We start from the raw sequence: 54,060 nt of genomic DNA on the forward strand, positions 1-54,060 counted from the left end.
GTCGGCGCGGTTGCCCATACCTATGACCAGTTGCGCAAACCGATCCACGCGCGTGCCTTCACCGCAAACCTCGCCCGGCGCAAGATGGCCGAACTGGGCCTGCCCGAGGAGGCGGTACAGACGGTTTCGGCCTGGCCCGAGCAGGTGCAGGCCGGTCCCTTTACCGTCGGGTTCCTGCCGGTGTCGCACTCGATCCCGGAAAGCGCCGCGCTGGTCATCGAGACGCCCGCGGGCCGGATCGTGCATAGCGGCGATTTCAAGCTCGACCCCAACCCGGTGGTGGGCGAGGCTTTTGATCCCGAACTCTGGGGCTCGGTGGGCAAAAGCGGGGTGCGGGCGCTGGTCTGCGACTCGACCAACGTGTTCTCACCCAATCCGGGCCGTTCGGAATCCGAGGTCGGCCCCGAGATCGAGAAACTGGTGGCAGGCGCCACCGGCATGGTGGTGGCGACCACATTCGCCTCGAACGTGGCGCGAGTGCGCACCCTGGCCGAGGCGGGCGCCCGGGCCGGGCGCTCGGTGGTGCTGCTCGGTCGCGCGATGCGGCGGATGATCGAGGCCTCGATGGAAACCGGCGTGCTGACCGAGTTTCCGCCTGTGATCAGCCCGGAAGAGGCGCAGGACATCCCGCGCGATCATCTGATGCTGATCGTGACCGGCAGCCAGGGCGAACGCCGCGCCGCCAGCGCCCAGCTGGCGCGCGGCAAGTATCGCGGGCTGGAACTGGCCGAGGGCGATCTGTTCCTTTTCTCGTCCAAGACCATCCCGGGCAACGAAAAGGAAGTCATCCGCATCATCAACCAGCTCAGCGAAAAGGGCGTTGACGTGGTCGATGACAGCTCGGGCCGGTATCACGTATCGGGCCATGCCAACCGACCTGATCTGGAGCGGGTACATGCGCTGATCGATCCGCAGATGGTGATCCCCATGCATGGCGAGCACCGGCACCTGCGCGAACATGCGCGCGTGGCCGAGGCGGGCGGGCGTCAGGGCGTGGTGGCGGTGAACGGTACCATGCTGGACCTCAGCGGCAATGCGCCCGTGGTGGCCGCCCATATCGAGACCGGGCGCACCTATCTTGACGGCACGGTGCAGGTGGGCGCGCTGGACGGGGTGATCCGCAACCGGATCCGGATGGCACTGAACGGCCATGTGACGGTCACGGTGATCCTGGACGAAGAGGACGAACCGCTGGGCGAGCCCTGGTGCGACGTCATGGGTCTGCCCGAGATCGGCAGCTCCAAGGCGCCGCTGGTCGATGTGATGGAAGAGGATCTGAACCAGTTCCTCATGCGCTCGAACCAGAAGACCCTGCGCGACGATGACCGGCTGGAAGAGGCGCTGCGCCGGATCGCGCGCCAGACCGCCCAGGCGGAGATCGGCAAGAAGCCGGAAGTAACGGTGGTGATCAGCCGCATGCGCTGAGCCGGGCGCGGGACAAGGTCTTGAAAAAGACCTTGTGGGCAAGATTTGACTTCAAATCTTGCCGCGCCTAGCCAAGGCCGGGCTACCCGGTCTCGGGCATAGGATAGCCGCGCAGGCGCAGGAACAGGCTCGCCTCTTCGTTATTGTGGAAATAGGGCACCGAGGCGGGTGGTTCGGGATCGGCCACACGGCCCGCGACCTCTGCCAGCACAACCTCGGTGATGAAGGGCAGATCGAAGCGGCGCGCGTCTTTCAGCGGGATCCATTGCAGGTGAGACAGCTCGTCCGAAGCGTGGGTGAAATCGTCCAGGTCACCCGAGATCGCCCCGGCATCGACCAGGAAGAACCGCGCGTCGAACCGGCGCGGCCGACCCGGCGGGGTCAGGGCCCGGAACACGAATTGCAGCGCCTCGGCCGCCGGCAGGTGGCCGGTCGCTGCGAAGCTCTGCCAATCATCCGGCACCATGCCGGGCCAGTCACCGGGGCTGCCCAGGATCAGGCCGGTCTCTTCCCACAGTTCTCGCACCGCGGCCACCGCCAGCGCATGGCCCAAGCCCTGAGGCGCCTTTTCGGTCAGCCGGTCGGCGCAGACAGGTGGCAGCGGGCTTGCCAGCGGCACCTGCGCGTCCTCGGCATCCACCGCGCCACCGGGGAAAACGAACTTGTTGGGCATGAACGCCGCCTTGGCGCCACGCTGTCCCATCAGGATTGCGGGATTGTCCAGCCGGTCGCGCAGCACGATCACCGTGGCCGCATTGCGGATTGCCGTCTTGTCCTGCTGTTCTGTCATGTCCCCTCCTGCCGGGCCGGGGATCAGCGGTTCTTGTCGAACCCGTGCATACGGCGTGCCCATTGATAGGCGACCACCATCCCCTTCAGCCGAGGCAAAAGGTAGAGCGAGAGGCTCAGGCATCCAAGCGCAAAAATGGTAAACAGCGTCATCGGGCTGGGCCGCCAGGTCTCGAAGACCACCAGCAACAGCGGTGCCATCAGGTGGCCCACGAGCAGGATGGTCAGATAGGCCGGGCCGTCATCGGCGCGGTGATGCATGTATTCTTCGCCGCATTCGCTGCAATGGTCGTTCACCTTGAGATAGGAATGCAGCAGCCGCCCCTGGCCGCAATTGGGGCAACGCCCGCGAAAACCCGTCAGGATGGCGGGCCAGGTCGGGCGGTCGGTCTCGGCGCAGAGGGCTTGATCGGTCATGGGGTCTCTCGGTCTAGGATTGCCCGTCAATCTGGGCCTGTTTCGTCGCCGGGAAAAGGCCACTTGCGGGCCTTGCGTCGGCATGTCGCAAAAAGGGGCGGGCTCCCGGCATCTTTACCCCGGCGCGCCAGCAATGGCAAAATAATGTCGCCGCCCGCGACGGAGTTTCACCGCCCGCCCGTTACAAGGATACGAACGGCGGCACGGGGCCGCTGGCGAGCAAGGGAAACCGATATGAAACATGCAGGCTTTATCGCAGCCCTCCTTTTGACCGGCGTCGCGGTCACCGCCACCTCGGCGCTGGCGATGGGTCCGGGTGGCGGCATGCGCCATAACTTCTCCGAGATCGATGCCAATGGCGATGGCAAGATCACGCCAGAGGAGATGCAAGGCCACCGGGTCGCCATGTTCACCACTGCCGATTCCGATGGCGATGGCAAGCTGAGCCAGGCCGAGCTTGAGACGCAGGCCATGGCCCATGCCAAGGCGCGGGTCGCGTGGATGCTGGAGCGGCACGATGCGAACAAGGACGGAGCACTGAGCCAGGACGAGATGCCGAAGCACCAGAAAGAGGGCAAATCCATGCGTATGTTCGAACACATGGACGCCGATGGCGACGGGGCGATCTCGGAGCAGGAGTTTTCGGAAATGCAGGCTCGAGGGCATGACCGCCATGGCGGCCATGGCATGAAACATGGTTGCGACGGTAAACGGAAAAACTGAGACCGATGGAGCGACGCGCTTCGACAGACGGGCCGGCAGAGGCCGCCGGCCCGGCGGACGAGGCGCTGTTGACGCGGTTTGCCAAGGGCGATCCCCAGGCGGCGCGGGATTTGACCGGTTGCCTGGGGCCTCGGGCCTTCTCCGTGGCGCTCAGGGTGCTGGGCAACCGGGCCGAGGCCGAGGACGTGGCACAAGAGGCGATGCTGCGCCTGTGGCGGATGGCGCCCGAGTGGGAGCCGGGCCGGGCGCGGATCAGTACATGGCTCTACCGTGTGACGCTGAACCTGTGCCTTGACCGCAAGCGGCGGGCGCAGCCGGTCGATCTGGGCACCATGCCCGAACCGCCGGACGACGCGCCACCAGCGATCGAGGTCCTGCAACAGGCGGCGCGGGTCGATGCGTTGCAGGCGGCACTGATGCACCTGCCGGACCGGCAGCGGCAGGCGGTGGTCCTGCGCCATATCGAGGAACTCTCGAACCCCGAGATCGCCGAGATCATGGGGATCGGCGTCGAGGCCGTGGAAAGCCTGACAGCACGGGGGAAACGGGCGCTTGCCGGGCAACTGGCCGGTCAGCGCGCAGCTTTGGGGTATGACGATGACGGATGACATGACCGATCTGGACCGGATGCTGCACGCGGCGCGCGCCGGGCGGGACGACCTGCCCGAGGCGCTGGCGCAGCGGATGCTGGCCGACGCGGCCGGGGTACAGGCCAGCCTGACCCCACGACCCGTGCCGAGGCGCGATCTGCATGCGCATGGCGCCTGGCGTGCTCTGCTGGCGGCGCTGGGGGGCTGGCGCGGCATGGGCGGGCTGGCCACCGCCTGCGCGGCGGGGGTCTGGATCGGCGTCGCACCGCCCGAATTCCTGCCGGATCCGGCGCAGCTGGTGCTGGATGCGCAGACCGAAACCGAGACGCTGGGGTTCTACGACCTGGCCGACATCATCAGCGAGGATGGGTGAATGACAGAGGAGAAAAAGACGCTGGGCTGGCCGCTCCGCCTGTTGTTGCTGGGCTCGCTGGCCCTCAACCTGCTGGTGATCGGTCTGGCGGTGGGGGCCATCTGGCGCTTTGGCGGTGATCATGGTCATCGGCCACCGCTGCCGATGGCGGCAACGCTGTACAGGGCCCTGCCGGATGCCGACCGCGACTATCTGCGCCAGCATGCGCATGGGCGGCTGGATGCCCGGCAGACACGTCGCGCGCAGGATATGGCCGAACTGGCGGCGGCACTCAGGGCTTCGCCCTTCGACGCCGCGCGGTTCGCCGCGCTTCTGGAACAGCATGAAATGCGGCGGGCCGAGGGGCATGAGGTCATGCGCGCGGCATTGATCGACCGGATCGCCGCGATGGATACCGGTGCGCGTGCCGCCTATGCCGACCGCATCGAACGGATGCGGATGCACGGACATCCCCGGCGCGACCGGAACTAGGGCGAAGGGTGGCTCAGGCCGCTGCGGCATCGGCCAGCGACACCCGGTTGCGCCCGGTATCCTTGGCCCGATAGAGCGCCCGGTCCGCCTGTGCGATCAATTCGCCGGGGCTGAGCGGTGGTTCGGTCCCGGCGGGGGTGACGGTGACAAGCCCGATACTGGTGGTGACTGCGATCGGGTGGGCCTGTCCAGGCACCACGAAGGGTTCGCCATTTATCCGGGCACAAAGCCGCGAGGCGGCACCAAGCGCCTGTGTTTGTGAAACGCCCGGCAGCACGATCAGAAACTCCTCTCCGCCGATGCGGGCCAACAGGTCGCCCGAGCGCATCTGGCAGCTCAGCCGCCGGGCGGTTTCGACCAGAACGGCGTCGCCGGCGGGGTGGCCAAAGCGGTCGTTGATGCCCTTGAAATGGTCCAGATCCGCCAGCATCACTGCAAAGGGCTGCCCGGTCTCGGCAGCCTCGTTCAGGATGCGGTCCAGCGCGGGCAGGGCGTAACGGCGGTTGTGCAGCCCGGTCATCGGGTCAGTCAGTGCCGCCTGTAGGCGCGCGTTCAGCGTGCTGCGGAACCGTTCCGCGCGGGCCTTGCGCCGTAGCAGCGTTTCGAGACGCAACACCAGTTCGCGCAGGGCAAAGCCGCCGGGCATCACATCGTCGGCGCCCCGGTCCAGCGCGTCGGCGGCAAGGTGCGCGTTGGCGGGATTGGGAATGGCCAGGATGGCGGCATTGCGTGTGCTGCCGCGGGCGCGCAGATCGGCCAGCAGGCGCAGGCCGGTGGTGCCATCGCTCAACTCGACCACGATCACATCCGGCTCACGGTCACGCAGCAGGTGCTGGATATCCTCCATCCGGTGCAGGTCGATCCGATGGGCCACATGCCCCTTGAGGCGGCTGCGCCAGATGGCGCCGGTGCCGGGGGTCTGGGTGACCAGCGCGATATCAGCGACCCGGGCCGGACCGCGGAACGCGGCGGTCTCCTCGGCAAAACCCATGTCGCGGGCGCCGCTTTGCAGGCGCAATTCCTCGATCCCGGCATAGGCGCGGATCAGGCTGCGGACCCGCGCCAGCAGCACCACGTCGTCATAGGGTTGGGACAGCACATCCTCGATCCCGCTCTCCAGCGCGCTCAGCCGGGCGGTATGGTCGTTCTGCCCGGCGATAGCGATCATCGGGATGTTGGCTAGGCTCTCATCGGCCAGCAGCGCGCGTTTGACATCCATCGCGGTGCCATCGGGCAGGGTCATCGCGCACAGGATCAGGTCCGGGCGCACCCGGCGCAGCAATGCGCCTATCCCCTCCAGCCGGTCGGTCTGCACCACATGGTACCAGGCTGCCGACAGCTGCACCTTGAGCATGATCCGGTTGGTGGAGACACCGTCGAGGATCAGTATCGTTCCCTGCACGGTCCCAGCCTTTCGACTATTGTTTCCAATTCTTGTCAAAGTGTTTATGAGACAGGTTAACAAACCCTTTCCAACCCTCTCCCAGCCGGAGCTTGCATGCGAATTTCCGCCGATGCCGCCGAGACGCTGGCCTTGCAGGCGCTGACTTGGCTGGTGACCAATGACGAGCTGTTACCTGTGTTTCTGGGCTCGACCGGCGCCGATATCGGCGATCTGCGCGCGCGGGCGGGAGACAGGCAGTTTCTTGCCTCGGTGCTGGATTTCCTGACAATGGACGATGCCTGGGTCATTGCCTTTTGCGATGAACAGGGCATTGCTTATGATCAGCCGATGCAGGCGCGCGCCGTTCTGGGTGGTGGCGAGATGCATTGGACCTGACCCAGACAGACGGAGCCATATCACATGCCGATCGACGCGCTCTTGTTCGACAAGGACGGTACCCTCTTTGACTTTGCCGCCACCTGGGGGGCCTTCGGGCGTGCCTTTCTGATCCGCATCGGCGATGGCGACGCGGCACGTGCGGCGCAGTTGGGTGCCATGATCGGTTTCGATTTCGATGCCGCGCGCTATGCCCGTGACAGTGTGGTGATCGCAGGCACGCCGGGCGAGATTGCCGAGGTTTTGCTGCCAGAGCTTCCGGGGGTCAGCCACGGCGCGCTGGTTGACATGATCAACGAGGAAAGCGCCCGCGCGCCGCAGGTTCAGGCGGTGCCGCTGGCGCCCTTTCTTGATGCGATGCGCGCGCGCGGTCTCAGGCTGGGCGTTGCCACCAACGATGGCGAGGCCCCGGCGCGGGCGCATCTGGGTTCGGTCGGGGTGGCGGACCGGTTCGATTTCATCGCCGGCTTCGACAGCGGCCATGGGGCGAAGCCGGGGCCGGGGCAGTTGTTGGCCTTTGCCGACCGGATCGGGCTCGACCCGGCGCGCGTGGCGATGGTGGGCGACAGTACCCATGACATGATGGCCGGGCGCGCGGCGGGCATGACCACGGTGGCAGTGCTCACCGGTCTGGCCGGGGCCGAGGATCTGTCCCCTCATGCCGATGTGGTCCTGCCCCATATCGGCCATATTGGCGACTGGTTGGGGCACTGACGCGAAATTTTGCGTCAATACGCCGCTGTGCTGACCAAAAGCGACATGACGTGTCGTGGATAGAGCGGCTTTGCCGCCGCAAGATGGGAACCTGACCAAAATGTCAGGAGGGTTCCATGGCTGATACCGACACCCGCAAACGCCGCGGCGGAGGCCGCGCCGGCGCCGCCGCCCGCAGGGGCAAGGCCGTCATCGAGCAGATGCCGTGGCGCCTGCCGGTCAATACCGACCGCCCGACCGAGCCGCTGCCCCCCGAGGGGGTCGAGGCGATCCATGACGGGGCCATGCGCATCCTCGAAGAGATCGGCGTCGCCTTTTACAACGAAGAGGCGCTGGCACTGTTCCGCGAGGCGGGCTGTAACGTGGATGGCGAGATCGTCCGCATGGGCCGCGACTGGGTGATGGAAATGGTGGCCAAGGCGCCGCGCGAGTTCACCCTGACCCCGCGCAACCCGGACCGCACGCTCAGGATCGGCGGCAATGTGATCCTGTTCGGCAATGTCTCGTCGCCACCCAACTATTGGGACATGGAGATTGGCCGCAAGGTGCCCGGCAATCGCGAGCAATGCCGCAACCTGTTGAAACTGACGCAATATTTCAACTGTATCCATTTCGCGGGCGGCTATCCGGTCGAGCCGGTGGACATCCACGCCTCGGTCCGCCATCTCGACGTGCTTTATGACAAGCTCACGATCTCGGACAAGGTGATGCACGCCTATAGCCTGGGTAAGGAGCGGGTCGAGGATGTTATGGAGATGGTGCGCATCGCGGGCGGCCTCAGTGACGAGGAGTTCGAGGCGACGCCGCGGATGTATACCAACATCAACTCGACCTCGCCGCTGAAACACGACCATCCGATGATCGACGGCTGCCTGCGGCTGGCGCGGCGGGGACAGGCGATCGTGGTGACGCCCTTTACGCTTGCGGGCGCGATGGCGCCGGTGACCATGGCGGGCGCCGTGGCGCAATCGCTGGCCGAGGCGCTGTGCGCCATTGCCCTGTTCCAATATGTGCGCCCCGGCATTCCCTGCGTGATCGGGACGTTTACCAGCAATGTGGATATGAAATCGGGCGCGCCCGCCTTCGGCACCCCGGAATACATGCGCGCCACCCAGATGACCGGCCAGATGGCGCGGTTCTACGGGCTGCCGGTGCGCTCCTCCGGGGTCTGCGCCGCCAATGTGCCGGATGGTCAGGCCATGTGGGAGACATCCAACTCGCTCTGGGCGGCGGTGCAGTCGGGGACCAACATGGTCTATCACGCCGCCGGCTGGCTGGAGGGCGGGCTGATCGCCAGTCCGGAGAAGTTCATCATGGATTGCGAGGTGCTCCAGCAGATCCAGCGCTATATGGAGCCCGCCACCTATGCCACCACGCCGGACGATATCGCGTTGGAGGCGATCCGCGCGGTGGGCAATGACGGGCATTTCTTTGGTATCCAGCACACTCAGGACCGCTATACCACCGCATTCTACCAGCCGTTCCTGAGCGACTGGAAGAATTACGAGGGTTGGGAGGCGGCAGGCGCCATCTGGACGCCCGAGCGCGCCCATCACCTGTTCAAGGAGATCATTGGTAGTTTCGAGGCGCCGCCCATGGATGAGGGCATTCGCGAGGAGTTGGCCGATTTCGTGGCCCGCCGCAAGGCCGAGGGCGGCGCACCGACCGATTTCTGATCGCTCTGCACAGGTGTCTTTGCCGTTGGCAATCGCGGCGCTGGCCTCATAAACTGAAGCAAGGCAGGCGCAAGAGGCGGGCATGACGGATCTGGACGTGACGGTTGCGATACGGGACCGGCTGGCGCAGGCCGCCGCCGGGACATTGGCCGCGCTGGCGCTTTGGGCGCTGGCCGATGTTTGGGGCCGCGACATCCTGCCCGAGCTGGTCTGGCTCTGTCTGCTCAGCCTGGTGATGGTGCACGCGGGCGCAACGCTGGCGCTGGCTGGCCCGGTCGGCCTTGTTCGGGGTAGCGCGATGAGCCTGTGGCTGTCGCTGCCCGCCACACTGCTGACTTGGTCCGTTGCTGGCCGGTTCGAACCGGCCTCGCGCCTGTTGCAGCATCCGCAATTGGTGCTGGCGCTGGTGGGCTTCGTCTTTGTCGCGCTGCCATTCCTGGTGGTCCGGGCCGAGGGGCGGGGCCGCATGTACGACTATGCCAGCCTGTTTGCCGCCACCTGGGAAACCGCCCTGCGCTTCGTGCTGTCCTGGGTCTTTGTCGGCCTGTTCTGGGGCGTTCTGCTGCTGTCGGATGCGCTGCTTGACCTTGTCGGGGTCGGGGTGATCGACAGGATACTGGAAGAGGGGGTGCTGTTTTACGCGCTCAGCGGCGCTGTGCTGGGTTTTGCCTTGGCGGTGATCCACGAGGCACGAAGCAGGGTCTCTCCCTATCCGGTGTTGCGGCTGTTGCGGCTGCTGCTGCCGGTGTTGCTGACCGTCATGGTACTGTTTCTGGCGGCGTTGCCGCTCAGGGGGCTGAGCGGGCTGTTCGGCGATCTGTCCTCGGCCGCGATCCTGCTGGCCACTGCCGCCGCGGCGATCACATTGATCTCGACCGCGCTTGACCGGGACGAGGCGCATGCGGTGGCCTCGCCCGGACTGCTCGCCAGCACGCGGGCGCTGGCCATCCTGCTGCCGGTACCAATCGCGCTGGCGGTCTGGGCGCTGGGAATCCGCGTGATGGGGTATGGCTGGACGCCTGCGCGCCTGTTCGCGGTGCTTAGCGCGGCGCTGATGGCCATTTATGGGCTGGGCTATTGCCTGCTGGCGCTGCGCGGTGGCGACTGGACGTCGCAACTGCGCCGGTTCAACGTAACGATGGCGGTGTTGTTGCTGGTGGCCACTGCCCTATGGCTGACACCCCTCCTGGACAGTCTGCGCATCTCAACCGCGAGCCAGGTGGCACGCTATGAAGAGGCGCGGGCGGAACACGGCGAATTGCCGATCTGGGAGATGACCCATGACTGGGGCCGGGCCGGGCAGGCCGGGCTGGAGCAGCTGCGGCAACTGGCCATCGCGCGCGAGGACGCCGGGCTGATCCGAGCGCTGGAGCGGGCCCGCGCGGTGGACAGCCGCTATCTTTTCGAGACGCCGGAACTGCCGCTGACCGAGGATCTGGTGCCCGAACTGGTGGCGCGGATGCAGGTGCGCCCGGACGGTTCCGGGCTGAGCGCGGCGGATCTGGCCGGCATCCCGCAGCACGAGTTGCAGAGCTGGCGCGATGGATGCGCCCGTCCGCTGCCCGATGGGCGGCCCGGTTGTGCGCTGATCCGGGGTGCCTTCAGCCCGGCGGTTGCCGCCGACGACCAGGCCATCGTGCTCTTTCTCGACGAACTGGGCCGGGTCCGTGCCACTCATTTGCGGCGGAATGCGGCTGGCGATCTGTTCCTGCGCCCTGCCGGAGATCCGCGGCAGAGCAGCGAACTGGCCGCGGCGTCAGATTTGCTAATGCGGGTGCTGGATGGTGCATTTGCCGTCGTGCCATCGGGTCAGCAGGCGCTGGAGGTCGATGGAATGCTGATCTCACCCCGAGACTAGGAGCAATTCAAGGTAAAGACAGGGCGCTGTTGGCGCTTTGTTAATGTTTCGAATGCCACAGTACCGGCAAGCGTTAGGGGACCATCCATGCATGGGCTGATCAACAGGGCCATACAATCCTTTGTATGCAATACCTATGGACAGAGCCGCTGGATCCGCGTGACGGAGGCGGCGCATCTCGGATTTGTCGAATTCGAGGCGATGCTTGTCTATGAGGATGAAACTTCGTTGCGGGTCTTGCAGGAACTGTGCCTGGAACTGGGCCGCCCGCAACGCGAAGTGCTGGAGGATCTGGGTACCTACCTGGTGTCGAACCCCAATACCGAGGCGCTGCGCCGACTGCTGCGGTTCGGTGGCGTGACCTATCTGGAGTTTCTGCATTCGCTCGACGATTTGCCCGACCGCGCACGGCTGGCGGTGTCGGACCTGTATCTGCCGGCGCTGGAACTGCGCGAGGAGGCGGGTGGCCGGTTCAGCCTGACCTGCCATGCGGGCCTGCCCGGCTATGCCAATGTGATGATGGGGGTGTTGCGGGCCATGGCCGACGATTATGGCGCCTTGGTGATGCTGGAACATGCCGGAACGCGCGGCCGGGCCGAGGTGATCGAGATCACGCTGATCGAAACCGCCTTTGCCGAAGGGCGCAGTTTCGAACTGGGGGCGCGCGCGGGATGATTGATCTGGAAGACCTTGCCTTTCTGCTGGAACGGCTCTGTCCGATGTATGTGCTGCTGGACCGCTCTGGCCGGATGACCCGTGTCGGACCCACATTGCAGAAACTGCGTCCGGAGCAGCCGATGCAAGGCGAGAAGTTTCTGGAGACCTTCGAATTGCTGCGCCCCCGGTCGGTGGCGACGGTGCCGGCGCTGATGGCCAGTTCCGGGGCCAAGCTGCATCTGAGCCTGCGGGACGAACCGCGCACCGCGCTCAAGGGGTTGATCGTGCCCTTGCCGGGCGAACAGGGAGCCATCGTCAACCTGTCCTTCGGCATCTCGATCCTGGACGCGGTGCGTGACTATGCACTGACCAGCGCCGATTTCTCGGGCACCGATCTGGCCATCGAACTGCTCTATCTGGTCGAGGCGAAATCGGCGGCGATGGAGGCCTCGCGCAAGCTGAACCTGCGGCTTCAGGGTGCGATGATCGCTGCCGAGGAGCAGGCCTTTACCGACACGCTGACCGGGCTCAAGAACCGCCGCGCGATGGATCACATCCTGTCGCGGCTGCTGTCGGGGACCACCCCGTTCGCGCTGATGCATCTGGATCTCGACTATTTCAAATCGGTCAATGACACGCTGGGCCATGCCGCCGGCGACCATGTGCTGCAACATGTGGCCCGGGTAATGGTCGAAGAGACCCGCGGCGACGATACGGTGGCGCGGATCGGCGGCGATGAATTCGTGCTGATCTTCAATCACCTGCAAGAACGTGAGCGGCTCGACAGTATTGCCCGCCGTCTGATCGACCGGCTGGAGGAGCCCATTCCCTTTAACGGCGAGGAATGCTGTATCTCGGCCAGCGTGGGAACGGTTCTGTCCTCGCAATTCGCCCGGCCCGAGGCCTCGGCCCTGCTGCATGCGGCCGATCTGGCGCTTTATGCGGCCAAGCGAGCGGGGCGGGCGACGCATCGGTTCTATGACGCGGACCTGTCCTCGGCCCGGGTCGAGCCGCTTGAACGGGCGGGCACGCTGCTTGCTGGAGACGATGCCGAAGTCAGGCAGAGGACGGCCCGCAACATGGCGGGTTAGCGCCAGCGGACCAAAGGCTGCGCCACAACAACCTTGACATTCCGCCGTGGGTTTGGTCGCATTGCTCCAGTTGAGGTCATTTTCGAAACCGGGCCGTTGCGCGCCCGAACACGCGCGGTCAATGGCAGCAAGGAAAGGTCATTGACATGATGAAGCGACGCCTTTGTGCATCTTTCGTAGCCGCGAGCATGGTGGTGGTGCCGGCTCAGCGCGCCATGGCCGACGAGGCTGCTGCGCTGATCGGTGGCGCCTTGCTGGGCGGCCTGATCGTGAACGAGGTTCACAAGAACAAGCAGCGCCAGCGGCAGGCCCAGTCCCGTACGACACGCCAGTCGACCGGTGTCTCCTCGGCGCAGCGCCAGCAGAATCGCGAAGTGCAGAGCGCGCTGAACTATTTCGGTTATAATGTCGGCACCGTTGACGGGTCTCTGGGGCGCCGCAGCCGCGCCGGCATCTCGCATTTCCAGGCTGATATGGGCTATCCGATCGACGGCTATCTTGACGATCACGAGCGCGGCTTCCTGCTTGCCTCGCATCAGCGTGCCTTGGCCAGCGCCCATGTGGCGCCGTACAATCAGATCCTGGCGAGCCAGGGGCAGGGCGGGCTTCTGCGCACATATCGCAACGAACAGCTGGGAATACAGACCCCGCAGGCCGTGCAGCCGGTACAGCCCCAGACCCATATGGCGGCAACGGCCCCGCAGACGTCGCAGGTGGTGACCGCACGGGCGGCGACCGGTGCGGCCCTGCCCAATTTCGGCTTCGCCCAGACCACACCTGTTTCGATCAACGCCCATTGCAACGAGGTCAATCTGCTGACCACCTCGAATGGCGGGCCCAGTCGCGCCGGACAGTTGCGCGAGCCGGTCTTTGCATTGAACGAACAGTTCTGCCAGGCCCGCAGTCAGGCGATGACCGAGGCAAGCCAGATCGAGGTCACGATTCCCAACATGACCGCCGTGCAGGTCGAGCAGCAATGCGATGGCCTCGCCCAGGCAATGGCGCCGCAGATGGTGGGCATCGACACCAAGGCCCCGTCCGAGGTGGTCGCGGCCACTTCGGCCTTCTTGCAGGCCTCGGGTCAGCCGATGGCCAGCCTGATTTCGGGCGGCAAGATCTGTCTAGGTGTCGGATACCGCACCGACAACGCCGAGATGGCGCTGGCCTCGGCGACGCTGTTGGCATCGGCCGGTCAGCTTGGCTATGGCGAGGTGGTGAGCCACCAGCTGCGTCAGGGCTTTGGTGCTCCGGTCGGCATGGCACGCGCCGGTGAGTGGATGCGACTGGCGCTGAACGCGGCCCAGAGCGGGTCGGGCGTGTTGGGACAGACGCCGGAACGGGTCGCCGTGCTGACCGAGGCCTCGACTTCGGCTGCGGCGGCACCTGCGATCCCGGTCTTCTCGGCCTCGACCAGCGGCAACTGAGCCTAGCGGCCTGCCTGCGCGATCCGGCGCGCGATCAGCGCCGGAACCGGGGGCAGGTCACCCAGAACCGGCAACAGCGCCCCGGCATAGCCTGCCTGTTCCAGCGCCTGCGGCACGTCCTCATTGGCATGGCCACCGGCGCAGGCAAAGAAGGGCAGGCAGAGCGACATCGAGTCATGCCCGCTTGCGGCCTCGGTGATCGAGGGCGCCTCTTCGACAAATCCCACTGACAGACGGGCCACGGGCAGATGCGCCCGAAGGTGCTCGGCAAAGCCATTCGCCACGGCGCTCGGGTTGCGGCTGCGGCCCGAGCCGTGTGCGGCCAACACCAGCCCGCTTTCGGCCACCGGCCAGCCGCGCTGCTCCAGCTCCGTTGACAGATGCGCGGCGATCAGGGCGGGCAGGTCGGGGTCGATGCCCAGCGGATCAAGGATCGTGTTTGCGCGCCCGTCCAGACGGCGCGGCAGGGCCGAGGTGACGAACCAGCCCCTCGCCATGAAGAGGGGATAGATTGGCACCGTTTCGGGCAAGCTCTCCAGCGCGGCCTCAAGCCGGCCCGGAGCGGCCAGGGTTGCAGAATGCACGGTCAGGCCGGGGCCGGATGCAGCGACCCGTGCGGCAAAACGGGTCAGAGCGGCCTCGGCCGGGTCCGGGTCCGAGGGCTGTCCATGGGCGACGATCAGGGCGGTTGTCTCTGTCATGGTCCGAGTTGTGGGGCGCGTGCGGGCGAAGTCAACCCAGCAACATCAGCCACATCCACACGGTCAGGATCGAGGCGGCGGTCGCCACCAGCACCGACGAGGCCGCGACCCGTTTGGCGCGGCCATAAATATTGGCAAAGATATAGGCGTTGAACCCCGGCGCCATGGCCGCGTTCAGCACGCCTGAGCGGAACAGGTCCTGCGGCAGCGCCAGCGCCGAGCCGAACAGCCAGACCAGACCGGGATGCAGCAGCAGCGAGATGGCGCAGATATAGGCGATCACTCGGGTGTCGCCCTCGGGCCGGTACTGCACCAGCACACCGCCCAGGGCGAACAATGCCCCCGGCAGCGCCGCGCGGATGATCAGCGACAGCGCGTCATCGGCGATCTGCGGCAGCGAGATTCCGGTGAGATTGACGACAAAGCCCAGTGCGATCCCCAGGATCAGCACGTTGCGAAACATGGCGTTAAGGACCGAGGTCACCATCTTGCGCCCGCCGCGCCCGCGATTTCGGATCACCTCCATCGTGGTGATCCCCAGCGCATAGCAAAAGGGCGAGTGGATGGCGATGATGGCATAATTGCCGACCAGGTTTTCGGGGCCATAGGCGCGCTCGGTGATGGCCAGCCCCAAGAGGACCGAGTTGGAAAACAGGCAGCAAAAGCCGATGGCGACGCTATCCTCCCAATCGCGGTTAAAGAGGAATCGCGCGCCAAGCAGGCCAGCGGTGAAACATAAGAACGCCGCCATGTAGAAACTGGCCAGCAGCGCGGGGTCGAAGCCCGCGTTCAGATCCAGATTGGCAATGGCGCGAAACAGCAGGCAGGGGATGGCGAAGCCCTGGGTGAAGCGCATCACCCCGTCGATATGCTCGGGCTTGAAATAGCCCGCAAGCGTGGTGCCATATCCCGCGCCGATCACCAGAAAAACCGGCAGAACAACATCTATCAGCGCCTGAAACATGGTTCAGCCGGCCCTGCTTTGTGGGGCCGGGAACATATGGCGACGCGCAGACAGGGCGACCTCAGAGCGCGTAGCGGATCACCATCCCGTCATAGGCGGGGGTGATGTGATCGGGGGTTTCGGCGGCTACGGTGTCGTAATCAAGGTCGATATGCATGTTGGTCAGCACCGCCCGGTGCGGCGCGGCGCGTGCGATCCAGTCCAACGACTTGTCCAGATGCGCATGCGTCGGGTGCGGGGTCCGGCGCAGCGCGTCCAGCACCCAGCAATCGAGATCCTGCAACTCGGCCCAGGCCTCGTCATAGATCTCGGCCACGTCCGGCAGATAGGCCAGATCGTGAATGCGAAAGCCCAGACTGTCGATCGAGCCATGGCCGACCCGGAACGGGCGAAAGGCGATCGGGCCGCCGGGGCCGTCGATCTCGAACGGGCCCGAGATCGTCTTCATCTTCAAGATCGGCGGATAGGGCGAGCCATCGGGCTGTACAAAGGCATAGCCAAAGCGCGACAGCAGCGCGTTCTGGGTATCGCCATCGGCCCAGACTGGGATGCGGGCGCGCATGTTGAACACGATCATCCGCAGATCATCGATCCCGTGCACGTGATCGGCATGGGAATGGGTATAAACCACCGCGTCAAGCCGCCCGGTACCGGTATCCAGCAGCTGGCTGCGCATGTCCGGTGTGGTGTCGATCAGCACGGTTGTCACGCCCGCGTCGCTTTCACGCTCGACCAGCATCGAGCAGCGGCGGCGGGTGTTGCGCGGATTGGCCGGGTCGCAGTCGCCCCAATGGCCGCCCAGACGCGGCACCCCCCCGGACGAGCCGCAGCCCAGGATGGTAAAGCGCAGCTCGCCGCTCATGCAGCGGCCTTGAAGCGGGCGGCCTTGGTGAACAGCCGGTCGAAATTGGCCTGCGTGCGGGCGGCGAAATCGGCGTAGTCCAGCCTGAACAGATCGGCCCCGACCCGCGCGGTATGGGCGGTATAGGCCGGCTCGTTGCGCCGGCCCCGATGCGGCGGCGGCGCCAGATAGGGGGCGTCGGTCTCGACCAGTATCCTGTCGAGCGGCGCGTCGGCGAAGATATCGCGCAACTCCTGGCTTTTGGGGAAGGCGGCGATGCCCGACATCGACAGGTAGAATCCCAAATCAAGTGCGGCCCGCGCCAGCGCGGGCGAGGAGGAGAAACAGTGCATCACGCAGGAATAGGGCGCGCGCTGGTGTTCCTCGGCCAGGATGCGGGCCATGTCGTCATCGGCGGCGCGGGCGTGGATGATCAGCGGCAGGCCGGTTTCCTGCGCCGCGCGGATGTGAATGCGCAGCGAGCGCTGCTGCACCTCGGCGCTGTCGGCGGTGTAGTGATAGTCGAGCCCGGTCTCGCCGATGCCGACGAATTTCGGGTGCCGGGCCAGCGCCACCAGTTCCTCGACCGTCGCCATGGGTTCCTCGACGGCGCTCATCGGGTGGGTGCCAGCGGCATAGAAGACGGGCGCATGCGCCTCGGCGATGGCGCGCACGGCGGGTTCGTTCTTCAGCCGGGTACAGATCGTCACCATACGGGTCACGCCGGCCCGCGCGGCGCGGGCCACGATCTCGTCCAGCTGCCCTTCGAAATCGGGGAAATCGAGGTGGCAATGGCTGTCGGTGATCTCGGGTGTGGTGTCGGTCGTGCTCATCGGCCCCAGCTGGCGGTATCCTGCATCTTGAACACCGTATCTAGGACAAGCGCTGCGGGGTCAAGGTTCACCGCCTGCCCATGCCGGGCGCGGGCCGAGATGGTGGCCGCAACATCGGCCCAGCGGCGACCGCTGTCGGGGTCGGGGGCGAGGCGAGAGAGAACCTGCGCCTCTCCCATCGCGGCCTCGGGCCAGGGTGGTTCGCCAGTGGCGCCGGTACGTGCCAGTCGGGCCAAGGCGATGTCGACAAGGCCCAGCAGAAGGTCGAACCGTTCGGCCGCGCCGCGCCCGGCCGCAGCCTCGGCCAGCGCCAGCGCGCGCGGGCGGTCGAGCCGAGGCATCGTGTCCAGAAGCGCGATCAGCTCGCCATAAAGCGCGAGCCCTTCGAGGTTCAAGAGCCGCAGCGCCCGCCCGACCGAGCCCGAGGCGAGCGCGGCCAGGTGTTCCGGCATCGCCTCGGTTCCGGCGCCAGCCTGTTCCAGCGCCGCCTGCATGTCGGCGGGCGACAGCGGTGTCAGGCGCAGGGTGCGACAGCGCGAGCGGATGGTCGGCAACAGGCGCGAGGGTTGGTGCGACACCAAAAGCAGCGTGGTGCGCGCGGGCGGCTCCTCGAGCATCTTCAACAGCGCGTTGGCGGCGCTGGTGTTCATTTCGTCGGCGCTGTCCACAATCACCACGCGCCGCCCGCCATCGGCCGAGCTGAGGCCGAAGAAGCGGCCCAGCTTGCGGATATCCTCGACCACGATCTCGGCGCGCAGACGCCCCTGGTCGTTGACCGAGCGGGTGATCGCGGCCAGTCCCGGTTCGGCCCCGGCCTGCATCCGGCGCGCGACCGGGTGTTCCGGGTCGATGTCGAGCGTCTGTGGCGGCGGGGGGGCGCCGAACAGGCCGTCGTCGGACTGTGGTGGCGTGGCGAGCAGAAACCGCGCGATGCGCCAGGCCAGCGTTGCCTTGCCGACCCCCTCGGGCCCGGTCAGCAGCCAGCCGTGATGCAGCCGGTCCGAGCCATAGGCGGAGAGAAAGGCCCGCTCCGCGGCGTCCTGGCCAAACAGGCGGGGCGTCTCGCGCGGATGCGGTGCACCGGGCGCCTGATCCGGGGTGGGGAGGTCGTCGCTCATTGGGGTGGATTCAGGTGGCTCAGCGCGATTTTGGTCACATCCGCCGCCACGCTATCCATGTCGCGATTGCCGTCGACGATGCGGAACCGATGGTCATATTCCCGCGCCAAGTCGAGAAATCCGGCGCGCATGCGCTGTTGCAGCTCGGGACCGAAATCCTCGAACCGTTCCTCGCTGCCCTGTCGGCCCTTGGCGCGGCTCAGGCCGGTTTCGGGGTCCATGTCGATCAGCAGGGTAAGGTCCGGCTCGCGTCCGATCATCAGCGCGTGCAACTGGTCGACCAGTTGCCGCAGGTCGCCGCGCGACAGGCCCTGATACATGCGGGTGCTGTCGGCGAAACGGTCGCAGATCACCACGCGGCCCGCTGCCAGCGCCGGTTCGATGGTGCGTTCCAGATGATCGCGGCGAGCAGCGGTAAAGAGCAGAATCTCGGTTTCCGCCGACCAGCGGTCGGGGTCGCCTTCAAGCACCAGACGGCGGATTTCCTCGGCCCCGGGAGAGCCGCCCGGCTCGCGCGTCAGCACCACGTCATGGCCCGCCGCACGCAGGGTTTCGGCCAGCAGCCGCGCCTGGGTGGATTTGCCCGATCCGTCGATGCCTTCGAAGGTCAGGAACAGCCCCGTGCCGCTCACATCGCCTCCGCCGGTCCGGCGTTGAGCTGGCGCAGCAGCAGGTTGGCGGCGGTCTTGATCCGCACCACAAAGCCACCCGCCGGCACCGCCTCGGCCGCCACCAGCGGGCGGCGAATTTCAGGCAGGTCGTCGGGCTTGATCACCAGTTCGGCCAGTTGCTGGCCTTTGGCAATGGGGGCGTTGATCGGGCCGTCATAGACCACTTCGGCCTCGACCTTGGTGTCGGACAAAACCGGCAGCAGCAGGTTCAGATCCTCGGCCGGAACCAGTCCTACCGATTGTTTTGCTCCCATCCAGACTTCGGCGCGGGCGACCGGGTCTTCGGCGCGGGCAACGGTTTTGGTGGCAAAGTGGCGAAAGGACCAGTTCACGATCGCTTCGGCCTCCTCTGCGCGGCGGGCTTCGCTCTCGAGGCCGGTCAGCACAAAGATCACCCGGCGGTCGCCCTGCCGGGCCGAGCCGACAAGGCCATAGCCCGCCTCGGCGGTGTGCCCGGTCTTGAGCCCGTCTGCCCCGATATCCAGCTTGAGCAGCGGGTTACGGTTGCGGACATTCGATGGCGCGCGGCCGTCAAAGGCGAATTCCGTCTCGGCAAACAGCGGGTAGTACTCGGGGAAATCGGTGATCAGCCGATTGGCCAGCACCGCCAGATCATGCACCGACATCAGATGCCCCGCCGCGGGCCAGCCGTTGGAATTGGCGAATGTCGAGCGGGTCATGCCCAGTTGCTCGGCGCGTTTGGTCATGAAGCGGGCAAATCCGGCCTCGGTCCCGTCGGGGCTGAGCGCCTCGGCGATCACCGCGCAGGCGTCGTTGCCGCTGAGCACGATGATGCCGCGCAGCAGGTCCTCGACCCGCACCCGGTCTGTGGTGTTGAGGAACATGGTCGAGCCACCATAGCTCATCGCGTGCTGTGACACCGGCAGCCGCTCGTCCAACGTTAGCCGTCCGTCGCGCAGCGCCTCGAAGGTGACGTAGAGCGTCATCAGCTTCGACATCGACGCGGGCGGCAACGCCTCGTCCGCATTCTTGTTGAGCAGGACGGTGCCGGTGCTTTGATCCAGCACATAGGCGGCGCGCGCCGAGGTGTCATAGGCCAGCGCGGGCAGGGCGGCCAGCGCCAGGCCCAGGGCCAGCAGGGCGGAGCGGATGAAAGTCGGCACTGGGAAACCCTCCCGTCTTAGTTCTTCACTGCATAGGCGTCCGAAAAACCGGTGCCCTGAACCTGCTTCAGCAGCGCGGTGCGTTCGGATTTCGACTGCGCCGGGCCGACCACGACCCGCCAGAAACTCTTGCCGCTGGTGGCCTCTTGCCGGATCGTTGGCACCATGCCTGCGGCGCGCATCTGATCCGCGGCTCGTTTTGCGTTGGCTTCGACGCTGAAGATGCCGATCTGGATATAGGGCTTGTCCAGCGACGAGGTCTGCGGTTTCGGCTTGGGTGGTGCGGCGGGGGCGGGGGCTGCCGCCGGGGCCGGGCTGGGCGCGGCTGCTTCGATCGCGGCGGCAGCACCGGCAACCGGGTCAAGCGTGGTTTCGGCCACCTCGGGCAGTGGTTCGACCGCGTCGGCCTCGGCCAGCGTCTCTTCAAGCGGCGGCTCCTCCTGAACCTCTTCTCGGCGCAGCGCGGTCACGTTCAGTTCCACCGGCGCACCGGCCAGCATGCCCAGCGCGGCAGCGGCATCGGACGAGGCCTGAATACGTGGGCCGGGAATGTCGCGTTCGCGTCGGAAAAGGGCGCCAATCACGAACTTGTCGTTGGTGGCGTTGCGAATGATCACCCGCTCGGGTTCCTTGACGTCGGGATGCGCCACCCAGACACCGCCCAGCGACGGCCGCCCATCCCACAGACCGGCCTCTGTCACCTGGAATACCTCGGGCGCCTCGACATCGCGTTCGACCAGCTTGGTGCTGCGGGTCTCGGCGCTGGCGGCTGCCTCCTTGTCCTTGGGTTGAAGAAAGGACAGGTTCGCGCCCTCTTCGCACCCGGCCAGCAGCAAAAGGCTGAGGCCCACGGCCGACAACCGGGTCAGTGGGCTGGACAATGGCGTCTTGCGGTGCATGTCGATCGTTTCCTTGCCTGTATTCGGGGTCGGTGCGGCCCCATTGCCGGTTGTCCGGTCATTACGCTGCTGCGGGCGCCACGGCCCGGTTCCGGGCGGATCATAACGCGCGGAACCGCCCTTTGAAAGCCTGCTGCACGGGCTTCGGCAAGTTTTCCCGGTTGGCCTCTTGCCTCGTCCGGGGCGAAAGCATAGAGGGAATGCGACCGGGGAGGTGGCAGAGTGGTCGAATGCGGCGGTCTTGAAAACCGTTGATGGTGAGAGCCATCCCAGGGTTCGAATCCCTGTCTCCCCGCCAGCCACCTTCGGGTACTCCCCCTGTAACGAAGTAGACGCCCTTTCTGCCGGGTATTCCGGGCGGTTGCGCTTTGTGTCGGCGCTTGGAGACGCATTGGAGCGAGGTAGAGGGGCGAGAATTCGGGCGCAGTCTCTGCGGGCCATTTGGGCGGTGCGGTTTTTCGTTTCGGGGAGCGATTAACAGGGAATTTACAGGGAAAAACGCAACGGCAGTGCCGCTCCGATGTTGCGGCGACACGCGTGAATGAGACCGGGCCGATCTCTGGCGCAGAGACCGGCCCGGGAGTTGAGCGTTTGGAGAAGGATCAGGCCTTGGGCAGTCCGTAGAGCTGTTCCTGCTCTGCCCAATCGAGGGGGATCGGTTGGGAGAGGATGCGCCGGGCGGTCATTTCGGGCGGCAGCGTGCCGGCGAGGATCGCCTGCTGAAGCCGGGGCGACAGGAAGGCCAGTTGCGATCGGGTGCGGACGAAGGATTCGGACTGGCCGCTCTTGCTGATGACACCGGACATCGGGATGCCGACGCGCAGGTCACGGGTCCAGTCATGCGCCTGGGTAAGGTTTCTCAGCAGCACCGGGTCTGGCATGGGTGCGCGCGTTCCGGTCACGATCCTTGTTTCCACGCCGCGGCGGCGCAGGGTGAGCGGCTGTGTAAAGGACAGCACCTCAGGCGCGAAGGTGTCAGCGGCAAGGTCAAAGCAGTTTGCCAGAGCCGCTGGATCGCAGGTGAGGGTGAGGGACGCGCGAGCAAGACGGGCCTCGGCGATGAGTGGAGCGACCTCTGCCGGCCGGGTGCGGAGCGCCTTGCCCAACACCTCGGCCCGCGCCAGGAGCGCTTCGGCATTGCTTGCATCCGGGGTGGCGAGAAGACGGTGCGATTTGACCATTGCCTCGAGGTGATCCGCGAGACCGGCGGCCACGACCTTCTCGAAGGCGGCCGCCGGCAGGCGCCAGCCGGACGGATCGGGACCGCCTGAGATCAGGCGGTTGGAGACATAGTAGCGATGGCACCGTCCGGCCTTCAGTGTGTGGGTGGGTGTGAGGCGGTCGCCGGTGTCGTCCCAGAGCTTTCCGGTCAGAGCCGCTGTCCACCCCGAACCGGTTCCGTTGGCCGTGCCGCCACGCCCGCGGCGCGAGGCTGCATCAAGCCGGGCCTGGACGCGGGTCCAGAGATCGGGGTCGAGGATCGGGGCGTGCAGCCCGGGCCAGACCTTGTACTTGTGGCGGATCTTGCCGATGTAGACCGGGTTGCGCAGGAGGTGCTGGATCTGTCCGTTGCTGAGCCGGGACCCTCCACTCTTACGGCCGGATCTGTCGGTGCGGAGCTTCGATCGCAGGCCAAGCCGGTCCGCCTCGCGGGCCACAGCCCCAAGCGCGCCGAGATCGTCATAGAGCTGGAACAGGGTGGTCACCATTTCCGCCTCGATAGGGTTGATCACCAGGGTGCGTTTCTCCGGGTCGGGGTGACGGTCATATCCGAGGGGCAGGTTGCCGCCCATCCAGAAGCCCTTCTTCTTCGAGGCCGCGATCTTGTCGCGGATGCGCTCGGCAGTCACTTCGCGTTCGAACTGGGCGAAGGAGAGGAGCACATTGAGGGTGAGGCGACCCATGGACGAAGAGGTGTTGAATGCCTGGGTAACGGAGACGAAGGAGCAGCCCGAAGCTTCGAAGCGGTCGACCAGCTTGGCAAAATCCATCAGCGACCGGGTCAGGCGGTCGATCTTGTAGACGACGATCATGTCAATTCGGCCGAGTTCGATGTGGTCGAGCAGGCGCTTCAGGGCCGGCCGGTCCAGCGTGCCGCCGGAGATCCCCCCATCGTCATATCGGGCGGAAATCAGTTTCCAGCCCTCGTGCTTCTGGCTCGCGACATAGGCGGAGCAGGCCTCGTGCTGGGCATCGAGGGAATTGAACTCCTGTTCGAGCCCGTCCTCGGAGGACTTGCGGGTGTAGATCGCGCAGCGGATGGTCTTCTGTCCGGGCTTCATCGGGTGGAGCCTTTGCCATTGGTGACCCGCCGGGTGCCGGGTGCCTTCGGGGCGCTGGTGAGCCCGAAGAAACGCGGCCCGGACCAGCGTGCGCCGGTGATGGCGCGGGCGACGGCGGAGAGGGAGGGATAGGTCTTGCCCTGCCAGAGACAGCCCGCCTCGAGAATGTCGACCACGTGGGTGACCCCGTTCCACTCCCGCAACAGTCGCCCGCCGGGCCGAAGCGCGGGGGACACCTTGCGCGTCTCGCCGGCCGCTTCCCGGGCAATCCGATCCACCAGGGCCTTGGGCAGGCCACCTTGCTGCCGGGACTGCAGTTCGAAGGCGAGGAAACGCCGCAGAAAGACCTGGCTCAGGCCCTTGGGAGGTGGGGCGGCGAAGATATCTCGCCAGAGACCAAGCAGGGTGTCGCGATCGGCAGTCTCGAGCGTGGCAAGCGACGGCAGGGGGATCGGGTGTGCCTTGCCTGTTGCCGGGGGAGTAATCTCGGGCAGGTCTTTCATCGCTGCTCTCTCCTTCTTGTTCGGCCGATCGGGAGGGATCAGCCTGTACCGGGAGAGGCCCAGACTCGGGCCGGGCATGGGGCCAGTGACGCTCCGTGTCGCGTCAAAGTCCAGTGGTTTTTGGCAATCTTTTCAATCTGGATTTTATCACCTGGATGATAAATAAGTATATGAAAGAAATACAATAATTCACTTTTTGAGGCGTGCTTTTACGCTATGCTGATATTGGGCCACTCGTGCTGATTCCCTCGTGGGAACACCCGATGAACCCAATTCACCGAGCCATTGCAGGCGATGGCTCTCAATCGCAGACAGACGTTATCGGAGGTCGTCTGTTTGCTCATGGGGTGGTCGCTAACCACCCTTTTAGGAGCAGTATGAGACATGAGTGCTCAGATAGAAGAAACCCCGATCGCGGCGCTGACGCCATGGAAGCGTAACGCACGCAAGCACCCCAAGAAACAGATCCAGCAAATCGCGGCGAGTATCGAGGCTTTCGGCTTCAACACGCCGGTGTTGATCGATGCGCAGAACCGCATTCTCGCGGGCCATGGACGGGTCGCGGCGGCCCGCCACCTGGGCCGGGACACGGTTCTCTGTCTGAGACTGGAGCGCATGAGCGAAGAAGAGGCCCGGGCCTTTGTCATCGCCGACAACCAGTTGGCGCTGAATGCCGGTTGGGACGAGGACCTTCTGGCCGAGGAACTCGAGGCCTTGCTGGCCTCGCCCGATCTCGGCTTCGATATCGGCGCGATCGGTTTCTCGGTCCCGGAACTGGACATGATCATGGACGGGGTGTCGCCAGCGGAACCGAACGATCCCGCCGACGATGTCCTGCCCAAAAACGTGCCGGTCCGCTGTCGTCCGGGTGAGCTTTGGCAACTGGGGCAGCACCGCCTTATCTGCGGCAATGCGCTGGACCCGGATGTGGGGCAGGCCCTGATGGGGGATGATCGCGCGCGGATGGTCTTCACGGATCCGCCCTACAACGTGCCGATCGAGGGCCATGCCGGCAATTCCGGCCGGACGCGTCATCGTGAGTTCGCGATGGCGGCGGGCGAGATGACACCCGAGGGTTTCACCGCCTTCCTCTCTGACGCGTTCGGTCAGCTTGCCAGGCACAGCATGGATGGTTCGATCCACTTTATCTGCATGGACTGGCGCCATCTGGGCGAGGTGCAGGCGGCGGGAGGGCAGGTCTATTCGGAGCTGAAGAACCTGATCGTCTGGGTCAAGGACAATGGCGGCATGGGCACCTTTTACCGATCCCGCCACGAGTTCATCCTGGCCTTCAAACACGGCACGGCCCCGCATGTGAACAGCTTCGAACTGGGCCAACACGGCCGCTATCGGACCAATGTCTGGGAATATCGCGGGGTTAATACGCGCAAGCGGGGACGCATGGACGAACTTGCAATGCACCCGACGGTCAAACCGGTGCAGATGATCGCGGATGCGATCCGCGATGTCTCGGGGCGGGGCGAGATCGTGCTCGATCTCTTCGGCGGCTCCGGTTCGGCGTTGATCGCGGCGGATAAGACCGGCCGGCGGGCGCGGCTCTGCGAGATCGATCCCGTCTACTGCGACCGGATCATCGCGCGCTGGGAGGCCTATGCCAAGGATACTGCGGTTCTGCTGTCCCCCGGACGGGACGGTGAGGCCCACGGAATGGAGGCTGCAGAATGAGCAAGGATGATGACAAGCCGCCGTTCCTGCCCTCGCCGAATTACGAGGTGGGCTATGGCAAGCCTCCGCGGGACAAGCGGTTCCGCAAAGGGGCATCGGGCAATCCCAAGGGCAGGCCGGTAGGGGCATTCAATCGCCGTTATTCAGGTCCACAGGAACGGCTGTTTAATGCGGTCAGGAAAGCCGCTGAGCGCGAGGTCATGGTTCGCGACGGGGCCAGGGAATCGAACATGACAATGACGGAAGCGATGGTCAGTGCCATGTTCGTGAAGGCTGTTCAGGGCAGTGCCCGACACGGAGAAATAGTGCTCAGGTTGATGGCCGCTGACGACGCACATGCAAGACGTCAGAACGAACGTTTGCTCAAGAATACAATTGCCTACAAAACGTACTGGGAAAACGAACTGGCCCGCCGCAAACGCCTGGGGATCAGCCATCTTCCGGATCCGGTTCCGCATCCAGACCATATCCTGATCGACTTCGAAGATGGCAGTGTGACCTTTGCTGGGCCTATGACAGAGCAGGAGAAAGCCGAATACGAGGCGGCGATTGCCGAAGCGCACCGGCAGGTGGATGAGTGGGAAGCGAAGAAGGAAGAGGAGATAGCTTCCGTTGAAGAATACTGCGCCGCTGACCCGGACAAGGCGGGCTTCCCCGAGGAGGTGCGCCGCCGGGTCAAGGAAAGCGCTAACCGGAAGCGCGCGGAGATCGAAAGGTATCGCTGACCAGCGGCCCGGGCCATTCAGCTTGCCTCGAAAAGTTGGTTGGCCATCGCCTTGATGCGGTCAGCCCAGGCCAGACGTTGCCGCCATTGCACTGGAATGGCATCCGCGCCGTAAAGCGCGCCGGCGAGTTGGCCGGCGATGGCGGCGGTGGTGTCGGCATCCTCGCCGAGATTGGCCGCCCGCAGCACTGCCGATGAGAAGTCGCCCGAGGCGCCAACGCTCCAAAGGGCGGCTTCCATCGAATGGACAACATAGCCCGAGGCGCGGATCCGGTCGCGCCGCTTGCCACGCCAACTGCCGGACAGGATCGGCCCGATCGTTCCGGAGTACTTCTCCGCACGAGGCTCCAGCACGGTTCTCCGGGGGTGGCCCTCGATGGCATCGGCCAGCAGCTCAGCCCAGGCGATGCAGGCATCGACCGCCTCGGCCGCGGCATGGGTGGTCCGGCTCTGACGAGCCGCGACATCGCGCAACCGGTCCCGGTCCCGCCAGTGGCGGATCGCTACCGGCGCAAGTCGCATCAGGCTGCCATTGCCCGCGCTCAAGGGATCTGTTGAACCCGCCATCGGGTCGCCGGAATGTTTCCAGCGGGCCAGCGCCTGTCTGGTGGTGATGCCGATGTCGAAGCAGTGGCCGGTGCAGGAATAGGTGCCGTTCTCGTGCCAGTCGACGAAACGTAGCATCAGGTCTTTCGCGTCGAGATCGGGATACTTCAAAAGGCTCTCCGCCAGGGCAAGCGCCATGGCCATATCATCGGTCCATTGCCCCGGCGCCAGTCCGAAGGGACCGCCGCCCGCCATATCCGTCAGCGGGGCATAGCTGTCCCGACTGCGGAACTCGAGCGTTGTGCCAAGGGCATCCCCGACAGCCAATCCAAGAAGCGCCCCGATGGCACGATCTCGGATCGCAGCTTCTGAGGTGGCAGGCTCTGGCTCGGGTGGCCGCCCGAGCGCCAGTACGAACCGTTCCTGCTCAAGCGTTTCGATGGCGCCAGGGCGGACCGATCTCACGGCCTTGATCGCTTCTCGCGGCTCATGGCCGAGTTCGACCATGAGACGCGCCGCGATGGTTCCGGCCCGGCCAAGCCCGCCCTTGCAATGCACCAGCACGTCGAAACCACAGTACAAACGGTCGAGCAGGCCCGGGCCGATCAAGTCCCATGCCTGCTCGAACCCGTGATCCGGCACCCCATAGTTCCGGATCGGGAGGTGAAGCCAGTCCATGTGACGATCACGCACGGCTTTCCCCAGTCCCCGAACCTGCAGTGCTTCAAGCTCGTGGTCCTCGACCAGCGTCACGACCGCCACGGCGCCCCAATCGCGGACGGCATCGAGGTCGCGCCCCAGATCGCGGTTCCAGCTGCCGGTCATCGCATCGGCCTGCACCTTGCCAGGACAGAAGGTGATACCGATCCGCCCCAAGCCTCGACCGGGACTGAGCGTGGCGATCTGAAGGGGATGGGTCAGGCTGGTGCGCATGGAATACTTCCTCTCAACGGGGGTGGCCGCGTATGTCGGAAGGAGCTTCTCAATCAACTCGCAGCAGGGCAGCAATGCTCCGAACCAAAGGGAATGCAAGAGGTTAGTGCCATTTTGCAGAATTCTTATGGGAGGCAGACGAGACAGACCCTGACAACGGGACCACTTTCTCGATATCGTGTATAAACGTCTCGATGGCGGACCTTCTTTCGAACAAGGAGATGCTTTCCATATTCAGGGCTGCAGCAAAACCTGACGGCGCAGCCGATCGCACCGTGCGCTGACGGTACAGCGATGGCAGCGTGGGGCGCGCGAAGTGCAGGCCTTCGCCACGAAATCTAGCGTCGCCCAATTTGCTCAGATCGGCTGGTCTTTCACGAGCCAGTGCGATGCCGCTTGCAGCCAATGGTCGTATTGTATGTCCGCGAGCACACGGGGGCGAGCGAAGCGCTCGATCACTCGGACCAGGTGACGTCGATCAAAGGACGCGGTTGATCATTCTTAAAGAGCAGGATCGCGTTGGCAACGTATTGGCCCAATCCAGGAGCCTTTGCCAGAAATGCGGGATCAAGTCCGCGATGGGATGGATGGGTACCAGCGAAGGGACCGTCAAATGCTGGTTCGCGGGCGATCGGGGCCAAGTGGCGAGTTCCCGGTGTCGCTCGCGCGTCATTCCGATGCTTTGCTGATCGCGCTGGCGGACTGGCTGGCGTGGAGGATGCCGAGGACCGGGAGCGTCAATACGCGGGGCGTCGCACAGTGTCTAGGTCCTTGTTTTGTGTTCGATTTTGGTTATATTGAATACATCGTAAAGCAGGGAGCGCGCCATGCCTCGCACCACCACAATGACCGTCCGCGTCAGCGGTACCCTCAGCGAGTTCGTCGCGACCAATGTCGGCGCGGACGGTTCCTACGAGAACGTCAGCGAATACATCCGCGACCTGATCCGCCGCGACAAGGAGCGCGCGGAACGCGAGGCATTCAATCGCCTGAAGGCTGAACTCAACCGAGCCTTCGCCGCGCCCGAGGAAAGCTACAGGCCGCTGACCGCCGCCGAGGTGATCGCCCGGAATCGGCAGACCTGAACCGATGGCGATCCGGGTTCAGGAAGCGGCCTCGGTGCGCCTCGACGAGATCTACAGGTACACCCGCGACCGCTGGGGCGAAGCACAGGCCGACACCTACATCACCGGCCTGTTCGCTGCGTTCGAGCAGATCGAAACACGCGGCGTCCGATCCAGGCCTGTGGCAGCCGAGTTCGAGGTGGAGGGGTACTTCTTCCGCTACGAGCGGCATTTCGTGTACTGGCGGCGGCTCGCCAACGGCGACATTGGAATCGTCACCATCCTGCACGAGCGGATGCATCAGATGGATCGATTTAAGGAGGACGACACAGCGTAGCGGCCAATTCCAGGTCGATCCGTTGAAAATTCCAGGGCCGTCCCGAGAGTTCGAATCCCATCGACTCCGCCACTTGCCCTCGCGAAAGCGTTCTCCCGATCCGGCCGCGGCCGAATTTTTCCGTTGTTTTCGAGGGTTATGCGGGAGAGGCTGAGCACTGACGCCCGAGCCCGGAGGCCCGGAAGTGGTCTCTTAGGGCCGACATTCTCCGGACCTCTCGACTTCGCGCATTCGGTGCACAGCCCTTAACCAGTTGAAGACATGGGGACAATTTCGCGCGCAACCTGAACACTTCGATGCCAGTGGCGTTCGTCGAAAGAAACCGAAATCCAAACAGCCTCTGAACGAGCCTTGGTCGGTAGATCTTATTCGACCATTCAGCGTTGGTCTAGGAAAGCTGAAATGGCCCTTCTTCCCACTTGTTCTGAGTAAACGCGTTCATCTGGATGCCGAGCCGCCCCGGATCCTCTACCAACAGGTATCTCCATGCACCGTGCTCACCGAGGCGATTGACGGCTTCGACCCACCGTTCAGCCGCTTTCGCCTTGGCATCGGCATCGTCAGTGACCTGACCCTTGATCTCGACAATGACGTTCTCGTCCCGATCCGTGACAACAAGGAAATCGGGGATGTACCGCGATAGCAGGCCACGATGCCGGTAGGGGATCGTGAACCCCAGCCGGTCATTCTTGACCCACCTTTTCACGCCCGGATGGCTGTCGAGAAGGAAGGCGGCACTTTGCTCCCACTTCTTCGTGTCAGCCACCATCGCGTTCAGATGACACCTCGTGACCGGGTAGATCGGTTTCGTCGTGTGAAAATCGACGTAAAGCGTGCTTCCCCTACCGGCTGCACCTTGGGGAATGATGGCAACCTCGCCGCCGCCGGTTGCTGATCCCTTCTTGATGGCTTCGAGCAGGGAGCCGATGGCAGCCTGCATGTATTCGCCGACCAGAAGCACGTCGCACGGCCGACTATCGCCCTTTCGATCAAGCTTTTCTGCAAGGAAGCGCTTCGCTGCGAATGCGACCTTCGGGAAGAGCTGCTGGACTGGAACTGCTTCGGCGCCGTTGTCCGAAAGCCAGCGGTCGCAGATCTCACGTGCCAACCTGAACGCAACCTGCTGATCGCGAAACCGGGCGCGCCAGTCCTTCAACGAGAGGATCGGGCGTTCACCGGGCCCGAATGCCGCTAATGTCCCGTCAGGTGTTGTCAGAGGGGTCAGCTCAACCACTTGTGGGATCTTCATCGGGTCGATCGTCACCTTGGCGACCTTGCTCCAGTCGATATGCACATCGAACTGGCCCGACTGGTGGTAGCCGGTCACGATGGGAAAGGTGATCTCGAACTCGGTCTTTTCCGGGACGGAGTATATGTGGTTCGGATCTGGCTGCGGCGGTTGCGGACCGACCGGCTTCACCTTGAAAGGAATGAGCTCGAAGGGGACACCGAAGACCTTGGCCGTCTCCTCGGCGAACATCTGAGTTTCCTCGTCGAGCGCATAGCTCTTGCGCCTCAATGCCCGCCCGACGACCTGCTCGCACAGGAGCTGTGAGCCAAACGGACGGAGCCCGACGATGTGCGTGACCGTGTTGGCGTCCCAGCCTTCCGCCAGCATCGCGACCGAAACGATGCAGCGGACGTCGCGCCCCGGCGGGATGCGCTCATCGATCCATTTCAGCGAACCGTCGTTGTCATCGCTGGCCACCTTGTCATTGTGCTTTCGCACCAGCTCGGACCAGTCCTCGGGGATCTTGCCGCCCGGCCATTCCGGTTTGCCGACCGTGTCGAGAATGAATCGAAGCCGCTTGGTCTCGTCCTTTGACCCGCCTTCCTCGATGTCCTCCATGACCTTCGAGTCGATCCTGACAGTGACCTCCTGCCCGGGCGCGTTCCGGAACCAGGCAGGAGAAACCCCGTAGCTGTCGTTCCCATTCGCCAGCCAGTCATGGACTTCCTTGGCAACGGCGGTGTCTCGGCACACGACGATGAACACCGGCGGCACCGGATGCTTCTGCTGCTGCTTGGAATGCTGTTCCCATTCGAGGAAGCGCTCGTGCCACTCCTGCGCCAGCAGGTTGATGGGCGCGGACGCGTAGTTCATCACGATCTCGGGCGTGATGTTCGTGCCGAGGCCATCCTCCTTGGCCTTCGCCTGAACCCAGCGCCAGATGTTGAAGTAGGCGGCCTCCTCGGCGCCCGACACGTCGCGGGCCGGCAGCTGCGGGATCTTCACAAGTCCGGACTCGATCGCATCCAGCAAACCGAAATCCGACACGACCCACGGGAATGGCTTGCCGACCTCGTTTCCCGAACCCTGTATGTAGAACGGCGTCGCCGACAGATCGACACAGAGGTTGATCCCACGCCGCCGGCTGCCGCCCGCAAGCTTGTTGATCCGGTCCAGGCCCTCGATCCAGATCGTGGCCTCCCGGGCGTTCTTCTTCGCGAGGTCCTTGTCCTCGTCGAGGCTTTCCTCGGTTGCCGTGTCGCCGCGACGGTAGGCGTGGTGCGCCTCGTCGTTGAAGATCAGCCAGTGGGGGCTACGACCCTTGCCGCTGCCAAGCTCCCGCCGGATGCGCTTGAACCACGCCTGGTCGGACTCGAAGTACTTCGTCTCGACGCTCTCGTTGGCCTTGCCCGCGTTCTTCACCACCTCGACCGGCTCACCGGTCTTCACCACCTTGGCGCTGTCGCCGTTGACCGAGTTGGTCTCCTTTTTCGCCAGCCGGTGCCAGTTCGCGATCATGACCTCGCCACGCCGCAGCTCTTCCATCCGGTGCGGCGGGACCAGCTGTCGTGTTCGGTAGAGGCTCAGGTCGCCGAGCGCCGGATCCAGCTCCTGCAACCGCTCGCGGATCGTCACGTTGGGGCAGACGATCAGGATGGTGTCCGAGAACCGGTCATCCCGCGGCGAGGCCACGCGGTTCAGGATCGACCAGGCGGCCAGCATGCCCATGACGGTCGTCTTGCCGCTGCCGGTCGCCATCTTGCAGGCGTAGCGCAGGAAGGCGCGCACACCGGCCGCCTTGGCCTCCAGGCCCGGCTCGTCCTTCGGGATTTCTGGAAGGCCCTTGCGATAGACGTCCTTCGCCTCGACGAGGAAGATGATCGTCTCGGCCGCTTCGATCTGGGCGAAGAACAGGCGCTGCATCCGCTGATCGCTGCGCCACAGGTCCAGAAGCTCGCGCGTCACCGGGGACGCGCCGTCATATGCCACGCCACCACTGTGCACGCCCGCCCGCCAGTCCTTCACTCGGCCGCGGATGGCATTGACGATCTCGAGCTCGACTTCCTCGCCCGCCTGGCTCTCGAACAGCTCGGCCTGGTCGCGGCTCGCGCGCCCCCGCCCGGCGTGTTCCGGCACGCGGTAGAAGTAGCTCGCGCGGCGGCGCCCCTCAGCCTTGTAGGGCGGCTTCGCCTTCTCGATCTTCCAGTGACACTTCGGTTCCTCGAAGGGCGAGTTGATGATCGGGGACTCGACCTCGGCGACGGTGAGCGGGGCGTCCTGCTGTGCGGCCTCGGGCATCAGACGGCATCCTCTTCGCTGCGGGTCGCCATCAGCTCGTTGCCGCGTTCGTCGATCACCTTCACAGCGATCCGCTTCTTGTCACCCAGCGCGAAAGGCTCGCTGACCGTCCCCGCGAGGTGCGACCAGACGCTGTCCTCGAACTGGCCCTTCAGCGATTTCTGCAGGTTGTCCCAGGCGCTGGTCTTGGGAAAGAACACCTGGCTCGCGTAGAACGCCATGCCGTTGTGATTGGTGTCGAGCATCCAGCAGGGCAGGTTCTCGGCGTCGATGTGGTCCGTGTCCATCAGGTGTGGCAGGAAGATGTCGAGCCCGCGCAGCACCACGCGATAGAGCGGCGTGCCGTCGTCGCGCTTGCCTGCCTTCTCCAGCCGCACATCCGGCAGGCCGGTGATCGAGAAGATCTCGCTGCCCTTCGTCGTCTTGAGCAGGTCCGACATCACCACATCCGGCGTCATCGAGATGTAGGCGGTCGGGATCTTCATCTTCTCGAGGATCTCGCGCGCCTTGGCCTGGATCGCGAAGCCGAACAGGAACAGCTGGCCAAAGCCTTGGCTCATCGCCTCCATCGCGGCGTTGAACACATAGTCCGAGCCGATGGCGCCGTCCTCGGGACCGAAGGCGATGGCGATGGTCTTCTCACTGCCATTCTTCGCCACGGCCTCGGCATGCAGATACTCGCGGTCAGCGAGCGGGCGGACGTTCTCGAGCTGCAGCGTCTCGTTGCCCGGCAGGCTGAGCGACTTGCTCTGCCGTAGCACTTCGATCATCCGGTCGAGATAGGCGCGCGGACTTGAGGACTGCGGCTGCGCCGAGGCGCCGTCTGCGTCCTCCTCCATGCTCATTGCCGCCTGAATGGTCGCTTCGACGGTGAAGGGACCACATACGCGAGTAATCTTATTGTTTTCGGAAGGCAGGTCAGAAAGTGTGATTGTCGCAGGGTCATCGTTGTTTACGATTGACTTGAGTGTAATACGCGGAACCAATCCGCCAATTTCCTCGCCTTTCCTGTTTTGCTTTCGCTCGTAGACAAAGCCGCCAGCCGGCCCTTTGGACGGTTCTTTCAGTCGATACCAAGGGAAGGTGCTCGTTAGAAGTCGCTGTCGCGCCAAGGCAATGGGAACACGAGAGGTGTCTATCGTGATCCACCGACGCCCCCACTGCTCAGCGACTACCGCAGTCGTCCCGGAGCCGCAGGTTACATCTAGCACCAAGTCACCTGGGTCGGTTGCCATCAACATGCAACGTCGAACTGCGGATAGAGCAGTCTGCACAACGTAAACCTTCTTCCCGCCGAACTGATTTTGTCCCAGCGTGTCCTGCCAAATGTTTCCCAGCGGAAATACCGGGAAGTCGGAGAACTTTCGCACATAAGCCAACGAGTTCTTTGTGGCGGTAATCCGACCCTCGGCTAGGAGCCGCTTCATGCCGTTCTCGTCTGTTTTCCAGTAACCTGGCTCGGGTCGGAATACCTTTCCGTTGAATTCAACATCATAGCGCGACCCGGGGTTTTGGGACGTGATATTATCGAAAGCGACGAGTTCGGCCCCATCGGGAAGTTGAAGTTCGCCATTTTCGTCTTCGAATTGGCTAGCCGGTGCCGCTGTGCCGTCCGCGAGCATAACGCGCGTGTAGCCAGTGGCTCCTTGCTGTCCGCGCACCTTGTGCATGAACAGGGGGTTGTACTTCAGCAGGGACTTATCCCGGGCATACCAGAGAATAGTGTCGTAGATGCTCGAAATAAGCGTTGAAGTGGAGGAGGTCGTCTTTTGGAAGGCAATGGCGGATACGAAATTCTCAGCGCCGAAAACTTCATCAAGAATCTCTCGAACGTGGTGGATGTTGTCATCTGAGATCTGAAGGAAAATTGACCCTGAAGGATTCAGTACTTCCTTCGCAAGAGTCACCCGATCCCGGAGATAGGTCAGATAAGAGTGTAGCCCCAACTCCCAAGTGTCGCGGTAGGCCTTCACCATTTCCGGCTCGCGGATCATTTGCGGGTCGGAATTGTGCGCTACCCGATTGTCCCGCACGAATGGCTGAAAGTTCGAACCGAACTTCACGCCATAAGGCGGGTCGAAATAGATCATCTGCACTTGGCCGCCCATCCCCTCGTACTCTAGGAGCGAGTTCATCACCTGAAGCGAGTCGCCAAGGATCAGGCGGTTGGTCCAGGGGCCCTTGTGCTCGTAGGCGTCCAGCCGGTCGGCGATGTCGAGGTCCAGATCGCCGAACAGGTCCAGCGTCTGGCCGCGCGCCTTGTGCGATTTCAGTGTCTCGAGGATCGCCTGCGTCGAATGTCGCTCGTGCACGAACAAGGGCAGTGTCGGCACGGTGATCTGCTGCCGCTCGGCCTTGCCCGCCCAGTTCAGGAAGGGCTTGGTCAGGCTGCGCAGCCGCGCCGCGCATTGCGAGAGCGAGGTGAACCGCTCCTCCGTGCCCTGCCAGACCTGCGGCTCGGCAAAGATCGTGGCCTCTCCCTTCTCCGCGGCCTCTGCCACCAGGTTGAGCAGCCATTCCGCAAAGGGCCGCTCGCCGTTCTCGTCCCACGCCAGCTCCGGCGCGAGGCTGGAATCGTAGCGGTAGGTCTTCGGCGGCTTGCGATGCGAGAACTGCGCCTCGACCCCCACGTCCGGGCGCAGCACGGCCTCGTCCGCATGCGCATAGGCGGCCGACCCGTTCCCGGCCGGCATGGCAGCAGCCTTGGGCTTCGCCGACGCGGAGCCCGCGGGCGCCGGTGCCCGCCCATCCGCGCGGGAGACAGAACCACCCCGGCCGCGCCCCTTGGCCAGCACCCCTTCGGCGACGAGAGCATCCTTCGCCGCGTGATACTCAGCATCGTCCAGATCAGGCAGATGGTTGCGAAGCTCGGTGATCAGCGCCTGGTTGCCGATGGTCGAACCGTCTTCGGGCGTCAGGGAGAGTATCAGGTCGGTTAGTTTATCGGGCATGGGCGGCAGAAACTCACGAAAAGGGCTTGTTTTCCATCACCCTATCGCGACCGTTGTTCGTTTGCACGCGTGATTCAGCCTAGGTCGCGTTCCGTCGTCCATTGTGCATGCTGTTCGTTCCAGTCCACCGGGAAAGGATCCACTAGGTTCGCGAGCGTGATGTCCGGATGCTGACGACCGGCCATGATCGCATCAACGATGTCGGGGGACAGTAACGAGAGGCGCATCAGCCGCGCCATATAGGTAAAGGCGATGCCCTCCTTTTCGGCAAGCTCGGATATCGAAGAGAACTCTCCCGACTCCAGCATCCGCTTCCATCGGAACGCGCGCGCCAGCGCCTTGACAAGGGTGTTATCTGCCCGGCGCGGCAGGGTGGCGCCTTCCGGCAGCTGCATCTCCTTCCGCCCGCCGCGCTTCACGAATTGGAGTGGGACGTGGAGCGTCACCGTGTCGGGGATCGGCGTGCCGCGTGTCATGCTGCGGCCTCGATATCGCCAGCCAGCATTTCACGCGCAAGTCCGCCGAGGCCGTCGACGCGGAGCCGGACGTTCAGGCCGTCCGTACCGATGTCGACCCGTTCAACCAGCAGCGCCACGATGCGCGCCTGCTCGGCGGGAAAGAGTTCGTTCCACAGCGGATCGAGTTGCTGAAGTGCTGCGCGGGCGTCGACTTCGGTGACGTTGTCGACGTGGGCACGCGCAGCCTTCCATGTCCCCGCCACGATCTCGGGCTGGCGGAACACGGCGCGGAGCTGGTCGATGACGGCCGCTTCTATCTCGCCCGCGGGCACCCGGCCGATGGGGCAGGATCCGGCACCATGCTTCAGCACGGTCTGACTGACATAGTAGCGGTAGAGACGATCCCCCTTCCGAGTATGCGTCGGTGAGAACGCGGCGCCATCGGGCCCGAACAGCAGCCCCTTCAGCAGCGCGGGCGTGTCGGCGCGGGTGCGGGCCGCGCGCTTGCGTGGGCTCTCCTGCAGGATGGCGTGGACGCGGTCCCAAATCTCGGGATCGATGATGGCGTCGTGCTCGCCTGGATAGCTGTCGCCCTTGTGGACCGCCTCGCCGATGTAGGCGCGGTTGCTGAGCAACCGGTAGATGTATTTCTTGTCGATCCGGTTGCCGCGGGGCGTGCGGATGCCGCGCGCGCCGACCTCCCGCGCCAGTTCCGTGCATGACCCGATCTCGAGGAAGCGGGCGAAGATCCAGCGCACATGCTCGGCATGCTCGTCGACGACCAGCTTCCGGCTCTCGACCCGATAGCCGTAGGGCGGCACCCCGCCCATCCACATGCCCTTCTTCCGACTGGCGGCGACCTTGTCCCGGATGCGTTCAGCCGTAACCTCGCGCTCGAACTGGGCGAAGGACAGCAGGATATTCAGCGTCAGCCGCCCCATCGACGTGGTCGTGTTGAACGACTGCGTCACCGAAACGAATGTCACGCCATTCCGGTCGAACACCTCGACCAGCTTGGCGAAGTCGGCGAGCGAGCGGCTGAGGCGGTCGATCTTGTAGACCACCACCACATCGACCAGCCCGTCCTCGATGTCGGCCATCAACCGCTTCAAGCCGGGGCGTTCCAGCGTACCGCCGGAAATGCCGCCGTCGTCATATTGATCGCGGACCAGCACCCAGCCCTCGGAACGCTGGCTGGCGATATAAGCCTCGCAGGCCTCGCGCTGAGCGTGGAGGCTGTTGAACTCCTGCTCCAGCCCTTCCTCGGAGGATTTCCGGGTGTATACCGCGCAACAGAGCTTGCCGACGACCTTCGACTTTTCGGGCAGCTTCGTCATGTGCGCCCCCGATGGTTCTTCAGCCCGAAGAAGACCCAGCCGTTCCAGCGGGTGCCGGTGATGGCGCGGGCGATGGCCGACAGCGACTTGTAGGGCCGCCCCTGCCATTCGAAGCCGTCAGCCATGACCGTGACGACATGCTCAACGCCCTGCCACTCGCGAATCAGCCGGGTGCCCGTGATCGGCATCAAGTCGGCGCGCATCCTGCTCTTCTTGCGATCGCCGCCGTCGAGGTCCTCGCCCAGCTTTTCCAGCCGCCGGATCGTCTCCGGTTTCAGCCCGCCATAGGTCAGTTCCTGGATGCGGTAGGCGAGACGGCTCTCAAGGTAGCGGCGGTTGAACGGCGGCGGGTCGCTGTCGAACAGGTCGCGCCATTGCGCCTTCAGCTCCGGCGTCGTCGCGGTCTTCAGCGCGGCCAGGCGCGCGGGAATTGGATCGTGGGTCGTCATGCGGTTCTCCGGTGAGTTGGAGTTGCATGACGGCATTGGTCGGGCGAGTTGTGTAGCGAAATGTCTCCTGTTTCTGCAGAGAGTTCACCCCTGTCTCGGAACCGCAACCGGACGAGGCCCAACGCCAAGATGGAGCACAGTTCTGCGCGCCGTTCCATCGCGGTCATCTTGGTGGGTGACAGGGGGTTTGACCCCAGTCGCGATGTGTTGATCGTGTTTCGCATGGGGCAACGCTACCCATGCGCCCGTCGAAAACAATGCAGTTCAATGACTTACGGGAATTGCGCGTAGGCAGACGGACGCATGCGTATCGCCTGGTGTCGGATATGTCTTGCGGTCTGGACAGACCGGGCGCGACTCCTAGATTTCACTCATGCGTCTGATCCCATTCATCCTGCTTCTCCTGCCCACATCGCTTTTCGCCAATGACTGGGACGCCCTTGCACAACCCGGCGCGATCACGATCATGCGGCATGCGCTGGCCCCTGGAACGGGCGATCCCGCCACTTTCGAACTTGGGGATTGCGAAACGCAGCGGAACCTTGACGCGCGCGGCCGCAACCAGGCCCGCGCGATCGGTGCGGCCTTTCGGGAGCGTGGGATTTCGTTCGAACTGGTGCTGACGAGCCAATGGTGCCGGACCCGCGAAACTGCGGAACTTCTCAATCTCGGGCCAGTGGTCGAAGCCCCGGCATTGAATTCTTTTTTCGGCAGATACGAGCGACGAGACGGTCAGACCCGCGACACGCTCGCCTTGCTACAGGAACACGAGGGCCGCGTGATGCTTGTCACGCACCAGGTCAATATTTCTGCCCTCGCGGGACAAGCGACGCGATCCGGTGAGGTCCTGATCATTCGGCAGCACGAGGGCGAAATCGAGGTTTTGGGCAGCATCCTGTTGGATCCCTGACGGATCCAGCTCTCCTACCGGCTCGCAATGTCTCGCGATGGCATTTCACCCGAGATCTCAAGGATCAGTTTCCGCCGAATGGACTCGGCCAGATCGGCTTCGCTGGTTGCGGTCTCGACAAAGGCGCCAAGGCCGCCGATGATCTGCTCCTCATAAATGGCGCCGAGGTCCGGGTAACGGGCCGGTGTGTTGCAGAACCTGCAAAGGATGGGCAACCCGTTGATCGTGATCCCGGCCGCAACCACCGCGTCGCGTGCAGACTGAATGGAGGGCCTCGGAAAAGCTGTTGGGGCTGTCGCCCGAGAAATCGATGACTTTGCGCCATCCCTCGAACGCGTTTTGTTCGATCAGCCGCTTTCCATCGAGCAGGGCCGCACCGATTGCATTGCGGCCATAAGCCTGTCTCGGCGGTGCAATCAACGCGGCCGCAAATGCCTGTGCACTTTCGGGACCATCAATCCTGGTCCAATCGACAACAACCGCAGTGTTTGCCGCCCATTCAACATAGGTCACGGCGATTGCGCCGTAAGCGGTGTTGCCGATAGCGGAAAGAACGCGTGGATCGGTCAACGCCTCGGCATATCCCTGCCTCTGAAACCGGATTTCTTCCTCTGAGATCGATCCGGAGGCATCGGCCAGCAAAACCAGTTCAAGGTCGACGTCTTGTGCAGCGACCGGGACTGCGAAAAGGAAGGTCAACAGGCAGGAAAAGACACGCATTTTGGAAGGGTATCACAACTATGAACCCGAGCCACCAGTAACGGGCTTGTACGCAGCCTCAGCTTCCCGCCCTTCAAATCTCCCGCGCGAACCACCTGATCCGCCCGACGATGTGAACTTCCTCGGAAGACCGCTCATAAGGGCTGTAGAGCCGATTGTCGGAGATGATCCGCACTGCCGGCGGATCGCTGCTCGGCACATGTTCGAGCCGCTTGGCCACGAGCCCCACACCGTCGTCCAGCACGAAGATGCCGGGCGGGTTTGGCGTCCGCCGGGTCAGGTCGACCAGCACGGTATCGCCATCGCGCAGCGTCGGTTCCATGCTGTCGCCCTCGACATGCATCATCCGCAGCTGCGACGGGCTGGCCTTGAGGCTCTCCTTGATCCAGGAGCGCCGGAAATGATAGGCGCGGTCACTGTCTTCCTGGAACTCGTCGACAACCGCACCGCCCCCCATGGATGGGCGGGCACCGGCATGGGCGATGGCCACGAATGCCTGGTCAGGGTTTTCGATGAAGGGAGAAACACCTTCCACTTCACCGATCCCATGCAGCAGCCAGTCGAGATCGACGCTCAGCAGTACGGAGATTGTCGCGAGTTTTTCCCGGCTGGGATGCGCCGAGCGCCCGCGCAGGATGTCGTAGACGAAGGATCGGTTCACGCCGGCCTTCTCGGCGAGATGCGCCGGGGTGATGTCCAATTGCCGCGCCCGGGCACGCAGACGATCGGCGAGAGTATGATGTGCGGTCATGCTGCCCCCAGCGGCCTGTGGATAATATTAGGACAAAATAGGATTGCCTCGACTCTGTCAAGAAGATAGGAACAAAAGGCAAACAAAAGTGCCGAGATTGGAATCTGAATGGGGCGTATCCGGAAGGCATATTACACACTCGACGAACTCGTCGAGATCTGGCGATTCCCCGAAGCGGATCTCCGCTATGTCGTGGAGAACGATCTGCTCGGGCTCTCGTTCCGCCTCGTCGGCTCCTGGGTGGAGGTGGGCGAATATGAGTCCACCGACGAGGGGGACTGGTTCTCGGTACCGCATGAACACCTCCGCTATGACGGTCTCGTTGATCTTCACAAGCGCGATGCGATCGCGCTCTTGCGGGATGGTCGGGTAGAGGTTGCGCATTTCGTAATTCGCCCCGACGGCTATGCATCTCTGCTGCGCGATGAGGAATTCGTGGTGGTGAACCGGGTCGATGTGCTGATCCGCTCCGAGGAACGGCACCGCTTCGAAGCCGAGGTGATGCCGTCTCTGATGGCTCCGGTAGAAACTCCTAAGCTATTCGAAAACTTCACCTATCAAGGCCGAACCTATCGCTTCACTCCGACCCAGGCCAGGGTTCTGGCATTTCTTTTCGAAGCGGGTCAGTCCGGCAAGCCATGGCAGCGCGGAAAGGTGGCTCTGACCGCCGCTGGATCGAGTTCATTGAAAATGGGCGATCTGTTCAAGCGCCAACCGGAATGGCGCGATATCGTCGAGCATGACGGCCGCGGCAGTTATCGCTTGGAGCCGGCTCTCTTGCACCGACAGGCGGCCTGAGCGCACCGCCTTTCTGAAGCCTGTCCCATTTATCTTTGCCCGCCGAGGAGGCGGGCTTTTTGATTCGTGGTGCGGCAGGTTTTGACCATTCGGGTGTGTGCTGCAGGGCAGACGTAAAGGGCGACGCCGGGGGGACACGGGGGCGACGCGTCTCCTCTTCAGGCCGACACGCATTGTTTTTGCCAGAGAAAAGAAATCGCGTTTGTCTGCCACGTGTCCGCCGACGTCCTACCCTGTCCTGATGCAGTCTCTTCTCAGCATAACGAGAGGAGATATCGATGCCGCAGAAGCATTGTCTGAACCAGAAGGAGCTGGCCCGGCGCTGGGGAATTTCTCACCGCACTTTGGAACGCTGGCGCTACACCGGCCTGGGACCGGCCTTCCTGAAGCTCGGCGGTCGTGTGCTGTACCGGCTGCCGGATATCGAGGCCTTCGAGCAGAGCCAGCTCCAGCGCGCCGTCGCGATCAGCAAGGCCGTCGCTCGAGTGGAGCAGGCGCCGCGGCGTCTGACCGCCGATCCGGCCAGAGCGACCGGTCCTGCCGATCCGTTCCATCGGGTCGCGCGGGCATGCTGATGGTAACCCCGAGCCATATCGGGCGACCCGTGTCCGAACCACGCCTCAGCGACATCGCCTTCTGTGCCTGGATCAGCCAGGCAGGCCCCGGGGAATGCCTCGAGTATCACCGGGGCTTTCTCGGCATCGACGTCACACCCGTGATCTCGCTGCTGCCGGAGACAGAGCGTCGTAGCCTCTGTGATCTCGCGCAAATGGCGCTGCGGGCCTTCGAGGCCGGTCTTGTCCACCTGGTGCAGGTGCGCCTCGGCCCGGATCGGTTCGCCTATCTCGCCATCGCCCGCCGGCGGTCCCGCAGCGCGGAGGCGTCGCTGTCGCGGTTGCTTCTGCCGGACCCGGAGGCTGCGTGATGTCCACTTTTCAATCCCTGTTTGCCACCCCTGGAGACTCGTACATGCCCTTTCCCGAGAATGCCCCTACGGCGGACGATCTCTTGTCACTGAGTTCGACCGAGATAGCTGACCTTCCGGTCGAATTGCTCGCGGTGCTGCAGCGAGAGATCGACGAGCAACTGAAGGCTGTAAAGACGGCCAAGACCCGGTTCGACAGCGCTCTGACCGTCCGCTACGCCGCCCGCGCAGCCGCGGAACGGCAGGCTTTGACGAAGGACACAGGCACTGTCCGCTTCGATGATGGAGATTTCACCATCGTCGCGGATCTGCCGAAGCGGGTCGAATGGGATCAGGATCGCCTCGCCGCCATGGTCGAGCGTATTCGCGCCGCCGGGGATGACCCGACCGAATATGTCGACATCAGCTTCAAGGTGCCCGAGCGAAAATACACTGCCTGGCCGGATGCGATCCGTACCGGGTTCGAGCCCGCGCGTACCGTGAAGGTCGGTGCACTCAAGGTCACGATCGAGCCGAGTGAGGCCGCGAAATGACCGCGCCTGCTCCCATTCCATCGAGTGTTCCGGATCTCCCCGGACTGATTGACCGGGCGGCAACCATGCTGGCCAACGCCAAGACGGCTGCCGAGGTGCTCGAAGCCCGTGAAGCTGCCGGGCTTGCCTACGATGTCGCCAAACGGGCCGCACGTTTGAAAAACGCCAAGTCTGCGCATGATGATCTGATCGCCGCCGCCCATCGCGCGCAGGCCGACGCGCTGGAAATCGAAGCCGCCGCCAAGCGGCGACTGGCCGATGAATATGATGCGGCCCAGGACCGCGGCGAGGTTGCGGGCCGGTCTCGGAGCTGCGTTGGCGCCGACAACGCACCTGCAACCGCCGCCGACCTCGGTCTCCGCCGCGATCAAATCCATGAAGCGCGGCTGATCAGGAACGCAGAGGTTGCTGATCCGGGCATCGTGCGCCGCACGCTCGACGAAAAACTCGAGCGTGGTGAAGAGCCGAGCCGGGCCGCGCTGCGCAAGATGGTGGTCGATGCTGCCATGCGGGGAATGCGCCCTGAGCGCAAACCAAGTCGCCGGAACCCGCTCTATGTCCCGCCGACGCCGCAGCAGGCCGCCTGGCAGCATGTCACCGGTACGTTCCGCGCCTTCGCCGAATGGGCCTCGGACGACACGCTCGCCTTGGCCCGCGAGGGCATGAACGAGGCCCAGGGCAGCCAGTTTCACCATCTCGACATCGCTGCCATCGCGGCGGGGTCGAAAGCTTTCACCAAAATCAAGGAGTGGTTCGATGCTTGACAGCCAGTCAGCAGCCTTTGCCGAACGCGTCTGGGAGGTGGCCTCCCAACTCGGCAACAATGCCCCGAAAATAGCCGACGACATCATGGGCGCGGCCTTCCCGCTGACCTGTTCGCAGGCACGGGCGGAAGGCGCGATGCGCATGCTGCGCACCGGGATCATTTCCGAAGTGAAACGGATCCTGCGCAACCGGTGTGATGGGCTGACCCAGACGGATTTCGCTGACCGCTGCGATGCCTTTGCGCCTCTCGTGAGCGACCTGCGCTCGAAGTCCTACTTCGTCGAAAGCGCGGAGGAATACGTCGTGGTCCCGGACCTGATCGAAGACCCCGATCTGCTCAATGACGCGCGCCAGTTCATGCGCCGCAAGGGCCGCGAATGTCTCGCCGAAGCCGACCGGCTCGATGCGCTATATACCGCTGTCACTGGTACCGCCTGCACTTCCGACGCCAACGGCGAGGTGCAGTCATGACTGGCGCGCTCCCCATCATCACCGCCGATCAGCGCATGGCGGAATCCCGCGGCATCAAGGGCGTGATCTTTGGCCGCTCGGGGATTGGCAAAACCAGCCTTCTCTGGACACTGCGGAACTCCACCACGCTGTTCTTCGACCTCGAAGCCGGTGATCTGGCCATCGAGGGTCTGGCAATCGACGCAATTCGGCCGCGCACCTGGACGGAATGCCGGGACTTCGCGGTGTTCATCGGCGGGCCGAACCCGGCGCTGCGCGACGATCAGGTGTACAGCGCCGCCCATTATGCCGCCGTTTGCAAGAAGTTCGGCGATCCTGCTGCGCTCGACAAATACGACACGGTGTTCATCGACTCGATCACCGTGGCCGGGCGGCTCTGCTTTCAATGGTGCAAGGGCCAGCCCGAGGCGCATTCGGAAAAAACCGGCAAGCCTGACGTGCGCGGGGCCTATGGGCTGCATGGGCGCGAGATGATCGCGTGGCTGACGCATCTGCAGCACACCCGCGGCAAGAACATCTGGTTTGTCGGCATCCTCGACGAGAAGCTTGATGACTTCAATCGCAAGGTCTTCGTCCCCCAGATCGATGGCTCCAAGACCGGTCTCGAACTGCCGGGGATCGTCGATCAGGTCATTACAATGGCCGAGATCAAGGGCGACGGTGATCAGCTGCAACGCGGCTTCGTTTGCCAGACCCTGAACCCCTGGGGCTACCCTGCCAAGGACCGGTCCGGCCGCCTCGATATGATCGAGCCGCCGCACCTTGGCCAGCTGATGGACAAGATCCGCGGCCCGCTTGTGCCCGCCGAGCGCCGCCTGACCTATCAGCCGCCCCAGCTTCCGAGGCCGCCCGCTGCGACGGCGGACACCCCCAACGCTTCCTCCAACTGAAAGGACCCGAGCCATGTCTCTCTGGAACGATTTCAACGACGCGCAGTCGAATGCCAATGTCATCCCGAAGGGCACGCTGGCCAAGGTGCGCCTGACCATCCGTCCGGGCGGATTTGACGATGCCTCCCAGGGCTGGACCGGCGGCTATGCGAAGCGCGGTGGCACCGGGGCGGTGTTCCTCGATGCCGAATACACCGTGCTCGAAGGTCAATATGCCAAGCGCAAGATCTGGTCGATGATCGGGCTCTACAGCCCGAAAGGCCCGGACTGGGCCAACATGGGGCGCAGCCTCATCCGGGGCATCCTGAACTCGTCGCGTGGGCTCTCGGACAAGGACAAATCTCCCGAAGCGCAGGCGGCACGGCGCATCAACGGCTTTGCCGATCTCGATGGTCTGGAATTTGTCGCGCGGATCGATATCGGCACCGACACCAATGGGGACGAGAAGAACGAGATCCGCAATGCGGTGACGCCCGATCACAAGGAATACGCCCGGATCATGGGGGGATCGGCCCCCATGGCCTCCGCCCCCTCCCATGCTCAGCCCCACGTCCAGCCGGGTCATGCCCCCTCGACGCCCAACTATGGCGTGCCCGTGCAACAGGCACAGCCGCATCAGCCGCATCAGCCGCAACACGCGCCGGCGCCCGGATTTACCGGCCGCCCGAGCTGGGCTGAGTGAGGCCAAGCCCCATGCGCTTGCGTCCCCGCCAGAAACTCTTCGTCGAGCGCAGCCTTGCTGCGCTCGCCACCCGAGCCAACACGCTCGGCATCGCCCCGACGGGGGCGGGCAAAACGATCATGCTGTCGGCGGTCACTGGCGAAAGCATCTGCAACAGTGACGCCAAGGCCTGCGTGCTGGCCCATCGCGATGAGCTGACGGCGCAGAACCGTGAGAAGTTCGGCCGGGTGAACCCCGCGATCACAACCTCGGTGCTGGACGCGACGACCAAGTCCTGGGGCGGTCAGGTCACCTTTGCCATGGTGCCGACACTGGCGCGCGAGGGCAATCTCGCCGCCATGCCGAAGCTGGACCTCCTGGTCATCGATGAGGCCCATCACGCGGTGGCCGACAGCTATCGGCGCGTCATCGGCCGGGTGCGCGATATCAATCCCGATGCCCGGATATTCGGGGTGACGGCCACGCCAAACCGGGGCGACAGGAAGGGCCTGCGGGCGGTCTTTGACAATGTCGCGGATCAGGTCAGGCTTGGCGAGTTGATTGCCTCCGGGCACCTGGTGCCGCCGCGCACCTTTGTCATCGACGTGGGCGTGCAGGACAAGCTCAAAGCCGTGCGCAAGACCGTGTCGGATTTCGACATGGCGGAAGTGGCCGAAATCATGGACCGCGCGCCGATCACCGAAGAGGTGATCCGCCACTGGCAAGAAAAGGCGGCAGGCCGCCCGACAGTCGTGTTCTGCTCGACCGTGGCGCATGCAGCCCATGTGGCCGAAGCCTTCAATGCGGCCGGCATCCCCGCTGGCCTGATCCATGGCGATCTGCCCGGAGAGGAACGGCGCAATATCCTTGCCGCCTTCGCCCGCGGCGAAATCCGCGTCATCACCAACGTGGCGGTGCTCACGGAAGGCTGGGACCATCCGCCCACCTCCTGCGTCGTGCTGCTGCGCCCCAGTTCCTACAAATCGACCATGATCCAGATGGTGGGCCGGGGCTTGCGGACCGTCGATCCCACCGAGTTCCCCGGCGTTGTGAAAACCGACTGCATCGTTCTCGACTTCGGTACCTCGAGCCTGACCCATGGCACGCTGGAACAGGATGTCGATCTCGACGGCAGCGCTGGAACCGGCGCCGCCCCGACAAAGACCTGCCCGGGGTGCGACGCCGAAATTCCGCTGGGCTGCCGGGAATGTCCGATCTGCGGCGAAGTGCTAGTCGACGAAGAGGATGAAGCTGAAACCCGCGAGAGCGCACTTGGCGGGGCATTGTCTGGCTTCGTCATGACGGAAATCGACCTCTTGAAGCGCTCGAGCTTCGAATGGGTTGATCTCTTCGGGTCCGAGGATGCGCTGATGGCCACGGGCTTCACGGCCTGGGGTGGCATCTTCTGGATGGAGGGCCTCTGGTATGCAGTTGGTGGTGGCAAAGGTGAGACGCCCCATCTCCTCGGCGTCGGTGAACGCGCCATTTGCCTCGCTCAGGCTGACGACTGGCTGAACACCCACGAGACCGACGAAAGCGCCTTCAAGACGCGCGGCTGGCTGAACCAGCCCGCCACCGAAAAGCAGCTGCAGTACCTCACGCCCGCCGCGCGCAGTGACTTTGGCCTCACCCGCTACAAGGCCTCGGCGCTCATGACCTTCGGGTTCAACAAGCGGGCGATCCGGGAGTTGATCCTGAGTGCGGGCCCCACCGTACGGGAGGCCGCGTGATCCATGTCGCATCATCCACGCCCACAGCCCCGCTGGCTGCTGATTGCGCGGATCGCCTCCGCCTTTGGCATCCGCGGTTTCAGCCCTGTGCGATTTGCCTGCGCCCGGCACAGGGGTTCGGCTTCTTCGGCCCCAACAAGCGGCGCCCACGGGACTACCGCTGGTTCTGCTCCATGCCCTGCCAAGGGTTCTACGCCACACGTTTCAAGAAAGGACGGATCATGATCGGCATGACCGAGGAAGAGCGGCTCGCGATCGCGCTGGTGATGAAGCGCCTCGGCCAGACCATGGAGGGTATCGGCTGGCAGAAGCGTCTTTGCGATCTCTCTGAGACCGATGTGAGCGTCCTGATCGAGAACATCCTCGAGGGCTACGGCGCGGAAATGGCGCGCATCACCAAATCTCAGGAGGTGCCGTTTTGACCCTCGACTACAACCGCACCCCCAGCTTTGCCGAACGCGTGAATGACTCCGTCGACGCGGCGATTGCGGCCGAGAACGCAACGCGCGCGCCCCGCGACTATCTCGGGGGTTCCCGTCTTGGTCATGCCTGTGAGCGCGCTTTGCAGTTCGAGTTCACAGCCACACCAAAGGACGACGGCAAGGACTTCTCGGGTCAGTCGCTGCGCATCTTCGCGATCGGCCACGCGCTCGAGGATCTCGCTGTGGCCTGGCTTCGTCAGGCCGGGTTCGACCTCTACACCCGCAAAGGCAATCGGCCCGATGGCGGGCAGTTTGGCTTCTCCGTCGCGGGCGGGCGCATTCGGGGCCATGTCGATGGCATCATCGCCGCCGGGCCCGAGGGGTTTGGTCTCGCGGTTCCCGCGCTCTGGGAATGCAAGACAATGAACGCGAAGAACTGGCGTGCCTGCGTCAAGGACGGTGTGACCAAATCGAAGCCGGTCTACGCCGCCCAGATCGCCATCTACCAAGCCTACATGGAAACGCAGGTGCCGGGGATTTCCGCGAACCCGGCGCTCTTCACCGCGATCAACAAGGACACGGCAGAACTGCACCATGAGCAGGTCGCGTTCGATGCCGATCTGGCGCAGCGCATGTCCGACCGGGGCGTGCGGATCCTGCAGGCGACCGACGCGGGCGAGTTGCTGCCACGGGTCGCGGCCAATCCCGACTTCTTCGAATGCCGGTTCTGCTCCTGGGCCGAGCGCTGTTGGAGCCTGCCCGGATGACCGACGCGCCTATGGATCCGCCACCACCCGAGACACCCGAGACACCCGAGGATGCCGCAATGACCCACGATCCCGAAGACCGCGCTGAGCTGCCGAAGGAAAACCTGATCCATTTCAACCCATGGCGCGACTTCAACGATGCGGCACCCGTGGAGGATGTGTTCGGCGATGAGCCCGATCCCGAGCAGATCGCCCAATTCATGGAGGTGGTCTTCGGTTATTGCGACGGGCTGATCCCGGTCCGGAGTTTCATCGACAAGGGCCAGGGCATCGATGGGCGCCCCCATAACATCTGGATCGAGGCCAGCGGCGCTGTCTCCGAGAAGATGGCGACCTTTGCCCATTGGGCGTCGCGCGAGGGTGCGGCCGTCTATGTGATCCCCGGCACGGTCGCCGCCGCAGGGCAAGCCAAGGCCGCTGAGGTGCTGCAGATGCAGGCCGTGGTGGTCGATATCGACAATGGCGACATTGCCGCAAAGCGCGCCCATCTCGAGCGCCACCTCGGGCCGCCCACTATGATAGTGGAAAGCGGTGGCATCACGGCTGAGGCACAGCGCAAGGCCCATGTCTGGTGGAAACTCACCGAACCTGCCGAGGGCAGCGACATCGCGCGCGTGACGCGCCTGCGCGGGGATATCGCGGCCAAGGTCGGGGGCGACATGCATTTTCGCTCGGCCCACCAGCCGATCCGAGTCGCGGGCTCGGTCTATTACAAGAACAACCTCAAGACCCAGGTCCAGATCGTCGAATTGAACGCGACCCGCGAGCGCGATCTCGGCGAGTTCATCGAGGCCGTCGCTGATATGCCACCCGCCCCGGGTGTCAACCTCGCGCCAGATTTCACCACGATGGACAAGCCGCGCGCCGACGACGTTCTGGTCACGCCCGTGCGCGAAGGCGGTCAGGATGATTGGTCGCGCTTCGAGGGCGCCTCGGCCGCCATCGGGTATTTCATCCGCATGGTCCACGACGGTCGTCTCTCGAAGGATGAGGGCTGGGAAGCGATCTGCGGCTACAACGCCGCCATGCTGCGTCCCCAGTGGCCGGTGGAACGGCTGAAGCGCGAGTCCGAGCGACTCTGGGTCCTCCATGTCGAGAAGCATGGACCGCCGCTCATCCGCCTCGACAGCGCGGCCCCTGCACCGGATGAGATGCCCACCTTCACGCTGGGCGCGCTCCTGGATGACACGACGCCGATGCCGGCCGACATTATCGCGCCGCGTGTTCTGACGCCAGGTGGGCTCCTGGTGCTGGGAGGCGCACCCAAGGTGGGCAAGAGCGACCTCCTGATCTCCTGGCTCGTGCACATGGCTGCCGGGCAGCCGTTCCTTGGCTTCACCCCGCCGCGCCCGCTCAGGGTCTTCTACCTGCAGGCCGAGATCCAGTATCATTACCTGCGCGAACGGATGCAGCAGATCAACCTGTCGCCGCGTCTGCTGACGGCCGCGCGCGACAATCTGGTGGCCACGCCGAAGCTGAAAATGCTGCTCGACACCGAGGGCAGTATCCGCGTGGCGGAAGCCATCCGGCGCGCCTTCCGCACAGAACCCGTCGACATCATCTGCATCGACCCGATCCGGAACCTCTTTGACGGCGGCCCCGACGGCGGTGGCGAGAACGACAACACCGCCATGATGTTCTTCCTGAAGGATCGGGTTGAGGTTCTGCGCGATCACATCAACCCCGACTGCGGGGTGATCCTCGTTCACCACACCAAGAAACTCTCGAAACAGCAGGTGAAGGACGACCCGTTTCTGGCCCTCTCCGGCGCCAGCGCGCTGCGCGGGTTCTATACCTCTGGCCTCATCCTTCACCGCCCCGACGAGGACAGTCCGCAGCGCAAGCTGGAGATCGAGTTGCGCAACGGACCGGCGCTGGAGCCGAAACTGATCGACAAGGTCAAGGGCGAATGGGTCGAAATCAACCCGATGAACGAACGTCTTGTCGGCGCCGAGATGGGGGCAAAGCAGGATGCCGAGCGCGACCGCAAACGAGATGTGATCCTCGCCATCCTTCTCGCCGAGGCCGCAAACGGCAATCTTTATACCTCGACGCAGTTTCGTGAGAAATTCGAGAACCAGCTCGGGCTGGGCAGCCAGTCGACCATCCGCGACCGGATCAATGTACTGACCACCAAGGGCTACATTCGGTTTGTGCGGGACGGCGCACCCTTCGGGCTTCCGGTCGTGCGTTCCAGGTTCGGCTACCTCTGCGTTGAGGGGATGATTTTTGGCGGTGAGGATCGTGTCGATCCCGATACCGGCGAAGTCCTCAGCGGCGAAAAGCCGGTCCTGCCAACCCACTACAAATCGCCATCAAACGGCATCTGCCTCGAGGTCGAAGACCCCGCGGATTGGTCCATCATGGAGGATGAGAATGACTGATCTTGCCACCTCTGCGCGTTGTTCGTCCTCAGGACAAACATGTTTGTCCTCCGCCGTTGTTCGTCCTGAACTCAATGAAATCAAGGACTTGATGCAGGACGAGGACAAACATGTCCGTCCTCTTGTTCGACCTCCGTTTGCCCTGAAAGTCTTCGGTATTTCAACAACATACGCCAGAACGAGGACGAACAATCAGAGCCTATATATTATATATAGGGAGGCGGACCTGTCCGTCCCGCCTCCCTATGCCAGGATAATATCGCCGCACCCCTCGCGCACCATGTCACATCCTGTCCAGATCGGAGGTGGCCAATGACGCGCGCGAACCGTGTTGTTCACAGCATTGATTTCGACGTGGTGCCGCTCCCCGGCACTGCACTGCTGCGCGAAGGGCAACGTTATGTGGTGACCGGGTCCGACCTGCACAGCCGCAAGGATGGTGAGATCGTCCCGATCATCTACTGGCAAAGTCACTGTGCGGAATGCGGCGCGTCTTTCGAGTGTTGGAGCGGCCTGCGGTCAGGAACTCTGAACCGCCGGTGCCCGCTGCACCACGCGCCAGGCAAGGCCGTCACCGCTGCCGGCAAAAAGCATGTTGCCAATCATCTGAGCAAATACGGCCGACGCCGGAAACGCTGACACATCATCCGACGACGGCGGCCGTTACCGCCAAGCATCAACCGCCGTCGTCTTCCAGCCCCAAGCAGCCCATCTGAAAAGGAGACCACCCATGGCTGACCTGACTCTCACCAGCACCATTTCCGGCGAAACGCCGAAAACGCCGCCGCTGTCCGAACCGGCACGTACCATCCTTGCCCTTGATCTCGGCACCACGACAGGATGGGCGCTCCGGTCCGCAGACGGTCTCATTTCCAGCGGGACGGTGTCGTTCAAACCCGGCCGCTATGACGGCGGCGGCATGCGTTATCTGCGCTTCACCAACTGGCTGACGGAACTGGATCGCCTGTCCGGTCCGATCGCGGCGATCTGGTTCGAAGAGGTCCGCCGACACCTCGGCACGGATGCAGCGCATGTCCACGGTGGTCTTCTGGCCGTTCTGACAAGTTGGGGTGAACTGCGCGGCGTGCCCTACGCAGGAACACCGGTGGGAACCATCAAACGCCACGCCACGGGCAAGGGCAACGCGTCCAAGGATGCAATGATCGCGGCTGCGCGTGCGCGTGGCTACAGCCCGGCCGATGACAACGAGGCCGATGCCATCGCCATCCTGCACTGGGCGATCGAGACCCGTGGAGGTGTAGCATGAAGCGCATGAGTTTTGCTCCTCGTGGCTTTGGCGGCACCCGCCGCAGCCCGGATGAGGTCAAACGTGATGGCTGGAAGGAGCAAGGTGTCCTTGCGGTTTCCGTCGACGATCATCGGCTGACATGGCCGGAGCGCGAACTGGTTCGACAACTCGGTGAGAAATTGTACGGCCAGGAGCAGAAGGAGGGTCAAAATGGCTGATTGGACAACCGCGATGGTGCAGGACCGGTTGGAGCTGGCGGCTGACGTTTTTGCGCAGTTGCCGGCTGTGAAACCGCAGGGCTACTTCAACGCCTGGCCCGAGTATTTCCACAGTTTCGCGGATCAGGTCGGACAGGAGCCGCAGATGCGACGGCCACGACCGAGCCCGCGCCAGATCACTCAGGCCGAGGAGGCCTTGCTCTGGCTGCGCTGGCTCGAGAAGGATGATGCCCGGATCCTCTGGCTCCGAGCGAACCGTACGCCCTGGAAGCCGATCTGCTGGGAACTGGGCATCAGCCGCGCCACCGCCAACCGGCGCTGGCAGTACGGCATCGCGGTGATCGTCTGGCGACTGAATGGGAAGAGCGTATCGCGGAAGCGGTCGATGGAGTTCGTGATCAAGCGCGCTGGGTGAGCCGTTCGTTAGCTGCGGACCGATCGGATGGCTGGCGCGCGCATGATGAAGACGTTGTGATTGGCCTTGGGGCCGTTCCACGAGTGACTATTCCGCAGCCAAGGCTTTCTGCCTGCAATAACAGGATGCTTTGATGGGCACCTCGGAGCGAGCCACGGCCTTGTCCAGTTGCAGTTTGATGTGGGACGCTTCAACGGTTTCGCCGCGTCGGGTGAGACACTCGTGCAGGCCGTGCAGACTCCAAACGTTTCCCGGATGCTGACACGCCCGGCTGAGCGTTGAATCCAGACCAAGGTCCGCACGATACACCGCTTCAGCTTCTTCCATCTGGCCCTGCTCAAGAAGAAGGGCGCCTAGAGCGTGGCGGGTGGGTTGCATCCATCCCCACGGTTCATCGTAGGGGAGGTTGTCGTCTATCTCCACCGATTTGCGCAGGTGACCAAAAGCGGCTTCGTGTTCTCCCTTATGATATGCGAGTTCACCCAGCATCATTTGCTCGGCAACCTTCAGAATGTCGCGGCACGTGTTGTTGAAAAGCATGCGGCTTTCGGGGACGCGTGCCAGGGCATTGTAAAATTCTGTCTTTTCGCGCTCGGCGTCTGCGATCCTGTGTAGGTTTGCCAATGCAACTGTACGTGCATAGCGCATCATGGCGGTGGTTACACAGTAGAGCTCTTCATCCGCCGGTAGATCCTGATCCAGAATTTCCTGCCATCGTCCAAACCTGATCAGGACATGCTGTTTCATCGGTATGAACCCTTCGAACCAGTCCGCCATTGGACGAAGGGTGTCCGACGGCAAGGTTTCGATGAGCTCATCGGCGGCTTCCAGTGCCGCTGTGGGCTGCCCCAAGAACATCGCGCCGTAGATCTTGAAGTGGTAATTGTGGCACCGATAGACGGAATAAAAGTTGTCTGGGCCTTGGCGCTCAAGGAACTTCCGGTCCGCTACGATAGCCGCCTCGTTTCGCAGCACCACGTTCATGTAATCTCCGCACAAGACGTCGATATGCGTCGGCATATGAAGCAGGTGCCCGGCATCGGGTACCAATGTGCTCAACGCGTCGCCGTGACGAAGCGCTCGCTCGGGGTGCGGCGACATCTCCATCAAATGGATATACATGTGCAGGAGCCCTGCGTGGCGCCACGCGCCGGGAAGCGTGTCAAAAGCCGTGTCGAGCACAGAAATGGCTTCCAGAGTGTCAGCCCCTTTGGCCGGTTTTCCGGTCGGTAGATCCCAAAGCTGCCAAGGTGTCCGGTTCATGATCGACTCGGCGAGTACCGCGCAAACATCCAGATCCTGGCTGAACCCGGCATGAACTTTTCGCATCGCGTCGGCGAACGCATCATTCCAAGGACTGAAATCCTCAATATCCGATGATGCAGGATAGCGCGCGGGAATGGCTTCGATCAGGGCCCGCTCAACGGGTGTCAGTCTGTCTAGCAGCGACATTGCCGTCTCAATGGAAGACTTGGCCAGCTCTATGCAGTCAGGCTTTTCCTCTTCTTCGAAT

Annotated in this window: 56 protein-coding genes and 1 tRNA gene (2 of these 57 running past the window's edge); 34 read left to right on the top strand and 23 right to left on the bottom strand. The window is 63.9% G+C overall.

The features are described from left to right. Positions 1-1,425, top strand: partial view of a ribonuclease J gene (locus AC2FL1_RS07030; protein ID WP_496824506.1) — the 3' portion only. The gene continues 243 nt to the left of window position 1, outside the view; the window shows 1,425 of its 1,668 coding nt (coding positions 244-1,668); its start codon lies off the left edge, out of view; its stop codon occupies positions 1,423-1,425. 82 nt (positions 1,426-1,507) lie between these two features. Here the strand turns inward: AC2FL1_RS07030 and AC2FL1_RS07035 are convergent, their stop codons facing one another. Then, complete coding sequence (locus tag AC2FL1_RS07035) at positions 1,508-2,215, bottom strand: NUDIX hydrolase (RefSeq protein WP_496876414.1); 708 nt, start codon at positions 2,213-2,215, stop codon at positions 1,508-1,510. A gap of 23 nt (positions 2,216-2,238) precedes the next feature. Then, entirely contained in the window at positions 2,239-2,631 is a 393-nt protein-coding gene (locus AC2FL1_RS07040; RefSeq protein ID WP_496876415.1) for a DUF983 domain-containing protein, read from the bottom strand. 234 nt (positions 2,632-2,865) lie between these two features. Here AC2FL1_RS07040 and AC2FL1_RS07045 point away from each other — a divergent pair, with 234 nt between their 5' ends. Genes AC2FL1_RS07045 through AC2FL1_RS07060 form a run of 4 tightly spaced genes read left to right on the top strand, consistent with a single transcriptional unit; the run spans position 2,866 to position 4,788 of the window. Beyond that, positions 2,866-3,354: an EF-hand domain-containing protein gene (locus tag AC2FL1_RS07045; RefSeq protein WP_496876416.1), complete on the top strand. Its 489-nt coding sequence runs from the start codon at positions 2,866-2,868 to the stop codon at positions 3,352-3,354. A gap of 5 nt (positions 3,355-3,359) precedes the next feature. Beyond that, the gene (locus AC2FL1_RS07050) at positions 3,360-3,962 is read left to right on the top strand and encodes an RNA polymerase sigma factor (RefSeq protein WP_496876417.1); all 603 of its coding nucleotides are present in this window, start codon (positions 3,360-3,362) and stop codon (positions 3,960-3,962) included. Beyond that, complete coding sequence (locus tag AC2FL1_RS07055; protein ID WP_496876418.1) at positions 3,946-4,317, top strand: hypothetical protein; 372 nt, start codon at positions 3,946-3,948, stop codon at positions 4,315-4,317. The genes AC2FL1_RS07050 and AC2FL1_RS07055 overlap by 17 nt, the downstream gene beginning before the upstream one ends. Next, positions 4,318-4,788 carry a periplasmic heavy metal sensor gene (locus AC2FL1_RS07060; protein WP_496876419.1) on the top strand — a complete coding sequence of 157 codons (471 nt, stop codon included), beginning with the start codon at positions 4,318-4,320 and terminating at the stop codon, positions 4,786-4,788. It abuts the gene before it with no gap. A gap of 13 nt (positions 4,789-4,801) precedes the next feature. Here the strand turns inward: AC2FL1_RS07060 and AC2FL1_RS07065 are convergent, their stop codons facing one another. After that, the gene (locus AC2FL1_RS07065; RefSeq protein WP_496876420.1) at positions 4,802-6,190 is read right to left on the bottom strand and encodes a diguanylate cyclase; all 1,389 of its coding nucleotides are present in this window, start codon (positions 6,188-6,190) and stop codon (positions 4,802-4,804) included. A 96-nt stretch (positions 6,191-6,286) separates the two neighbouring features. Here AC2FL1_RS07065 and AC2FL1_RS07070 point away from each other — a divergent pair, with 96 nt between their 5' ends. From AC2FL1_RS07070 to AC2FL1_RS07100, 7 genes are all read left to right on the top strand, one after another. Continuing rightward, complete coding sequence (locus tag AC2FL1_RS07070; protein WP_234143516.1) at positions 6,287-6,568, top strand: DUF3572 domain-containing protein; 282 nt, start codon at positions 6,287-6,289, stop codon at positions 6,566-6,568. A gap of 24 nt (positions 6,569-6,592) precedes the next feature. After that, positions 6,593-7,282 (top strand): HAD family hydrolase, encoded by a 690-nt coding sequence (locus tag AC2FL1_RS07075; RefSeq protein ID WP_496802741.1) that lies wholly within the window; start codon positions 6,593-6,595, stop codon positions 7,280-7,282. 116 nt (positions 7,283-7,398) lie between these two features. Beyond that, entirely contained in the window at positions 7,399-8,958 is a 1,560-nt protein-coding gene (locus AC2FL1_RS07080) for a trimethylamine methyltransferase family protein (protein ID WP_496876421.1), read from the top strand. An 82-nt stretch (positions 8,959-9,040) separates the two neighbouring features. Further along, positions 9,041-10,816: a DUF4153 domain-containing protein gene (locus AC2FL1_RS07085; protein ID WP_496876422.1), complete on the top strand. Its 1,776-nt coding sequence runs from the start codon at positions 9,041-9,043 to the stop codon at positions 10,814-10,816. A gap of 87 nt (positions 10,817-10,903) precedes the next feature. Then, a complete protein-coding gene (locus AC2FL1_RS07090; protein WP_234143519.1) occupies positions 10,904-11,491 on the top strand; it encodes a heme NO-binding domain-containing protein in 588 nt (195 codons plus the stop codon). Then, positions 11,488-12,564 carry a diguanylate cyclase domain-containing protein gene (locus tag AC2FL1_RS07095; RefSeq protein WP_496876423.1) on the top strand — a complete coding sequence of 359 codons (1,077 nt, stop codon included), beginning with the start codon at positions 11,488-11,490 and terminating at the stop codon, positions 12,562-12,564. The genes AC2FL1_RS07090 and AC2FL1_RS07095 overlap by 4 nt, the downstream gene beginning before the upstream one ends. Before the next feature lie 146 nt (positions 12,565-12,710). Continuing rightward, entirely contained in the window at positions 12,711-13,988 is a 1,278-nt protein-coding gene (locus AC2FL1_RS07100; RefSeq protein WP_496824483.1) for a peptidoglycan-binding domain-containing protein, read from the top strand. Between the two features lie 2 nt (positions 13,989-13,990). Here AC2FL1_RS07100 and AC2FL1_RS07105 read toward each other — a convergent pair whose 3' ends face one another. The 8 genes from AC2FL1_RS07105 to AC2FL1_RS07140 form a co-directional block, all read right to left on the bottom strand. Beyond that, complete coding sequence (locus tag AC2FL1_RS07105; protein WP_496876424.1) at positions 13,991-14,689, bottom strand: CbiX/SirB N-terminal domain-containing protein; 699 nt, start codon at positions 14,687-14,689, stop codon at positions 13,991-13,993. A 31-nt stretch (positions 14,690-14,720) separates the two neighbouring features. Beyond that, positions 14,721-15,653 (bottom strand): AEC family transporter, encoded by a 933-nt coding sequence (locus tag AC2FL1_RS07110; protein WP_234139003.1) that lies wholly within the window; start codon positions 15,651-15,653, stop codon positions 14,721-14,723. A 61-nt stretch (positions 15,654-15,714) separates the two neighbouring features. After that, a complete protein-coding gene (locus AC2FL1_RS07115; protein WP_496876425.1) occupies positions 15,715-16,515 on the bottom strand; it encodes an MBL fold metallo-hydrolase in 801 nt (266 codons plus the stop codon). Further along, a complete protein-coding gene (locus AC2FL1_RS07120) occupies positions 16,512-17,327 on the bottom strand; it encodes a TatD family hydrolase (protein ID WP_496876426.1) in 816 nt (271 codons plus the stop codon). The genes AC2FL1_RS07115 and AC2FL1_RS07120 overlap by 4 nt, the downstream gene beginning before the upstream one ends. Beyond that, on the bottom strand, positions 17,324-18,445 hold the full coding sequence (locus AC2FL1_RS07125) for a DNA polymerase III subunit delta' (RefSeq protein WP_496876427.1): 1,122 nt from the start codon (positions 18,443-18,445) through the stop codon (positions 17,324-17,326). The genes AC2FL1_RS07120 and AC2FL1_RS07125 overlap by 4 nt, the downstream gene beginning before the upstream one ends. Continuing rightward, positions 18,442-19,077 carry a dTMP kinase gene (gene tmk, locus AC2FL1_RS07130; RefSeq protein WP_496876428.1) on the bottom strand — a complete coding sequence of 212 codons (636 nt, stop codon included), beginning with the start codon at positions 19,075-19,077 and terminating at the stop codon, positions 18,442-18,444. The genes AC2FL1_RS07125 and tmk overlap by 4 nt, the downstream gene beginning before the upstream one ends. Beyond that, positions 19,074-20,240: a D-alanyl-D-alanine carboxypeptidase family protein gene (locus AC2FL1_RS07135; RefSeq protein ID WP_496824472.1), complete on the bottom strand. Its 1,167-nt coding sequence runs from the start codon at positions 20,238-20,240 to the stop codon at positions 19,074-19,076. The genes tmk and AC2FL1_RS07135 overlap by 4 nt, the downstream gene beginning before the upstream one ends. Positions 20,241-20,257: 17 nt before the next feature. Beyond that, positions 20,258-21,139, bottom strand: coding sequence for an SPOR domain-containing protein (locus AC2FL1_RS07140; RefSeq protein ID WP_496876429.1), 882 nt, complete (start codon positions 21,137-21,139; stop codon positions 20,258-20,260). Between the two features lie 208 nt (positions 21,140-21,347). Between AC2FL1_RS07140 and AC2FL1_RS07145 the strand changes: the two genes are divergently transcribed. Continuing rightward, positions 21,348-21,437 (top strand) — tRNA-Ser (locus tag AC2FL1_RS07145). A gap of 304 nt (positions 21,438-21,741) precedes the next feature. On the opposite strand, the gene AC2FL1_RS07150 is transcribed toward AC2FL1_RS07145, so the two are convergent. Next, positions 21,742-23,421, bottom strand: a complete 1,680-nt coding sequence (locus AC2FL1_RS07150) for a recombinase family protein (RefSeq protein ID WP_496876430.1) — start codon at positions 23,419-23,421, stop codon at positions 21,742-21,744. Continuing rightward, the gene (locus tag AC2FL1_RS07155; RefSeq protein WP_496876431.1) at positions 23,418-23,924 is read right to left on the bottom strand and encodes a DUF2924 domain-containing protein; all 507 of its coding nucleotides are present in this window, start codon (positions 23,922-23,924) and stop codon (positions 23,418-23,420) included. Before AC2FL1_RS07155 ends, AC2FL1_RS07150 begins: the two co-directional genes overlap by 4 nt. Positions 23,925-24,308: 384 nt before the next feature. On the opposite strand from AC2FL1_RS07155, the gene AC2FL1_RS07160 reads away from it, so the two are divergent. Then, a complete protein-coding gene (locus AC2FL1_RS07160) occupies positions 24,309-25,610 on the top strand; it encodes a site-specific DNA-methyltransferase (protein WP_496876432.1) in 1,302 nt (433 codons plus the stop codon). Beyond that, complete coding sequence (locus AC2FL1_RS07165; RefSeq protein ID WP_496876433.1) at positions 25,607-26,335, top strand: DUF5681 domain-containing protein; 729 nt, start codon at positions 25,607-25,609, stop codon at positions 26,333-26,335. Before AC2FL1_RS07160 ends, AC2FL1_RS07165 begins: the two co-directional genes overlap by 4 nt. Before the next feature lie 17 nt (positions 26,336-26,352). Here the strand turns inward: AC2FL1_RS07165 and AC2FL1_RS07170 are convergent, their stop codons facing one another. Then, positions 26,353-27,813 (bottom strand): ADP-ribosylglycohydrolase family protein, encoded by a 1,461-nt coding sequence (locus AC2FL1_RS07170; protein ID WP_496876434.1) that lies wholly within the window; start codon positions 27,811-27,813, stop codon positions 26,353-26,355. A gap of 827 nt (positions 27,814-28,640) precedes the next feature. On the opposite strand from AC2FL1_RS07170, the gene AC2FL1_RS07175 reads away from it, so the two are divergent. Then, positions 28,641-28,898, top strand: coding sequence for a ribbon-helix-helix domain-containing protein (locus AC2FL1_RS07175; protein WP_496824460.1), 258 nt, complete (start codon positions 28,641-28,643; stop codon positions 28,896-28,898). A 4-nt stretch (positions 28,899-28,902) separates the two neighbouring features. Next, on the top strand, positions 28,903-29,214 hold the full coding sequence (locus AC2FL1_RS07180; RefSeq protein ID WP_496876435.1) for a type II toxin-antitoxin system RelE/ParE family toxin: 312 nt from the start codon (positions 28,903-28,905) through the stop codon (positions 29,212-29,214). 388 nt (positions 29,215-29,602) lie between these two features. Here AC2FL1_RS07180 and AC2FL1_RS07185 read toward each other — a convergent pair whose 3' ends face one another. From AC2FL1_RS07185 to AC2FL1_RS07205, 5 genes are all read right to left on the bottom strand, one after another. Continuing rightward, the gene (locus tag AC2FL1_RS07185; protein WP_496876436.1) at positions 29,603-32,743 is read right to left on the bottom strand and encodes a BPTD_3080 family restriction endonuclease; all 3,141 of its coding nucleotides are present in this window, start codon (positions 32,741-32,743) and stop codon (positions 29,603-29,605) included. Next, entirely contained in the window at positions 32,743-35,694 is a 2,952-nt protein-coding gene (locus AC2FL1_RS07190) for a site-specific DNA-methyltransferase (protein WP_496876437.1), read from the bottom strand. Before AC2FL1_RS07190 ends, AC2FL1_RS07185 begins: the two co-directional genes overlap by 1 nt. 74 nt (positions 35,695-35,768) lie before the next feature. Then, on the bottom strand, positions 35,769-36,170 hold the full coding sequence (locus AC2FL1_RS07195; protein ID WP_496876438.1) for a hypothetical protein: 402 nt from the start codon (positions 36,168-36,170) through the stop codon (positions 35,769-35,771). Continuing rightward, a complete protein-coding gene (locus AC2FL1_RS07200) occupies positions 36,167-37,489 on the bottom strand; it encodes a recombinase family protein (protein ID WP_496876439.1) in 1,323 nt (440 codons plus the stop codon). Before AC2FL1_RS07200 ends, AC2FL1_RS07195 begins: the two co-directional genes overlap by 4 nt. Continuing rightward, entirely contained in the window at positions 37,486-37,938 is a 453-nt protein-coding gene (locus AC2FL1_RS07205) for a DUF2924 domain-containing protein (RefSeq protein ID WP_496876440.1), read from the bottom strand. The genes AC2FL1_RS07200 and AC2FL1_RS07205 overlap by 4 nt, the downstream gene beginning before the upstream one ends. Positions 37,939-38,311: 373 nt before the next feature. On the opposite strand from AC2FL1_RS07205, the gene AC2FL1_RS07210 reads away from it, so the two are divergent. Next, entirely contained in the window at positions 38,312-38,848 is a 537-nt protein-coding gene (locus AC2FL1_RS07210; RefSeq protein ID WP_496876441.1) for a histidine phosphatase family protein, read from the top strand. Between the two features lie 14 nt (positions 38,849-38,862). Here AC2FL1_RS07210 and AC2FL1_RS07215 read toward each other — a convergent pair whose 3' ends face one another. The 3 genes from AC2FL1_RS07215 to AC2FL1_RS07225 form a co-directional block, all read right to left on the bottom strand. Then, positions 38,863-39,093: a DUF1194 domain-containing protein gene (locus AC2FL1_RS07215; protein WP_496876442.1), complete on the bottom strand. Its 231-nt coding sequence runs from the start codon at positions 39,091-39,093 to the stop codon at positions 38,863-38,865. Then, positions 38,999-39,547, bottom strand: a complete 549-nt coding sequence (locus tag AC2FL1_RS07220; protein ID WP_496876443.1) for a DUF1194 domain-containing protein — start codon at positions 39,545-39,547, stop codon at positions 38,999-39,001. The genes AC2FL1_RS07215 and AC2FL1_RS07220 overlap by 95 nt, the downstream gene beginning before the upstream one ends. Positions 39,548-39,641: 94 nt before the next feature. Next, positions 39,642-40,319 (bottom strand): XRE family transcriptional regulator, encoded by a 678-nt coding sequence (locus tag AC2FL1_RS07225; RefSeq protein ID WP_496876444.1) that lies wholly within the window; start codon positions 40,317-40,319, stop codon positions 39,642-39,644. Positions 40,320-40,427: 108 nt separating this feature from the next. Here AC2FL1_RS07225 and AC2FL1_RS07230 point away from each other — a divergent pair, with 108 nt between their 5' ends. The 16 genes from AC2FL1_RS07230 (at position 40,428) to AC2FL1_RS07305 (ending at position 52,547) form a co-directional block, all read left to right on the top strand. After that, positions 40,428-41,117, top strand: a complete 690-nt coding sequence (locus AC2FL1_RS07230) for a hypothetical protein (protein WP_496876445.1) — start codon at positions 40,428-40,430, stop codon at positions 41,115-41,117. Positions 41,118-41,395: 278 nt separating this feature from the next. Then, positions 41,396-41,692, top strand: a complete 297-nt coding sequence (locus tag AC2FL1_RS07235; RefSeq protein WP_496855578.1) for a helix-turn-helix transcriptional regulator — start codon at positions 41,396-41,398, stop codon at positions 41,690-41,692. Next, positions 41,686-42,042 carry a hypothetical protein gene (locus AC2FL1_RS07240; protein WP_496855576.1) on the top strand — a complete coding sequence of 119 codons (357 nt, stop codon included), beginning with the start codon at positions 41,686-41,688 and terminating at the stop codon, positions 42,040-42,042. Before AC2FL1_RS07235 ends, AC2FL1_RS07240 begins: the two co-directional genes overlap by 7 nt. A gap of 44 nt (positions 42,043-42,086) precedes the next feature. After that, positions 42,087-42,575, top strand: coding sequence for a hypothetical protein (locus AC2FL1_RS07245; RefSeq protein WP_496855574.1), 489 nt, complete (start codon positions 42,087-42,089; stop codon positions 42,573-42,575). Between the two features lie 65 nt (positions 42,576-42,640). After that, positions 42,641-43,339, top strand: a complete 699-nt coding sequence (locus AC2FL1_RS07250) for a hypothetical protein (RefSeq protein ID WP_496855572.1) — start codon at positions 42,641-42,643, stop codon at positions 43,337-43,339. Then, positions 43,332-43,811, top strand: coding sequence for a hypothetical protein (locus AC2FL1_RS07255; RefSeq protein ID WP_496876446.1), 480 nt, complete (start codon positions 43,332-43,334; stop codon positions 43,809-43,811). Before AC2FL1_RS07250 ends, AC2FL1_RS07255 begins: the two co-directional genes overlap by 8 nt. Continuing rightward, complete coding sequence (locus AC2FL1_RS07260) at positions 43,808-44,701, top strand: ATP-binding protein (RefSeq protein WP_496876447.1); 894 nt, start codon at positions 43,808-43,810, stop codon at positions 44,699-44,701. Before AC2FL1_RS07255 ends, AC2FL1_RS07260 begins: the two co-directional genes overlap by 4 nt. 13 nt (positions 44,702-44,714) lie before the next feature. Further along, positions 44,715-45,383, top strand: coding sequence for a hypothetical protein (locus AC2FL1_RS07265; RefSeq protein WP_496855566.1), 669 nt, complete (start codon positions 44,715-44,717; stop codon positions 45,381-45,383). Between the two features lie 11 nt (positions 45,384-45,394). Further along, a complete protein-coding gene (locus tag AC2FL1_RS07270) occupies positions 45,395-47,092 on the top strand; it encodes a DEAD/DEAH box helicase (protein WP_496855564.1) in 1,698 nt (565 codons plus the stop codon). Beyond that, complete coding sequence (locus AC2FL1_RS07275) at positions 47,089-47,514, top strand: DUF6511 domain-containing protein (RefSeq protein WP_496876448.1); 426 nt, start codon at positions 47,089-47,091, stop codon at positions 47,512-47,514. The genes AC2FL1_RS07270 and AC2FL1_RS07275 overlap by 4 nt, the downstream gene beginning before the upstream one ends. Beyond that, positions 47,511-48,281 (top strand): hypothetical protein, encoded by a 771-nt coding sequence (locus tag AC2FL1_RS07280; protein ID WP_496876449.1) that lies wholly within the window; start codon positions 47,511-47,513, stop codon positions 48,279-48,281. The genes AC2FL1_RS07275 and AC2FL1_RS07280 overlap by 4 nt, the downstream gene beginning before the upstream one ends. After that, complete coding sequence (locus tag AC2FL1_RS07285) at positions 48,233-50,665, top strand: AAA family ATPase (protein WP_496876450.1); 2,433 nt, start codon at positions 48,233-48,235, stop codon at positions 50,663-50,665. Before AC2FL1_RS07280 ends, AC2FL1_RS07285 begins: the two co-directional genes overlap by 49 nt. A gap of 312 nt (positions 50,666-50,977) precedes the next feature. Then, positions 50,978-51,304 carry a hypothetical protein gene (locus AC2FL1_RS07290; RefSeq protein ID WP_496876451.1) on the top strand — a complete coding sequence of 109 codons (327 nt, stop codon included), beginning with the start codon at positions 50,978-50,980 and terminating at the stop codon, positions 51,302-51,304. 91 nt (positions 51,305-51,395) lie between these two features. After that, positions 51,396-51,932, top strand: coding sequence for a crossover junction endodeoxyribonuclease RuvC (locus AC2FL1_RS07295; RefSeq protein WP_496876452.1), 537 nt, complete (start codon positions 51,396-51,398; stop codon positions 51,930-51,932). Further along, positions 51,929-52,132 (top strand): hypothetical protein, encoded by a 204-nt coding sequence (locus AC2FL1_RS07300; RefSeq protein ID WP_496876453.1) that lies wholly within the window; start codon positions 51,929-51,931, stop codon positions 52,130-52,132. The genes AC2FL1_RS07295 and AC2FL1_RS07300 overlap by 4 nt, the downstream gene beginning before the upstream one ends. Beyond that, complete coding sequence (locus AC2FL1_RS07305; RefSeq protein ID WP_496876454.1) at positions 52,125-52,547, top strand: DUF6362 family protein; 423 nt, start codon at positions 52,125-52,127, stop codon at positions 52,545-52,547. Before AC2FL1_RS07300 ends, AC2FL1_RS07305 begins: the two co-directional genes overlap by 8 nt. 87 nt (positions 52,548-52,634) lie before the next feature. Here the strand turns inward: AC2FL1_RS07305 and AC2FL1_RS07310 are convergent, their stop codons facing one another. Then, a protein-coding gene (locus AC2FL1_RS07310; RefSeq protein ID WP_496876455.1) for a hypothetical protein crosses the window boundary here: on the bottom strand, positions 52,635-54,060 show its 3' portion. It continues 221 nt past the right edge of the window; only the last 1,426 of its 1,647 coding nucleotides appear in the window; its start codon lies beyond the right edge, outside the window; its stop codon occupies positions 52,635-52,637.

The sequence above is a fragment of the Ruegeria sp. YKSF070 genome, from assembly GCF_059612725.1.

Bases quoted from the DNA above. Each gene is read 5' to 3' on its own strand.
- AC2FL1_RS07160 (WP_496876432.1), top strand. From the start codon at position 24,309: ATGAGTGCTCAGATAGAAGAAACCCCGATCGCGGCGCTGACGCCATGG.
- AC2FL1_RS07240 (WP_496855576.1), top strand. From the start codon at position 41,686: ATGCTGATGGTAACCCCGAGCCATATCGGGCGACCCGTGTCCGAACCA.
- AC2FL1_RS07235 (WP_496855578.1), top strand. From the start codon at position 41,396: ATGCCGCAGAAGCATTGTCTGAACCAGAAGGAGCTGGCCCGGCGCTGG.
- AC2FL1_RS07035 (WP_496876414.1), bottom strand. From the start codon at position 2,215: ATGACAGAACAGCAGGACAAGACGGCAATCCGCAATGCGGCCACGGTG.
- AC2FL1_RS07305 (WP_496876454.1), top strand. From the start codon at position 52,125: ATGGCTGATTGGACAACCGCGATGGTGCAGGACCGGTTGGAGCTGGCG.
- AC2FL1_RS07285 (WP_496876450.1), top strand. From the start codon at position 48,233: ATGCCGGTTCTGCTCCTGGGCCGAGCGCTGTTGGAGCCTGCCCGGATG.
- AC2FL1_RS07245 (WP_496855574.1), top strand. From the start codon at position 42,087: ATGCCCTTTCCCGAGAATGCCCCTACGGCGGACGATCTCTTGTCACTG.
- AC2FL1_RS07250 (WP_496855572.1), top strand. From the start codon at position 42,641: ATGCTGGCCAACGCCAAGACGGCTGCCGAGGTGCTCGAAGCCCGTGAA.
- AC2FL1_RS07205 (WP_496876440.1), bottom strand. From the start codon at position 37,938: ATGACGACCCACGATCCAATTCCCGCGCGCCTGGCCGCGCTGAAGACC.
- AC2FL1_RS07040 (WP_496876415.1), bottom strand. From the start codon at position 2,631: ATGACCGATCAAGCCCTCTGCGCCGAGACCGACCGCCCGACCTGGCCC.
- AC2FL1_RS07045 (WP_496876416.1), top strand. From the start codon at position 2,866: ATGAAACATGCAGGCTTTATCGCAGCCCTCCTTTTGACCGGCGTCGCG.
- AC2FL1_RS07070 (WP_234143516.1), top strand. From the start codon at position 6,287: ATGCGAATTTCCGCCGATGCCGCCGAGACGCTGGCCTTGCAGGCGCTG.
- AC2FL1_RS07260 (WP_496876447.1), top strand. From the start codon at position 43,808: ATGACTGGCGCGCTCCCCATCATCACCGCCGATCAGCGCATGGCGGAA.
- AC2FL1_RS07290 (WP_496876451.1), top strand. From the start codon at position 50,978: ATGACGCGCGCGAACCGTGTTGTTCACAGCATTGATTTCGACGTGGTG.
- AC2FL1_RS07270 (WP_496855564.1), top strand. From the start codon at position 45,395: ATGCGCTTGCGTCCCCGCCAGAAACTCTTCGTCGAGCGCAGCCTTGCT.
- AC2FL1_RS07225 (WP_496876444.1), bottom strand. From the start codon at position 40,319: ATGACCGCACATCATACTCTCGCCGATCGTCTGCGTGCCCGGGCGCGG.
- AC2FL1_RS07175 (WP_496824460.1), top strand. From the start codon at position 28,641: ATGCCTCGCACCACCACAATGACCGTCCGCGTCAGCGGTACCCTCAGC.
- AC2FL1_RS07170 (WP_496876434.1), bottom strand. From the start codon at position 27,813: ATGCGCACCAGCCTGACCCATCCCCTTCAGATCGCCACGCTCAGTCCC.
- AC2FL1_RS07140 (WP_496876429.1), bottom strand. From the start codon at position 21,139: ATGCACCGCAAGACGCCATTGTCCAGCCCACTGACCCGGTTGTCGGCC.
- AC2FL1_RS07165 (WP_496876433.1), top strand. From the start codon at position 25,607: ATGAGCAAGGATGATGACAAGCCGCCGTTCCTGCCCTCGCCGAATTAC.
- AC2FL1_RS07100 (WP_496824483.1), top strand. From the start codon at position 12,711: ATGATGAAGCGACGCCTTTGTGCATCTTTCGTAGCCGCGAGCATGGTG.
- AC2FL1_RS07120 (WP_496876426.1), bottom strand. From the start codon at position 17,327: ATGAGCACGACCGACACCACACCCGAGATCACCGACAGCCATTGCCAC.
- AC2FL1_RS07060 (WP_496876419.1), top strand. From the start codon at position 4,318: ATGACAGAGGAGAAAAAGACGCTGGGCTGGCCGCTCCGCCTGTTGTTG.
- AC2FL1_RS07230 (WP_496876445.1), top strand. From the start codon at position 40,428: ATGGGGCGTATCCGGAAGGCATATTACACACTCGACGAACTCGTCGAG.
- AC2FL1_RS07115 (WP_496876425.1), bottom strand. From the start codon at position 16,515: ATGAGCGGCGAGCTGCGCTTTACCATCCTGGGCTGCGGCTCGTCCGGG.
- AC2FL1_RS07180 (WP_496876435.1), top strand. From the start codon at position 28,903: ATGGCGATCCGGGTTCAGGAAGCGGCCTCGGTGCGCCTCGACGAGATC.
- AC2FL1_RS07300 (WP_496876453.1), top strand. From the start codon at position 51,929: ATGAAGCGCATGAGTTTTGCTCCTCGTGGCTTTGGCGGCACCCGCCGC.
- AC2FL1_RS07185 (WP_496876436.1), bottom strand. From the start codon at position 32,743: ATGCCCGAGGCCGCACAGCAGGACGCCCCGCTCACCGTCGCCGAGGTC.
- AC2FL1_RS07055 (WP_496876418.1), top strand. From the start codon at position 3,946: ATGACGATGACGGATGACATGACCGATCTGGACCGGATGCTGCACGCG.
- AC2FL1_RS07080 (WP_496876421.1), top strand. From the start codon at position 7,399: ATGGCTGATACCGACACCCGCAAACGCCGCGGCGGAGGCCGCGCCGGC.
- AC2FL1_RS07295 (WP_496876452.1), top strand. From the start codon at position 51,396: ATGGCTGACCTGACTCTCACCAGCACCATTTCCGGCGAAACGCCGAAA.
- AC2FL1_RS07095 (WP_496876423.1), top strand. From the start codon at position 11,488: ATGATTGATCTGGAAGACCTTGCCTTTCTGCTGGAACGGCTCTGTCCG.
- AC2FL1_RS07085 (WP_496876422.1), top strand. From the start codon at position 9,041: ATGACGGATCTGGACGTGACGGTTGCGATACGGGACCGGCTGGCGCAG.
- AC2FL1_RS07210 (WP_496876441.1), top strand. From the start codon at position 38,312: ATGCGTCTGATCCCATTCATCCTGCTTCTCCTGCCCACATCGCTTTTC.
- AC2FL1_RS07155 (WP_496876431.1), bottom strand. From the start codon at position 23,924: ATGAAAGACCTGCCCGAGATTACTCCCCCGGCAACAGGCAAGGCACAC.
- AC2FL1_RS07195 (WP_496876438.1), bottom strand. From the start codon at position 36,170: ATGACACGCGGCACGCCGATCCCCGACACGGTGACGCTCCACGTCCCA.
- AC2FL1_RS07255 (WP_496876446.1), top strand. From the start codon at position 43,332: ATGCTTGACAGCCAGTCAGCAGCCTTTGCCGAACGCGTCTGGGAGGTG.
- AC2FL1_RS07150 (WP_496876430.1), bottom strand. From the start codon at position 23,421: ATGAAGCCCGGACAGAAGACCATCCGCTGCGCGATCTACACCCGCAAG.
- AC2FL1_RS07105 (WP_496876424.1), bottom strand. From the start codon at position 14,689: ATGACAGAGACAACCGCCCTGATCGTCGCCCATGGACAGCCCTCGGAC.
- AC2FL1_RS07050 (WP_496876417.1), top strand. From the start codon at position 3,360: ATGGAGCGACGCGCTTCGACAGACGGGCCGGCAGAGGCCGCCGGCCCG.
- AC2FL1_RS07110 (WP_234139003.1), bottom strand. From the start codon at position 15,653: ATGTTTCAGGCGCTGATAGATGTTGTTCTGCCGGTTTTTCTGGTGATC.
- AC2FL1_RS07265 (WP_496855566.1), top strand. From the start codon at position 44,715: ATGTCTCTCTGGAACGATTTCAACGACGCGCAGTCGAATGCCAATGTC.
- AC2FL1_RS07190 (WP_496876437.1), bottom strand. From the start codon at position 35,694: ATGCCCGATAAACTAACCGACCTGATACTCTCCCTGACGCCCGAAGAC.
- AC2FL1_RS07125 (WP_496876427.1), bottom strand. From the start codon at position 18,445: ATGAGCGACGACCTCCCCACCCCGGATCAGGCGCCCGGTGCACCGCAT.
- AC2FL1_RS07200 (WP_496876439.1), bottom strand. From the start codon at position 37,489: ATGACGAAGCTGCCCGAAAAGTCGAAGGTCGTCGGCAAGCTCTGTTGC.
- AC2FL1_RS07075 (WP_496802741.1), top strand. From the start codon at position 6,593: ATGCCGATCGACGCGCTCTTGTTCGACAAGGACGGTACCCTCTTTGAC.
- AC2FL1_RS07090 (WP_234143519.1), top strand. From the start codon at position 10,904: ATGCATGGGCTGATCAACAGGGCCATACAATCCTTTGTATGCAATACC.